This window comes from Ignavibacteriales bacterium (genome assembly GCA_016214905.1).
GTDB lineage: Bacteria > Bacteroidota > Ignavibacteria > UBA10030 > SZUA-254 > PNNN01.
The window spans coordinates 115,343-173,013 of sequence record JACRMQ010000006.1 but is presented as its reverse complement, the minus strand read 5'-3'; the positions used below and the strand labels follow the sequence as shown (position 1 = coordinate 173,013).

At 40.1% G+C, this 57,671-nt stretch carries 57 protein-coding genes and 1 other RNA gene (2 of these 58 running past the window's edge); 24 read left to right on the top strand and 34 right to left on the bottom strand.

Annotated elements, in window-relative coordinates; all coding sequences use genetic code 11:
• Positions 1-1,709, bottom strand: partial view of a T9SS type A sorting domain-containing protein gene (locus HZB59_04610; GenBank protein ID MBI5020695.1) — the 5' portion only. The gene continues 553 nt to the left of window position 1, outside the view; only the first 1,709 of its 2,262 coding nucleotides appear in the window; its start codon is at positions 1,707-1,709; its stop codon lies off the left edge, out of view.
• A 267-nt stretch (positions 1,710-1,976) separates the two neighbouring features.
• Between HZB59_04610 and HZB59_04605 the strand changes: the two genes are divergently transcribed.
• The 3 genes from HZB59_04605 (at position 1,977) to HZB59_04595 (ending at position 3,255) form a co-directional block, all read left to right on the top strand.
• Positions 1,977-2,300 (top strand): hypothetical protein, encoded by a 324-nt coding sequence (locus HZB59_04605; GenBank protein ID MBI5020694.1) that lies wholly within the window; start codon positions 1,977-1,979, stop codon positions 2,298-2,300.
• Positions 2,301-2,480: 180 nt separating this feature from the next.
• Positions 2,481-2,900 carry a hypothetical protein gene (locus tag HZB59_04600; GenBank protein MBI5020693.1) on the top strand — a complete coding sequence of 140 codons (420 nt, stop codon included), beginning with the start codon at positions 2,481-2,483 and terminating at the stop codon, positions 2,898-2,900.
• Positions 2,901-2,913: 13 nt separating this feature from the next.
• The gene (locus HZB59_04595; protein MBI5020692.1) at positions 2,914-3,255 is read left to right on the top strand and encodes a PAS domain-containing protein; all 342 of its coding nucleotides are present in this window, start codon (positions 2,914-2,916) and stop codon (positions 3,253-3,255) included.
• 10 nt (positions 3,256-3,265) lie between these two features.
• Here HZB59_04595 and HZB59_04590 read toward each other — a convergent pair whose 3' ends face one another.
• The 14 genes from HZB59_04590 to HZB59_04525 all read right to left on the bottom strand — a co-directional run bounded on the left by HZB59_04590 (position 3,266) and on the right by HZB59_04525 (position 13,272).
• A complete protein-coding gene (locus HZB59_04590; GenBank protein MBI5020691.1) occupies positions 3,266-3,907 on the bottom strand; it encodes a hypothetical protein in 642 nt (213 codons plus the stop codon).
• A gap of 33 nt (positions 3,908-3,940) precedes the next feature.
• Positions 3,941-4,330 carry a RidA family protein gene (locus HZB59_04585; GenBank protein ID MBI5020690.1) on the bottom strand — a complete coding sequence of 130 codons (390 nt, stop codon included), beginning with the start codon at positions 4,328-4,330 and terminating at the stop codon, positions 3,941-3,943.
• Between the two features lie 11 nt (positions 4,331-4,341).
• Positions 4,342-5,253: a ParB/RepB/Spo0J family partition protein gene (locus tag HZB59_04580; GenBank protein ID MBI5020689.1), complete on the bottom strand. Its 912-nt coding sequence runs from the start codon at positions 5,251-5,253 to the stop codon at positions 4,342-4,344.
• Between the two features lie 3 nt (positions 5,254-5,256).
• A complete protein-coding gene (locus HZB59_04575) occupies positions 5,257-6,051 on the bottom strand; it encodes a ParA family protein (GenBank protein MBI5020688.1) in 795 nt (264 codons plus the stop codon).
• Between the two features lie 158 nt (positions 6,052-6,209).
• Positions 6,210-6,653, bottom strand: a complete 444-nt coding sequence (locus HZB59_04570; GenBank protein MBI5020687.1) for a DoxX family membrane protein — start codon at positions 6,651-6,653, stop codon at positions 6,210-6,212.
• Between the two features lies 1 nt (position 6,654).
• Entirely contained in the window at positions 6,655-7,311 is a 657-nt protein-coding gene (locus HZB59_04565; protein ID MBI5020686.1) for a rhodanese-like domain-containing protein, read from the bottom strand.
• The gene (locus tag HZB59_04560) at positions 7,308-8,228 is read right to left on the bottom strand and encodes a methionyl-tRNA formyltransferase (protein MBI5020685.1); all 921 of its coding nucleotides are present in this window, start codon (positions 8,226-8,228) and stop codon (positions 7,308-7,310) included. Before HZB59_04560 ends, HZB59_04565 begins: the two co-directional genes overlap by 4 nt.
• Positions 8,229-8,249: 21 nt before the next feature.
• Complete coding sequence (def, locus tag HZB59_04555; protein MBI5020684.1) at positions 8,250-8,807, bottom strand: peptide deformylase; 558 nt, start codon at positions 8,805-8,807, stop codon at positions 8,250-8,252.
• A gap of 55 nt (positions 8,808-8,862) precedes the next feature.
• Positions 8,863-9,372: a C40 family peptidase gene (locus tag HZB59_04550; protein ID MBI5020683.1), complete on the bottom strand. Its 510-nt coding sequence runs from the start codon at positions 9,370-9,372 to the stop codon at positions 8,863-8,865.
• Positions 9,373-9,522: 150 nt separating this feature from the next.
• Positions 9,523-10,380 (bottom strand): sigma-70 family RNA polymerase sigma factor, encoded by an 858-nt coding sequence (locus HZB59_04545; GenBank protein MBI5020682.1) that lies wholly within the window; start codon positions 10,378-10,380, stop codon positions 9,523-9,525.
• A gap of 27 nt (positions 10,381-10,407) precedes the next feature.
• Complete coding sequence (locus HZB59_04540; GenBank protein MBI5020681.1) at positions 10,408-10,692, bottom strand: EutN/CcmL family microcompartment protein; 285 nt, start codon at positions 10,690-10,692, stop codon at positions 10,408-10,410.
• An 8-nt stretch (positions 10,693-10,700) separates the two neighbouring features.
• Positions 10,701-10,973: a EutN/CcmL family microcompartment protein gene (locus HZB59_04535; GenBank protein MBI5020680.1), complete on the bottom strand. Its 273-nt coding sequence runs from the start codon at positions 10,971-10,973 to the stop codon at positions 10,701-10,703.
• A 127-nt stretch (positions 10,974-11,100) separates the two neighbouring features.
• A complete protein-coding gene (locus HZB59_04530; GenBank protein MBI5020679.1) occupies positions 11,101-11,295 on the bottom strand; it encodes a hypothetical protein in 195 nt (64 codons plus the stop codon).
• Between the two features lie 33 nt (positions 11,296-11,328).
• On the bottom strand, positions 11,329-13,272 hold the full coding sequence (locus tag HZB59_04525; protein ID MBI5020678.1) for a sensor domain-containing diguanylate cyclase: 1,944 nt from the start codon (positions 13,270-13,272) through the stop codon (positions 11,329-11,331).
• A gap of 231 nt (positions 13,273-13,503) precedes the next feature.
• Here HZB59_04525 and HZB59_04520 point away from each other — a divergent pair, with 231 nt between their 5' ends.
• The 12 genes from HZB59_04520 (at position 13,504) to HZB59_04465 (ending at position 24,466) form a co-directional block, all read left to right on the top strand.
• A complete protein-coding gene (locus tag HZB59_04520) occupies positions 13,504-14,148 on the top strand; it encodes a response regulator (protein MBI5020677.1) in 645 nt (214 codons plus the stop codon).
• Positions 14,149-14,412: 264 nt separating this feature from the next.
• Entirely contained in the window at positions 14,413-15,525 is a 1,113-nt protein-coding gene (locus HZB59_04515; GenBank protein ID MBI5020676.1) for a Nif3-like dinuclear metal center hexameric protein, read from the top strand.
• 11 nt (positions 15,526-15,536) lie between these two features.
• Positions 15,537-16,265, top strand: coding sequence for a hypothetical protein (locus HZB59_04510; GenBank protein MBI5020675.1), 729 nt, complete (start codon positions 15,537-15,539; stop codon positions 16,263-16,265).
• Positions 16,266-16,291: 26 nt separating this feature from the next.
• An RNA gene (gene rnpB, locus HZB59_04505) (RNase P RNA component class A) lies at positions 16,292-16,743 on the top strand.
• Positions 16,744-16,772: 29 nt separating this feature from the next.
• Positions 16,773-18,536: a single-stranded-DNA-specific exonuclease RecJ gene (gene recJ / locus HZB59_04500; GenBank protein MBI5020674.1), complete on the top strand. Its 1,764-nt coding sequence runs from the start codon at positions 16,773-16,775 to the stop codon at positions 18,534-18,536.
• 29 nt (positions 18,537-18,565) lie between these two features.
• On the top strand, positions 18,566-19,315 hold the full coding sequence (locus HZB59_04495) for a YebC/PmpR family DNA-binding transcriptional regulator (protein MBI5020673.1): 750 nt from the start codon (positions 18,566-18,568) through the stop codon (positions 19,313-19,315).
• 38 nt (positions 19,316-19,353) lie between these two features.
• Positions 19,354-19,911 (top strand): crossover junction endodeoxyribonuclease RuvC, encoded by a 558-nt coding sequence (gene ruvC / locus HZB59_04490; GenBank protein MBI5020672.1) that lies wholly within the window; start codon positions 19,354-19,356, stop codon positions 19,909-19,911.
• On the top strand, positions 19,908-20,516 hold the full coding sequence (ruvA, locus tag HZB59_04485; protein MBI5020671.1) for a Holliday junction branch migration protein RuvA: 609 nt from the start codon (positions 19,908-19,910) through the stop codon (positions 20,514-20,516). Before ruvC ends, ruvA begins: the two co-directional genes overlap by 4 nt.
• An 80-nt stretch (positions 20,517-20,596) precedes the next feature.
• Positions 20,597-21,649, top strand: coding sequence for a Holliday junction branch migration DNA helicase RuvB (ruvB, locus tag HZB59_04480; protein MBI5020670.1), 1,053 nt, complete (start codon positions 20,597-20,599; stop codon positions 21,647-21,649).
• 10 nt (positions 21,650-21,659) lie between these two features.
• Complete coding sequence (locus HZB59_04475; GenBank protein ID MBI5020669.1) at positions 21,660-22,094, top strand: DNA-binding protein; 435 nt, start codon at positions 21,660-21,662, stop codon at positions 22,092-22,094.
• A 75-nt stretch (positions 22,095-22,169) separates the two neighbouring features.
• Positions 22,170-23,816, top strand: a complete 1,647-nt coding sequence (locus HZB59_04470) for an aldehyde dehydrogenase family protein (protein MBI5020668.1) — start codon at positions 22,170-22,172, stop codon at positions 23,814-23,816.
• A complete protein-coding gene (locus HZB59_04465; GenBank protein ID MBI5020667.1) occupies positions 23,813-24,466 on the top strand; it encodes a DNA-3-methyladenine glycosylase in 654 nt (217 codons plus the stop codon). The genes HZB59_04470 and HZB59_04465 overlap by 4 nt, the downstream gene beginning before the upstream one ends.
• A 232-nt stretch (positions 24,467-24,698) precedes the next feature.
• Here the strand turns inward: HZB59_04465 and HZB59_04460 are convergent, their stop codons facing one another.
• From HZB59_04460 to HZB59_04415, 10 genes are all read right to left on the bottom strand, one after another.
• Positions 24,699-26,669: a carboxypeptidase regulatory-like domain-containing protein gene (locus HZB59_04460; GenBank protein ID MBI5020666.1), complete on the bottom strand. Its 1,971-nt coding sequence runs from the start codon at positions 26,667-26,669 to the stop codon at positions 24,699-24,701.
• Between the two features lie 157 nt (positions 26,670-26,826).
• Positions 26,827-27,510, bottom strand: coding sequence for a 7-cyano-7-deazaguanine synthase QueC (queC, locus tag HZB59_04455; GenBank protein ID MBI5020665.1), 684 nt, complete (start codon positions 27,508-27,510; stop codon positions 26,827-26,829).
• Positions 27,511-27,565: 55 nt separating this feature from the next.
• Positions 27,566-28,204, bottom strand: coding sequence for a radical SAM protein (locus HZB59_04450; protein MBI5020664.1), 639 nt, complete (start codon positions 28,202-28,204; stop codon positions 27,566-27,568).
• Between the two features lie 97 nt (positions 28,205-28,301).
• On the bottom strand, positions 28,302-29,327 hold the full coding sequence (locus HZB59_04445) for a glycosyltransferase family 2 protein (GenBank protein ID MBI5020663.1): 1,026 nt from the start codon (positions 29,325-29,327) through the stop codon (positions 28,302-28,304).
• Between the two features lie 8 nt (positions 29,328-29,335).
• Positions 29,336-30,469 carry an NAD(P)/FAD-dependent oxidoreductase gene (locus HZB59_04440; GenBank protein MBI5020662.1) on the bottom strand — a complete coding sequence of 378 codons (1,134 nt, stop codon included), beginning with the start codon at positions 30,467-30,469 and terminating at the stop codon, positions 29,336-29,338.
• Entirely contained in the window at positions 30,459-31,286 is an 828-nt protein-coding gene (locus tag HZB59_04435; GenBank protein MBI5020661.1) for a glycosyltransferase, read from the bottom strand. The genes HZB59_04440 and HZB59_04435 overlap by 11 nt, the downstream gene beginning before the upstream one ends.
• A 6-nt stretch (positions 31,287-31,292) precedes the next feature.
• Positions 31,293-32,357 (bottom strand): GDP-L-fucose synthase, encoded by a 1,065-nt coding sequence (locus HZB59_04430; protein ID MBI5020660.1) that lies wholly within the window; start codon positions 32,355-32,357, stop codon positions 31,293-31,295.
• Between the two features lie 13 nt (positions 32,358-32,370).
• Positions 32,371-33,375, bottom strand: a complete 1,005-nt coding sequence (gene gmd, locus HZB59_04425) for a GDP-mannose 4,6-dehydratase (GenBank protein MBI5020659.1) — start codon at positions 33,373-33,375, stop codon at positions 32,371-32,373.
• Between the two features lie 42 nt (positions 33,376-33,417).
• Entirely contained in the window at positions 33,418-34,428 is a 1,011-nt protein-coding gene (locus tag HZB59_04420) for a GDP-mannose 4,6-dehydratase (GenBank protein MBI5020658.1), read from the bottom strand.
• A gap of 225 nt (positions 34,429-34,653) precedes the next feature.
• A complete protein-coding gene (locus HZB59_04415) occupies positions 34,654-35,805 on the bottom strand; it encodes a glycosyltransferase family 4 protein (GenBank protein MBI5020657.1) in 1,152 nt (383 codons plus the stop codon).
• 213 nt (positions 35,806-36,018) lie between these two features.
• Here HZB59_04415 and HZB59_04410 point away from each other — a divergent pair, with 213 nt between their 5' ends.
• The 7 genes from HZB59_04410 to HZB59_04380 all read left to right on the top strand — a co-directional run bounded on the left by HZB59_04410 (position 36,019) and on the right by HZB59_04380 (position 43,467).
• A complete protein-coding gene (locus HZB59_04410) occupies positions 36,019-36,387 on the top strand; it encodes a hypothetical protein (protein MBI5020656.1) in 369 nt (122 codons plus the stop codon).
• Between the two features lie 60 nt (positions 36,388-36,447).
• A complete protein-coding gene (locus tag HZB59_04405) occupies positions 36,448-36,795 on the top strand; it encodes a heavy-metal-associated domain-containing protein (protein ID MBI5020655.1) in 348 nt (115 codons plus the stop codon).
• Positions 36,796-36,844: 49 nt separating this feature from the next.
• Positions 36,845-39,109: a TonB-dependent receptor gene (locus tag HZB59_04400; protein ID MBI5020654.1), complete on the top strand. Its 2,265-nt coding sequence runs from the start codon at positions 36,845-36,847 to the stop codon at positions 39,107-39,109.
• Positions 39,110-39,148: 39 nt separating this feature from the next.
• Positions 39,149-39,298, top strand: a complete 150-nt coding sequence (locus tag HZB59_04395; GenBank protein MBI5020653.1) for a hypothetical protein — start codon at positions 39,149-39,151, stop codon at positions 39,296-39,298.
• Positions 39,299-39,532: 234 nt separating this feature from the next.
• Positions 39,533-39,721, top strand: coding sequence for a hypothetical protein (locus tag HZB59_04390; GenBank protein MBI5020652.1), 189 nt, complete (start codon positions 39,533-39,535; stop codon positions 39,719-39,721).
• Positions 39,722-39,793: 72 nt separating this feature from the next.
• Positions 39,794-41,224, top strand: a complete 1,431-nt coding sequence (locus HZB59_04385; protein MBI5020651.1) for a class I SAM-dependent methyltransferase — start codon at positions 39,794-39,796, stop codon at positions 41,222-41,224.
• 50 nt (positions 41,225-41,274) lie between these two features.
• On the top strand, positions 41,275-43,467 hold the full coding sequence (locus HZB59_04380) for a hypothetical protein (protein MBI5020650.1): 2,193 nt from the start codon (positions 41,275-41,277) through the stop codon (positions 43,465-43,467).
• Between the two features lie 43 nt (positions 43,468-43,510).
• On the opposite strand, the gene HZB59_04375 is transcribed toward HZB59_04380, so the two are convergent.
• The 9 genes from HZB59_04375 to HZB59_04335 all read right to left on the bottom strand — a co-directional run bounded on the left by HZB59_04375 (position 43,511) and on the right by HZB59_04335 (position 54,726).
• Entirely contained in the window at positions 43,511-43,978 is a 468-nt protein-coding gene (locus HZB59_04375; protein MBI5020649.1) for a GNAT family N-acetyltransferase, read from the bottom strand.
• Positions 43,979-43,989: 11 nt separating this feature from the next.
• Positions 43,990-45,000 carry a glycosyltransferase gene (locus tag HZB59_04370; protein ID MBI5020648.1) on the bottom strand — a complete coding sequence of 337 codons (1,011 nt, stop codon included), beginning with the start codon at positions 44,998-45,000 and terminating at the stop codon, positions 43,990-43,992.
• Complete coding sequence (locus tag HZB59_04365) at positions 44,993-45,976, bottom strand: glycosyltransferase (GenBank protein ID MBI5020647.1); 984 nt, start codon at positions 45,974-45,976, stop codon at positions 44,993-44,995. Before HZB59_04365 ends, HZB59_04370 begins: the two co-directional genes overlap by 8 nt.
• Positions 45,973-47,109 carry a DegT/DnrJ/EryC1/StrS family aminotransferase gene (locus tag HZB59_04360; GenBank protein ID MBI5020646.1) on the bottom strand — a complete coding sequence of 379 codons (1,137 nt, stop codon included), beginning with the start codon at positions 47,107-47,109 and terminating at the stop codon, positions 45,973-45,975. Before HZB59_04360 ends, HZB59_04365 begins: the two co-directional genes overlap by 4 nt.
• A 10-nt stretch (positions 47,110-47,119) precedes the next feature.
• The gene (locus tag HZB59_04355) at positions 47,120-49,978 is read right to left on the bottom strand and encodes a glycosyltransferase (GenBank protein MBI5020645.1); all 2,859 of its coding nucleotides are present in this window, start codon (positions 49,976-49,978) and stop codon (positions 47,120-47,122) included.
• A 179-nt stretch (positions 49,979-50,157) separates the two neighbouring features.
• Positions 50,158-51,483, bottom strand: a complete 1,326-nt coding sequence (locus HZB59_04350; GenBank protein ID MBI5020644.1) for an ABC transporter ATP-binding protein — start codon at positions 51,481-51,483, stop codon at positions 50,158-50,160.
• Positions 51,480-52,325, bottom strand: coding sequence for an ABC transporter permease (locus tag HZB59_04345; protein ID MBI5020643.1), 846 nt, complete (start codon positions 52,323-52,325; stop codon positions 51,480-51,482). The genes HZB59_04350 and HZB59_04345 overlap by 4 nt, the downstream gene beginning before the upstream one ends.
• 48 nt (positions 52,326-52,373) lie before the next feature.
• Positions 52,374-53,663: a glycosyltransferase family 4 protein gene (locus HZB59_04340; protein MBI5020642.1), complete on the bottom strand. Its 1,290-nt coding sequence runs from the start codon at positions 53,661-53,663 to the stop codon at positions 52,374-52,376.
• On the bottom strand, positions 53,554-54,726 hold the full coding sequence (locus tag HZB59_04335; GenBank protein ID MBI5020641.1) for a glycosyltransferase family 4 protein: 1,173 nt from the start codon (positions 54,724-54,726) through the stop codon (positions 53,554-53,556). The genes HZB59_04340 and HZB59_04335 overlap by 110 nt, the downstream gene beginning before the upstream one ends.
• 258 nt (positions 54,727-54,984) lie before the next feature.
• On the opposite strand from HZB59_04335, the gene HZB59_04330 reads away from it, so the two are divergent.
• Both HZB59_04330 and HZB59_04325 read left to right on the top strand, forming a co-directional pair.
• Complete coding sequence (locus HZB59_04330) at positions 54,985-56,952, top strand: tetratricopeptide repeat protein (protein MBI5020640.1); 1,968 nt, start codon at positions 54,985-54,987, stop codon at positions 56,950-56,952.
• Positions 56,953-56,965: 13 nt separating this feature from the next.
• Positions 56,966-57,671 carry the beginning of a hypothetical protein gene (locus tag HZB59_04325; protein MBI5020639.1) on the top strand. Its footprint extends 1,256 nt past the window's final position, so the window shows 706 of its 1,962 coding nt (coding positions 1-706); it begins with the start codon at positions 56,966-56,968; its stop codon lies off the right edge, out of view.

Sequence of the window (57,671 nt, the reverse complement as noted above, 5' to 3'; positions counted from 1 at the left end):
CCTTCTTGTACTGAGAAAGCTTGAGTCCGGATACTATCTCCTGTTATTGAAATTATTTCATCGCTACCAAATTTAAGCCAATAAGCACCGTTACTTTTTAAAGTATCTTCCGGAACATATCCGCCATCATGGTAATAAAACGCGTTAGAGATTGAAGTGGGGAAAAGATCTGTTTTGAGATATGATGTTCGCTCCACTGGAACAGAGATAATATTCCAATGATTATCAACAGAGAACTGATGCAAATTTGGTATGCGCGGATCTTCCGGGATCCAAGAGAAATAGACATCCTGTTCTCCATTGAAAGTGGCTGCCCAAGCAAGGTTTGCACCAGTACTATCTGATACCATGTGGAAATAATCACCCATTTTGTTCTGTTGCGGCCATCCGAGATGGGGATCAAATGATTCTGATAGACGTTTATTCAGTGACCATGTAAGTCCACCATCTACAGAGCAAGAATAGTATAGGGATGAAAGAACTGTGCCCGGATTATCGCGTGTATCTAACCAAACAACATCTATCCGTCCGTTCGGTGCAACCGACATTGTTCCGAACCACTGCCAGGCGGTAGAGCTTGTATCGTCGTTAATGCGTACTGGTACGCTCCAACTTAAACCTCCGTCGGTGCTACGTGAAAACATCACATCTAACGGATCAGTAGTTGACTTGCGTTGAACGGAACAGAGCACATAGACATTGCCGCTTGTGGAGTTTCCTGTTTTGTCCACTGCCAACCATGTTTGACCTGCTAAGCCACCCGGATTAGGATCGGTGCCATAAGTGATGTAACCATCGAGATCCACTGTAACCACCGTATCCCATGTTGTTGGTGTTTCCATATTACGTGCAGTAGTAGACTTCGCTACAGCAAAATCGCCACCTCCCCATCCGCCAACGTATAAAACTCCGTTACTGTCTACGTCTAACGTTCCCCAATATGGATTGGATGGAATTTCAATGCAATTTTCGTAAATGAGTCCCCCTAAGAGTCCACGAGTGAAGAAACCGGGTGAACAACTTGAATAGGCATAAGTCCAAAATGAGTAGAAATTATTTTTACCGATGCTTTCAGTTTTATCCGCGATCATCCATTGTTTATCCCCGCCACGGGCATCGGTTTTCGATCCCCAATTTGCTCCGCCGTCTACCGACTTAAACACCGCGCAGGAATAGTTGCCATAGTCGTCCAAGGTGAGACTGTTAAAAAAGAAATTACCATTCGCATCAGCGTCGAGAACCGGGTCTGAGCGAAATACTCCCGGCTCTATAATGCCAGGGAATGTCCATGTATGCCCTGCATTGGTTGTATAACCGTAACCTGCTTGCCGGAAGTTATTGGTGACAGTATTAAATTGCCGCCAACCGATTGCCATCCTATTCGGATTGGTGGGATCTACTGCGAGAGAAGGTTCATTTGCTGCATCGCCGACAATGTTTTCACCGGTACCGGAAACATTCACTTGTGAGATAAAAAATCCATCGGCAGAAGTACGATGATATGCGGGGGAAAATGTTTGATTCATCGGTTTCAAAGGAGTATACTTTCCATCGTACTTTTCATTCTGTTCAAGTTGGATAGGAGCAGGTGGCACTCGCCGGATATCTTGTCCCTGACCCAACAGTAGTGTTGGAATAAATACAAAAACTATTGCCAAAATAATAGCGGAACGTCTATAATCAATACCCATTTCTTTGTCTCCGTGCATTTTTGTAAGATCAAGATGGATTATGAGGAACGATTTAATCTATAAATTGTCAAGTTAAAAATCAACTTGGTAATCCGGAAACACGATCATTAAATCAAAACTCCAATGATATGATCCTATCTCAAATTCTTTCAATTTCGAACAAAATCACACCCTATCTTCCCATTTGCATCATTTTACGATTGTTCATATATTCCAAACAATGTAATCTCTTGATATTGAAACAGGGAACAATTCATTATCGTTAAATGTTAAAGGAGAAGCATCATGTCTTATACGTACGAACAACTAAGTAAAATGACGGTAGTCCAGCTTCGTCATATTGCCGATGGGATAGACCATGAAGAGACCAAAGGTCACAGCGTTATGCATAAAGAGAAATTATTGCCCGCGCTTTGTCATGCTCTTGGAATCGAAGATCATGCCCACCATGTTGCAGTCGGCATCAACAAAACCAAAATCAAAATGCAGATACGCGCTTTAAAACAAGACCGATCTCTTGCGATGCAAAATAAAGATTCACAAAAATTACGCGATGTGCGCGAGCAGATACATAAATTGAAAAGAGAACTCAGGAAACATATTGTCTAATCGAATTATTTGGAGGAGGGTCCCACTAATCTTCAGGGATCCTCTTCCACATATAACGGCAACTTTCCGATTAAATTAAAACAAACACCAAATTATTTACTCATCAATAATGAAAAACAATTCACGTGAAGCGCGGATATCTGAAATTATTGATATGTTATCGAAAGGAATTAAATACCAATGATGAAACCGGCAGTACCACGCCGCTGGCTTTTCCTGATCGCCGGTTCTTTATGGAGTATCGCCGGCTTGATACTGATTGAGCGGGCTTATGAATGGCTCAACGATTATGAGACCGAACAACTTTTGCTGATTCTCCTTTTAGGCGCAGCGCTTGCGCTATTATTCTTCTTCACGATGTTCATTAGAGTAGCCCGAAAAAACATCAACCGTTTATTTTCCTTGCCCGATAGCGTTTGCATCTTCGCTTTCACGGCATGGAAAGGATATTTTTTAATTGCCTTTATGGTTAGCGCGGGAATAATAGTACGTAATTCTTCTTTCCCGAAGCATTATCTTGCGGTAATTTATGTTGCGATGGGCGGAGCGCTTTTATTGGGGAGTTTTATGTTTCATAAAAACTATTTTATCAAGAATTAGAGAAAGCTTTAATATGAAACCAAACATCTGGGTCAATGAATTCCCCGGGGCGGTAACCGTTTGCGATGAGAATGGAATTATTCTTGAAATGAATGAGAAAGCAATAAAAACATTCGAGTCCGACGGCGGTGCAAAGCTAATCGGAACTAATCTTATCGAATGCCATCCTGAACCATCACGCTCGAAACTGATAGAATTGCTGAAGACGCAACGAAGAAATGTATACACGATAGAGAAAAATGGAATAAAAAAAATTATCTATCAATCGCCATGGTACACGGATGGAAAATACTCGGGGCTTGTGGAACTCTCACTAGAAATTCCTTTCGAACTCCCACACTTTGTCCGGAAGTAATCTCATCCCGCTAAAATTTTAACCGGATTGTGGCAGCAACCTTCGGTACTAATCTTCCGTCGAGAGTGAGATCCGGACTTACGTTAAAATCGTACAGGTGTGCACCTGCAAAGGCATCAACGAGATTCAACATATAAAGAGCGCCAAGGAACCAAGCAAATTTATCGCGCTCATCATGGTACCAATCGCGCAAGCGTAAATCTTGTTCATTCACGGTTCGGGCATAATCCGACCGGAATTGTTTGTATTTATTATTGAGGTGGATCCATTCATAAATCCAGTACCCACCGACCCCCCAGATGATTGGAACTTTCCAATAATTTTCTGTATAAATTTGGCCTGAACCGGGGAATATTGCTGAAAGACCCATCGCGAGCATCGGTGATTTCGTAGGATGGAATTCCGTTAACTCGTCTGATTTACTTTGGGATGTTGATTGAGGATTAGGTGGAGAGATTGATTGGGTTAAAGTATCTGCGGTTGTTTTTGTAGAATCCGACTGAGAATAGATATTTGTAATACCTATAAAAAAATATAAAGCAACGAAGAGAATAGAACAATATATTCTTACCGACGTTGTTGATGCACAAATCTTTAGCACAATGTCATGGTTCGATCCCTCGATAAACTTAGGATTAACTAAGCTCACCATGATATTGATTTTATTTTCGCAATATTACACATCTTATTCATTCACTAAAGCAATCGCTTCGATCTCAACGCGGACGTCTCGCGGCAACCGCGCCACTTCCACAGTCGATCGAGCCGGCGGGTCAGCTTTGAAAAATTCGGCATATACTTCGTTCATTCCCGCGAATTCATTCATATCTTTTAAAAAGACAGTTGTCTTTACGACATTTTCAAAAGAGCATCCGGCTTTTTCCAAAATCGCCTGAAGATTTTTCATCACGAGACGCGTTTGAGTTTTAATGTCGCCCTGTACAACCTGACCACCGTGGGGATCGATCGGTACTTGACCCGCTGTGAATAAAAATGAACCGGTTGCTTTTATCGCTTGATTGTATGGCCCGATTGGGGCAGGAGCTTCTTTTGTTAATATGACAGATTTATTCATGAGATATTTTCCTATGATTCGATTGACGATAGAAGATCGAATAACCTTCCTAAATCGTCGCTGTTATAGAATTCAATTATAATTTCTCCGCGTCCCGCTTCCTGAGAATTCACTCTCACTTTTGTCCCGAGTATCTGTTGAAGCCGTTCCGCTAAATTATCCTCTACCGTTCCGGGACTCCTCAGGTTACGCGATGATTTCTTTCCGTTTTTCTTACCTGCTTCGCGAACTAACTTTTCAACTTGCCGCACGTTCAGGTCTTTCTTTAAAATCTTATCGAAGATACGAAGCTGTGTCTGTTCGTCAGGCAAGGAGATAAGCGCGCGCGCGTGCCCCATTGTTAATTTATCTTTTCTTAATGCGTCCTGAATTATTTTCGGAAGCTTCAGCAAACGAAGAAAATTCACGACAGTGGTGCGATCCTTACTGACTTTTTTAGCGATATCTTCAGCAGTCAATCCTATATCATTCATCAAGCGCTGGTATGAGATCGCGATTTCGATTGAATTCAGATGCTCGCGCTGTAAATTTTCGATGAGAGCGAGTTCAAGCATTTCCTCATCGAGTTTAACTTCGATGATATAAGCAGGAACGGTTTTCATTCCGATGTCGGTGGCGGCACGGATTCTACGCTCACCTGAAATCAATTCATACATCCCGTCTTTCGCCAACCGAACCGTTACCGCTTGAATGATACCTTTTTGCTTGATCGATTCTTTCAACTCATCGAGTGCTTGAGGATCAAAGTCGGCGCGTGGTTGAAACGGATTTGGTCGTATTTTGGCAACTTCGATATGGGATAACGGTTTATTCGGAGCGGCAGTTTCAACGAATTTGGCCGACGAAGTCGGAGTCGTCTCCTGCGCTGTAGGTCTTATTAAAGCCGATAATCCTCTGCCAAGTCCACCTTTCTGTTTAGACATAGGTTATAGATTCAGTGCTGCCTTTGCTTCAGCGGATTGTTGGCGACGGAGAAATTCCTTCGCGAGTTCCATATAATTTTTCGCACCTGATGAAATTGCTTCATAAAGGAGGATCGGCTTTCCGTAACTTGGCGCTTCACTGAGCCGAACATTCCTGGAAATGATTGTGGCAAATACTTTATCGCCGAAATGTTTCTTCACTTCTTCAACAATCTGGTTCGAGAGGCGAAGCCGGCTGTCGTACATCGTCATCAGCACTCCTTCAATTTCCAGATTTTTATTCAATCCTCTCTGTACAATATTAATTGTGTTCAAAAGCTGTCCCAGTCCCTCAAGGGCGTAATACTCGCATTGCACCGGTATGATAACAGAATCGGCGGCAACAAGTCCGTTTAGCGTTAAGAGCCCGAGTGAAGGCGGACAATCGATAAAAATAAAATCGTAATCATCTCGAACTTTATCAACAATCACTTTAAGTATCGACTCACGATTTTCCATATCCACAAGTTCAACTTCAGCGCCAACGAGATTGATGTTTGATGGCAGAAGAGAAAGAAACGGCATTTCGGTTTTTACTATTACATCGTGAGGATCAACACCGTTGATCAAGACATCATAAACATTATTGCCTTCGGACCGGACATCAACACCAAGACCGCTTGTGGAGTTTGCCTGAGGATCTATATCGATGAGAAGGGTGGTAAATTCAGCAACCGCAACGCCAGCGGCAAGGTTAATTGCGGTTGTGGTTTTACCCACTCCCCCTTTTTGATTCGTTATCGTAATGATTTTATTCATACAGTCTCTGAGCTAACGAAGGCGTTTCCAAATTTTTGAAATAAATGTCGGTTCGAGTTTCGATGTAATTCAAATTATCACATTATTTACTGAGAAATATAAAGCTTTTTTATTGATAATGCAATGAAGTCCTTCTCTTAAATCCCGACTGTGATGTATTAATTCTTAGGATACAGATTTGGATCGCGGTAAAAATAATAAATATGCCCGCAAAGGATAAGCATACCTATGTCTTCAATTATGCGCAGCCATCCGACTTGCGATCCTTTCCCCGCGCCAAAACAGCCACAATCAATCTCCAATTTCTGTATCATGGCTAATGAAATCGCTCCGATGAATACAGTGATAAGAAAAGCGAGAATCGCACTGCTTGATTTAACAAATATCCCGCTTATCAAAAATAATCCTGTGATCATTTCGAGCCATGGCAATACGATGGCAAAAAGATTGATCAAATAAAGAGGCAATAATTTATAACCGCTGATGCTCAGAGCAAAAAGTTCAGGGTGAGCAATCTTATCGCTGCTAGCAATTATAAAAATTATTCCGAGAACTAATCGTGAGAATAAAATAATATATCTGTTCGAAAGTAGATTTTTCATATTATTTATCTCCTCCTTTCGAACTATCGACCGGCATGCCGGCTTTAATCCAACCATCCCAACCATCTTCATAGATATATATCTTTTTGAATTCCAAATTGCGGAGAAAATCTGCCAGCAAATGGGAGAGGTGGCAATCGGCATTGTTGCAGTAAAGAAGCATAAGTGTATCGCGCGGAATAGTTACGAGTTCGGCAAAATGTTTATCAACATCCAACGCGGGCATATTCTTCGCTTTCGCGATATGACCTTGATTGTATTCATCGGCATTGCGCGCGTCGATAAGGAAACCACGATTTTCATTTAATAACCGTTGCAACTGAGTCAAGGTGATTGTGGTATAATATGTTGTTGAATTTTTATTCGATGAACTTATGACCGAATCCGGATTCCGAAGCGCCTGTTCGTGAAGCGGGGCAATCACTTTAATATTTTTCGTAATTGAAGAATCCGGTTGAATCAATAACGCAGAATCAATCTTGGATGTGGTTGGTGAGAACAACACCGAATCTGCCGCCTGAACTTTTACGATCTCTTTCCGGATCAGCGGCAATCCTTTCCCTGAAAAAGTATTGAACAATAAAGACACGAGAATCGAAACAGAGACAATTACCAATATTTCTTTTACCAACGGAGAGAAGCGATTCAACATTTTCACACCAATAAATCCTCTCTATCAAATTGATATCCTCTTAAGAATTCTTCCGACGACAATTTATTTTTACCTTCCAGCTGAAGTTCGAGAATTTCCACTGCGCCATCTCCGGTACCAATGAATAAGCGGGATACCGAAACTGAAATAGCACCCGGTGCAAATTTCATATCACCGGCAATTTTTGATTTGTAAATTTTAATTTTCTTTCCTTTGTGAGACGTGAATGCGGTTGGATGCGGAGATAACCCTCTGATAAAATTATGCACCGCAACTGCATTTTTGTTCCAATCGATCCGGCACATTTCTTTAAATATTTTTGGAGCCGAGGTAGCATTGGAATCTTCCTGCGGTTTTGCTATAGCGCGCCCCATTGATATAAGATTGACAGTGTGCAGCACAACCTCGGCGCCGATATCCGCAAGTTTATCATGCACCTCGCCTGCGGATTCATTTTCCCCTATCGGCAATCGCGCCTGAAGAATGATATTACCGGTATCAATCTTATCCTGTAAGAAAAAAGTTGTGACTCCGGTTTCCTTTTCTCCGTTGATCACAGCCCAATTGATCGGAGCTGCGCCGCGGTATTTTGGCAAAAGAGAAGCGTGCAGATTGAACGAACCGTAGACAGGAATTTTATAAATTTCAGGTGGAAGAATTTTAAACGCGACTATGACAAATAGTTCCGGTTTAAGATTCTTTAGTTCTTCAATAAAGTTATTATCTTTCAACGATTGCGGTTGAAACACAGGTATATTTCGTTCGAGAGCAAATAGTTTCGCAGGTGAAGATGTAACATGCAATCCCCTGCCTGCCGGTTTATCGGGGACAGTAACTACTGATAAAATCTCATGTTTATGCTCGATTAAAATACTGAGACTTGGCAGTGCAAACTCGGGTGAGCCCATAAAAACTATTCGCATTTGATGATTCCCCGGAATCTTTCAGACCGCTGCGTCGGGTGCTGTTATAACCGGATAATCCACTTCGATTTCTCCGTTTCTGATTTTTTTTAATTCTTCCATGTGCGCTTCTTTTTTTTCGGGCGATAACCTGTCGACGAAAAGTATCCCGTCCAGATGATCGATCTCATGAAGTGCCACACGAGCTGGTAATCCGCTCAGTTCTGTTTCGACGAGTTCGAAATTCGAATCACGATATCTGAGACGAATAGTTTCTGCGCGCTCCACTTCATCGCGAATATTTGGCACACTAAGACATCCTTCCTCCATAACTAATTTTTCTTTTTCCACGACGACTTCCGGATTGATATATGCGGTCGGTTTCGTCTCTTCATAACCTTCGACTTCCGACACATCGACGATGATAATCCGTTTTAGAACCCCGACCTGATTTGCAGCTAACCCAATACCGTTAGCTTTCCGCATTGTTTCGAACATATCCAGAATAAACTGAATTGTTGCATCGGTAATTTTTGTCAAGTGTTGAGCTTTCTTGCGGAGAACCGGAGAACCATCTGTGTAAATCGGTAAAACTGCCATACTATTTTTTTTATGATACTTTAATAATTTAATGTAGAGAATGATGGAGAAAATATCATTCTATGATGCGGCGCGCGCCTACATAACGTTTTTTATAATATTTACTGTCGAGAAGAGAAATTGTAACACCAATTTTTAAACTCGCGTGGGCAAAAAGTCCATCACCAACATAAATTCCAACATGCGATGGTATAGTCCGGCGAGTTTTAAAAAAAACAAGATCACCGAATTTTAAACTATCTCGATCTACGCGCTGACCGAGAGAGAATTGAGCCTTACTTGAGCGCGGCAATTCATATCCCAATCCATCCTGATATACCTTCTTCGTGAAGCCCGAACAATCGAAACCTTTATTACCGATTCCTTTTTTCCGGTAAGGTGTTCTCATCAGCGGCATAATTTCGCTGAGTAGTTTATGCCGGTCAACTGAAGGATTATCTTCCGATATCAATATTCTCGATTCAATCTCATCGGTTGGTTCAATAATTTCCGTATCGGGGATTTCTTCATCCTCTTCATCAACTTGAGGATCTTCTGTTGCCTCGATCTTCAATGTATCGGTCATATCCACTTTCTTAAAAATCTGTTGCTGAGGCGAACACCCTGTTGAGAAAGTTAATATAAAAAATGACAATATGATGAATAGAATTTTTCGCACGAAGCTGAATCTGAAAATTAAATCAAAGAGCCATCCGTATCAGGATGGCTCGCACTTTTAGCCAAGATATGCACGTAATTGTTTGCTGCGCGATGCGTGCCGCAATCTTCGGATTGCCTTTTCTTTTATCTGTCTGACGCGTTCGCGAGTTAGTTGAAATTTCTCTCCGATTTCTTCCAGTGTCAACGAATGTTCCCTCCCTAGACCGAAGTACAATCGAATAACTTCCGCTTCGCGTTCGGTCAGCGTACTCAAAGCACGCTCTACTTCTTTACTCAACGATTCTTTGATTAACACATGATCGGGCATCGGTGTACGCTCATCCTGAATAACATCGAGTAATCTGTTGTCTTCACCCTGCACAAATGGTGCATCCATGGATAAATGTCTGCCTGAAATTTTCAATGTGTCGGCTACTTCAAATAGCGACATATCGAGTTCTTCCGCCAGTTCGCTTGCGCTTGGCTCACGCTCAAATTCCTGTTCAAGCGTGCTGAAAGCTTTGCCGATTTTATTCAACGCACCTACGCGATTCAGAGGTAATCTTACGATTCGAGATTGTTCCGCCAATGCCTGAAGGATAGATTGTCGAATCCACCAAACAGCATAAGAGATAAATTTAAATCCACGTGTTTCATCGAAACGTTTCGCAGCTTTGATTAGACCTAAATTTCCCTCGTTAATTAAATCTCCTAACGACAAACCCTGATTCTGGTATTGCTTCGCCACACTGACAACAAATCGTAAGTTAGCTTTCGTTAATTTTTCAAGAGCTTTTTGATCCCCTTTTTTTATTCTTCGCGCAAGATCAATTTCATCTTCAGCATTGAGTAGTTCTACTTTACCTATCTCTTGAAGATACTTATCAAGCGATTGACTTTCCCGTGTTGTAAACTGTTTATTTCCTTTTGCCATATAGCATCCTTATAATCCTACGCTGTGTTATCCGCCAATAAACCGATTATCGAGATCGATCCGGTCTACGATTCCTACAATACTCGCGTCAACCGGAGCCATCTCAACCGGTAGCGGTATTGTTGCCTCACGGGCTGTAATGTAGATAACTGTTTCTCCGGGACCCGCACCCACTGTATCTATCGCCACAATGGGATCTCCGGCATTTTTTCTTTGCGCGTTGAGCGGTTGAATGAATTGCATTTTAAAATTATGCAAACTTTCATCCTTCCGGGTCGCCCAAACGGTTCCAATTACTTTTGCGAAAAACACGATTCTGCCTAATTTTCTATTATATCTAATTTATCTACAACAGCCATAATGACTGCATCTACCGGTTTGTTCTTAGTCAATGATGTTTGCCTTGCAGAACTACCGCTACAGACAAGAACAGTATCACCCACGCCAGCTTGAACTGTATCAACGGCAACGACGAAAGTATCTTTCAACTTGTAATCTAAACCGACATGTTTTACAACTTGAAACTTCATGCCGACAAGCTCTTCATCTTTTCTTGTTGCCCAAACAGTACCAACAACTTTTCCTAAAAACATTTCAGAATCCTGCTTTCATTGTACGAATAATCTGGTTTGTTGTTGCCGAATTCTTTTCCCACCATATCAGGAACGGGTATGAATCCCCCGCGCAAATTAATACTTCGGCATATATTCCGGATGAATATTATCCGTATAATTCTTTCTCATTGCACTTGCATACTTGAACGCGACGGTGACTGAACCTGATACTTCCATGTTTTGACGGTTCCGATGCGACATACAGGACCGGTTGTTTAATAGCCCCGCACGCGGCACATTTTTTGCCCGGTTGCATTGCTGCTTTTGCCGCTTTGTCTGCGAATGATTGCTGTTTTGCCATACTATTACTTTCCTAATTTTACATTGTTATTATTTAAAAAACTCGTACTACATTTCCGCCGGTATGAGATGCGGTGTTCAAAATCGCGATTGTATTCCCCACTAATTCTTCTTTTTTCATCCCTTCGGTTGCACCGGCAACGCCAACGCTGATCGTCATCGAGAAACTTTTACCGTCAAGATTAATTACTAAACCTGCAATTGTTTTGCGAATTTTTTCTGCCCAAATGAATGCTTCATTCGCTGCAGTGTTCACAAATACAATCGCGAATCTATCGGTATCATATCTGCCAACAACATCGTATGGACGAACACCTGTTTTAATCGCTTTTGCAAGTGTAAGCATAACACGCTCGAAACCGTCTATACCGAAACGTTGCGATATCTCTTCCGATCTGTCAACAGTGATTAAAAGAAGAGACAATTCTGTTGCCAAATCGTCGGCACGCTGTAATTCTTCTCCTATTCTCTGCATTAAAAATTTCTTAGCATACATACCGGTAGTATCATCTATCACCACATATTCATTGATTATTTCCCGCATGTAAAATATTTCTAACGCTGAGGCGGAATTGTCCGCAAGTCGCGATAGGATATCGACATCGCGGCGAGAAAAATTGAATATTTCCTTACTCTCAATATTCACTGCTCCGTAACATTTATTCAAAGAACTTATCGGTACGGAAACGAACGACCCTCGCCGATCTAATTTCTCCTCGTTGTAATATCTCGGCAATGATATTGCACTTAGATCATCGATGGTTGTTGAGATATTATTCTTTATCGTTTTTCCTGCAAGACTCTCAGGGAAATCTATCGCTTGCTCAGTTACGATGTAACCTTCATGAGCGCGATTTATTATTTTCTTCGCAACCCACGCTCTTTTTGATTCATCATAAAGAACGATTGAGAGAAAATCCCAATTTACTAATTTTGAAGATTCTTCTGCCAATGCTTGAACAATTGTTTGGAGAGAAAAGTTACTCCTGATCCGTTCTTGCAACCTACGAATTGAAGCCATTAGCTCAATATCAAGCAATAAATCATATTTGTCGTTATAACTTTTCACCAGTGCAGAGAGCAACTTTGTGAATCGGCCAAGCAAAGTTAAAGTCTCCGGTCCAAATTCATCCGAGGCTTTACTGTCTACAATTAAAACAGCGACAGGCATCTGAGGAGTTTCAATATTGCTGCCTCTTGAAAAATAAACTGGGACACCCACGAAGGAGCGTACAGAAGCAGACTGGGAATAGTAGCAAAATAATTCACGTTCCGACAAATCGTTTATTTCAGAAATAAATTCCGGTTTGCCCGTCACGGCAACATTGCTGACCAGATCGTGCCCGAAAGAAAATCTTCGAGATGTAAATAAACCGGGAGAATCAGAAACGAATGCTTCGAGAACCACTTGTTGTTTTTCTCGATTCGCCCAAAAGAATGCGGCAGTATGAGCGAAAAGAACCTCTTTAATCACCATCAAAACTTTATTGAGCAAAAAATCAAACTCAGTTCGCGGCTCCGTATCACCTTTGTATATATCGGAATTGACATCAAAAAAATCGTCAATACCAAAATCGCGCCGGATTGGTTCAACGGTCTTATTCCGAAACGGGTCAACTACGGGCGGTCTACCCATTTCTCTGAGATCAGCATGAATTTGGTCTTTATTCTCAAATGCCTTTTCTTCAATTTCTTCAACACGAAATGATTGTTCTGCATTTTTTTGAAAATCATCAAAGATTAATTTCTTCATCCCGTCACTCTTGTGTTGTGATTGCAATAGTGATTTATTTTTCCGATCAATGCCTCCTATTTGTAACTCTTTTGCACGTACGGAGAAAATGAACAATGCTCCCACGCTTAGAACCACGATTAGACAAATTAATCTGATTAAAAAAATATCTACAAGTATTCCGGTAACGACCGCCACTACTCCTATGACTAAAAAAATGCCGTCACCGGCATTTATCTTTTCCAAAAGAGATTCAATATTTTGATTATTTATCTTAAAATGCATCGACTTTATCGGTTCCGGAACACTCTTAAAGTGTTTAAATCTAATGAATTTTCCATTGAATGTCAATTTAAATACTGAAATTTCAATGGTTTTTAAAAGGATTATGAATAATCTTTCAATTTTATAATAAGATTTTCTTTAAAATAATTGCTTTATTGAACTACAAGTGGTATAATTGGATAGGATAATATTATGAGCGAACAAATAATAAAGATATTGATTATCGATGACGATAAAGCATATGTCGATGTTATCCGACATCAGCTTCGACCCTTCCAAAATAAAGTTTTCAACCTGACAGCCATTCAGGACCCTGAAAAGGCAATTTTAACACTTAAACAGGAAAATATATTCGATTTGATTTTGCTAGATTACTTTTTACAGGGAACAAACGGTATCGAAATAAGCAAAATAATACATTCCCTTAATATTCAAATTCCAATAGTACTTCTAACTTCTAATAAAGATTTCAGAATCGCTATCGAGGCAATGAAATATGGCGTTGAAGATTATTTAATCAAAGAAGAAGCTGTTGATACCATTCTGCCCCGCACTATCATTAACGTAATTGACAAGGTAAACCTAAGTAAGCGCATTAATGAAGCCGAAAAAGAACAAATGATGACTGGCAAGAAAATGGAAGCTGTGCAGGAATTGATTGTTACAATGTGCCACGAATTTAACAATCCGCTGGCAGCAATTAAAATTAGCACAGATATATTAATGCGCCAATCGGTATCTGCGGAACAGAAGCTTACGCTCTCACGATTTAACGAAAACATTGGGCATCTTGAGAAACAAATCGTATTGTTGCGCGATTTAAACATCGATAAATAAATATCGCTCATTAAATCTATTTTCCACTTTGCAAAGTCGATAATATTTTGATATTTCGATTTATTTTTTTATATTTATTTCGTTATGTTACTTCCTCTTACGATTCAAATACCAATGATAATTTACCGAAACATTCAAGCAAAAAGAATTACCGATCTTATCAGGGTAGATAAAAATCTAAAGAAAATTAATAAGTATAAAATTCAGTTTCTCTTGTCCCGTCCTAAAAAAACGGGACATTTTTTTTCATAAAATTTCGATTTGATGATTTTACGCAATATCCAAAAAATTATTGAAAATTGGGCACCGAAGGAAATTGCATGGGAACGCGATAACATCGGCATTCAGATCGGCTCCCCAAACTCGAATATTGATAATATTTTAGTTGCTTTAGAGATAACTCTGGAGGTTGTGAAGGAAGCAGTAAGAAAAAAAGCCGATCTGATTATAACTCACCATCCATTCCTGTACAATCCTTTAAAATCTATAAATCCGGATACTCAAATCGGATTTCTTATTTCAACCCTGCTCAGTAACAAGGTTGCAGTTTATTCTGCACATACAAATTTAGATTTTACACGAAATGGCGTGAGCTTCGCGCTTGCAAAAGCTCTCGGATTAGACGGAACCGACTTTCTTCGCAAAAATCAACAGACGAATAAAAAAATTGTTGTCTTTGTACAAAGCGATCACGCGAAAGTTGTCCTGGAAGCGATGGCTAATCAAGGTGCGGGTGTAATCGGCGAATACAGTTCATGCTCATTTAATATAAACGGAACCGGCACATTTCTACCCTCCGCAAAAGCAAAACCTTACATCGGAAAAAAAGGTCGACTTGAAAGTACCGAAGAAGTCCGTCTCGAAATGAATGTTCCTCAGTGGTGTTTGAACGATGTCATCGCCGCGATGAAAGAAGTTCATCCATATGATGAAGTTGCGTTCGATGTTTACCCCCTTTCAACTCCGAGTAACGATTATGGAAGCGGAGTAATCGGTAACCTTCCAAAAAAATTGACTCCTGATAATTTTTTGAAACATTGCACAAAAAAGTTAAATACAAAAATTTTGAGACACAATAATTTCAAACGCAAGCAAATCGAACGAGTTGCAGTCTGTGGTGGAAGCGGATCCGATTTAATTGCCATAGCTCATCAGGCAGGCGCCGATGCTTTCGTTACGGCAGACATATCATACCATCGTTTTTCCGATTGCCCTCCGGAAATGCTTTTGGTAGATGCGGGACATTTTGAAACCGAAGAATTCATTGTGCGCGAACTGGTGAATTTTTTAAAACGAGAGATGAAAAAGCAAAACTCAGACATTAAAATATTTGGATCATTGAAGAGCATAAATCCTATTCATTATTATACATCTTGAAGGAGTAAACGGTGGAAAACCGACTTAAATATTTATACGCATTACAAATTGTTGATTCACAATTACAGGAAGTACATGAACTGAAAGGTGATTTGCCTGGACTTGTCGACGATCTTGAACAGAAAGTTGATGAACTAAAGGCAAAAATAAAGGAGCTGAACTCAACGTTAAAACAATCAAAAATCAATCGCGATAAGGCCGATCTGGAGATTATTGATTTGGCAGAGAAAGTAGAGAAATATAAAAACCAACAACTGAACGTAAAATCGAACAAGCAATATGATGCGTTGACGAGAGAGATAGAGGCAGCCGAGAAAAAATCTGTGCAGTTAGAAAAAGACATGGAAACATATGAAACACAGATGGAGACTGCAAAAAAAGATGTTGAAACGTATTCAATACAACTCGAACAATCAAGTGAAGATCTTGACGGAAAGAAAAAAGAGTTACGCGAAGTAAACAAAGAACACGAGAAAGAGGAATTAAAATATCATCATGAGCGAGATAAAATCATCGCCCGCATCAATAAACAAGATTTAGACAGTTACAAAAGAATTAAGGATGCCAAGGGTGGCGTGGCTGTAGTTGCGGTGAAACGTAATGCTTGTGGTGGATGCTTCAGCAGAGTACCTCCTCAAAAAATACTTGAGATCAGGCAAAACAACAGGTTATTCACTTGTGAACACTGTGGCAGAATACTCGTGTCAGATCACATCGTAAGTGTTAGCAAAATTCTTTAATAAGTTCTTAGGAATTAAATAACAAAACTGCGCATCGTGCAATCGTCCCGTCTAACTCAACAAGTTAAATGGGAAGGAAAGTCCGGACACCACAGGACAGAGTACCCTGTGAAAATGGGGGTGCAGCGAACCAAAGTTCGATGCAACGGATAGTGTAACAGAAAATATACCGTCCTGTCCAATCGTTGATTGAACAGGGTAAGGGTGAAATGGCGTAGGTAAAAGCTCACCAGTTCCAAGCGTAAGCTGGAAGCTTGACAAACCCTGCTCGGTGCAAGACCATGTAAATCCCGCTTCCAACTATGGTTGAGAGAAGAGTGGTCCGCTCAACTTTTTGTTCCGACGTTAAGTCGGTTCAAAAAAGCGGGATGGGTAGGTCGCTAAATTCCCTTCTCTGAAGGGTAAGATGAATGATTGCAATCCCGGGCCGCTATAGCGGAACGGGATACAGAATCCGGCTTATAGATGCGCAGTATTTAAATTTGAAATCAAACATAAAATAATGATATGAAAAAACAATACAGATGGAGCGTTGTGGAACAACCGAACGAATTGCAAGTAATGCAACTTGCCAAGGAGATCAATGTTCCCGAAACAATAGCTAGAATACTCTTTCACCGCGGTATCACTACTTATCAACTTGCGAAAGAATTTTTCCGACCCCAATTAACAGATTTACACGATCCGTTTTTGATGCAAGGAATGGAACAGGCTGTTGTTCGAATTCTCCGTGCAATTGAAAGCAAAGAACGATTGCTCATCTTTGGAGATTACGATGTAGATGGAACGGCAAGCGCGGCAATGCTTTATCTCTACTTCAAAAAACTGGGACTCGAATCAATCATCCACATCCCCGATCGTGTTAAAGAAGGATATGGTATCTCGACGCTTGGTATCGACAAAGGGAAACAGTTCGGTGCCACACTGCTGATCTCTATCGATTGTGGAATAACCGCCATCGATCAAGTTGAATACGCTCGAGGTTTAGGTATCGATGTGATCATCTGCGACCACCACGAACCTGGCGAATCGTTACCGAATGCACTCGCAGTTCTTGATCCGTTGATCCCGACAAATAAATATCCGTTTAAAAATCTGTGCGGCTGTGGAGTCGGATTCAAATTGATACAAGCAATTGAACGACGCCGGGACGGTGAGAACATGGCAGAGCAATTTATAGATTTTGCCACATTGGCAACAACCGCAGATATTGTTCCATTGATAGGTGAGAATAGAATTTTAACAAAAATCGGACTTCAACAAATCAATACAAATCCCCGTCCCGGAATTCGAGCGTTGATTGAAACATCCGGCTCGCAATTGGGAAAGATATCCACAGGACAAATCGTTTTTGTACTGGCTCCGCGTATCAATGCGGTCGGCAGAATGGGAGACGCAACTCGCGCAGTCACTTTACTCACGAACGATAATTTTTCAACAGCCATTGAATTTGCTCAGATACTCGAAACTGAAAATCGAAACCGCCGCAAAATTGATGAAGATACATTTCTTAAAGCCCAGGAGTTAGTCGAGAGTTATCTCGAGGTCGAACCAGATCCTGCAATTGTTCTCCACAACGAAGATTGGCACCCCGGAGTAATCGGGATTGTTGCATCCCGGCTCGTGGAAAAATATTACAGACCTACTGTGATGATGACAACCGTTGACGGAGTTGCAAAAGGTTCGGCGCGGTCAATAGTCGGTTTTGATATTCACCAGGCATTAAAACGCGTTGAAGACAAATTACTTCAGTTCGGAGGACATAAATATGCCGCCGGACTTTCCGTCGCGCTTGATCGTGTGGATGAATTCAGGGAAGCCTTTAACCTCGTAGTCGATGAATTGATGACAGATAATATCCGCACACCCGAAATCAAAATAGACACGGAAATTACGCTTGGAGATTTAAATCCACGCTTCTTAAAAATTCTAAAAGAATTTTCTCCTTACGGTCCCAGCAACATGCGACCGATCTTCCTGGCAAGAAATGTAGAGACAATCGGGGTTCCAAAAATCGTCGGGAAAGATCACCTTCGCTTCCGTGTCAAACAAAATCAATACACACTCGATGCGATCGGATTCGGATTAGGATCACTTTTGGATGAAGTTCGCGATAACGGAAAAGCGCTCGACCTGGTTTTCTCCGTGGACGAACATGAGGTCCCAATCTCGAGCGCCGGTACAACAGAATCATTTCCTCAACTCAAAATTAAAGATATTAGAAAGCATATCCCCGATTCGAATATCGAATCGATAAATGCGATCGAATAAATTGATAATTCTCAGAAAGGATTTATAAAATGTCTGGTCACTCTAAATGGGCAACCATCAAACGAAAAAAAGCAGTTACCGATGCAAAAAGAGGTAAGGCATTTACACAGATCATAAAGGAAATTACGATCGCCGCGCGAATGGGTGGCGGTGACCCAAAAGGCAATCCACGCCTTCGCCTCGCAGTTGATAAAGCAAAAGGGGCGAATATGCCGGCAGATAATATCAAACGGGCTATTCAAAAAGGGACCGGCGAATTGCCAGGTGTTATGTATGAGGATGTAACTTATGAAGGATACGGACCAGGTGGAGTCGCTCTCATCATTGAATCGGTTACCGATAATAAAAACAGAACTGTTTCCGAGATCCGACATCTGCTAGAGAGACACAACGGAAAACTTGGTGCTTCCAATTCGGTTGCTTATATGTTCCATCGTAAAGGTGTAATGAGAATTTTGAAAACTGCTCTGAATGAAGACGATATGATGAGTCTCGCGCTCGATTCGGGCGCAGACGACATGAAGACTGAAGATGATATGTATGAAATATACACCGCGCCTGAAAATTTTGAATCGGTCAAACAAGCTCTTGAAGCAAAAAGTATAAAAATGGAAGAGGCGGAAGTCCAAATGATTCCGGAAAATACCGTAAAGGTTGAAGGGAAAGATGCAGAGCACGCAATTAAATTGATGGATTCTTTGGAAGAGCATGAAGACGTTCAGCATGTTTACGCCAATTTCGATATCGACGAAAAAACTTTGGCAGCTCTGAATGAATAATCTTATTTACTTTTAAATTTTTAATTTTGAATTGATTCATGATTGTCCTCGGCGTTGATCCCGGTACACTTATTACTGGTTTTGGTGTGATTGAGACACGCAACGGCAAGATGAAAATTTTAGATTCCGGTGCAATAAAAAACAACAGCCGGACCTCTATGCCATTGCGGTTGAAAGTTATTTTCGAAACTCTCTCCGCGCTTACCGAAAAGTATCAACCCGATGAGTTTGCAATCGAAACTGCTTTTTACGGTAAGAACGCTCAATCGGCGTTAAAGCTAGGTCACGCGCGCGGCGTTGCGATTTTAACCGCGGTGACTAAGGAGATACCTACTCACGAATATTCTCCGCGGGAAGTTAAGAAAGCTATCGTTGGCAACGGTGCCGCCTCAAAAGAGCAAGTACAGTTCATGGTAAAATCACTCCTTAAGCTCAAAGAACTCCCGAAACATTACGACGTTACAGATGCGCTTGCTGTAGCTATTTGCCATATACAGAGGCGACAAACATCCCGGACACACTCATTTAAAAGCTGGAAATCTTTCATCACTGCTCATCCTGAAAAGATCTCATCAAAGCGGAAGGGTACAAAATGATTTCTCATCTCAGAGGAAAACTCGTTCAAAAGTCTCCCACCGAAATTACAATTGATGTTAACGGTGTTGGATATCATGTGCATATTCCCCTTTCAACATTTGAAAAGATTGAAAAGCTTAACGGAGATGTTGTTATTCTAACCCACATGCACGTACGCGAAGATGCCATGATTTTGTTTGGATTTGCAACCGAAGCCGAACGGGATATATTTCGACTTTTAATTTCTGTTTCTGGAATCGGACCAAAGATTGCACAGGGAATTCTTTCAGGCATTGGTACGAACGATCTTCGAGAAGCGATTCTACTCGGAAATATTGAAGCACTCACATCTATATCAGGTGTTGGAAGAAAAACAGCGGAGCGGATTATTCTTGAGCTGCGTAGTAAACTTGGAAAGATTGAGTTCACAGAGCAAGCTGTTACCCCAACAAGTCAACAATTAAAATCCCGTTCCGAAGCTATCATAGCATTGATGTCGCTTGGTTTCAACCGCACGAGCGCCGAGCAAACTTTACGGGCTGTATTAATTGAATCCACAAACAAAGAATTATCGGTGGAAGAAATGATAAAGAAGGCGCTGCATCACTCGGCGAAGCAACGATAATCCTTAGCATCCAACAAATCTTGGTTTGAGGGGCATCTTTTTTTGCTCTTCACCTCCATTCTCTGTATATTTCCAATCACATGGCAAAGCGAACAGACCCAACAACACCCGAGCGACTTGAGAACGAAGTAGAGTTCGACCAAACTCTGCGCCCACTGCAATTTGAAGATTTCGTCGGGCAACAGAAGATAGTCGACAATCTCAAGGTTTTCATAAACGCCGCAAAGAAACGCGGCGAAAGCATAGACCACGTTCTTCTCACAGGTCCTCCCGGTTTAGGAAAAACCACGCTCGCGTATATAATCGCGAACGAGATGGGTGTACAGATAAAAGCAACCTCGGGACCCGCGCTCGATAAACCATACAACCTTGCAGGCATTCTGACAAATCTAAGCGCAGGTGATGTATTATTTATCGATGAAATCCATCGCATGAATCCGCTCATCGAAGAATATCTATACTCTGCAATGGAAGATTTCAAAATCGATATTGTAATCGACAGCGGACCGAATGCGCGAAGCGTTCAACTTAATCTTCCAAACTTCACATTAGTCGGAGCCACAACACGGGCAGGACTTCTCTCCTCTCCCCTTCGTTCACGCTTTGGCGTTACAAGTCGTTTAGATTATTATCCATCCGAATTTTTGGAAAAAATTATCAAACGCTCATCTAAGATTTTAAATGTTGAGATCAAAACAGATGGAGCAAAAGAAGTCGCAAGCCGTTCACGCGGAACTCCGCGTATCGCAAACCGTTTACTCAAGCGCTGCCGCGACTTTGCGCAGGCAGATAAGAAACTTGAACATTCCAACAATATCATTACAAAAGAAGTTGCTGAGTATTCGCTTAAGGCGTTAGAGGTTGACGAATTAGGGCTTGATGACATGGATAAAAGAATACTCACAACAATAATCGAGAAATATAATGGTGGTCCCGTTGGCATCAGTACGCTTGCCGTCGCAGTTGGCGAGGAGCCCGGAACAATTGAGGAAGTGTACGAGCCGTACCTGATTCAGGAAGGATTTTTAAAACGAACACCACGCGGACGAGAGGCAACGGAACTTGTGTATAAACATTTTAAGATAAACCCGCGAAAATCGTCTTCTGATCAAACTAGTTTGTTCAACCGATGACGTCCGACAAATGACAAATTACAAATTAAAAAAAACTATCATCGGACAATTCCCTTACGGAACGGATCTACTTGAAGAGTTAACAAAATTTGTCAAGAAAGAAAACATACACTGTGGCCGTATACACGGCATAGGAGCAACAACGCACGCTATTGTTGCATACTATGATCAGAATACAAAAAAGTATAACTCAATGGAGTTTGCAGGCGGAATGGAAATATTAAATCTGACCGGCAATATTAGTATCAGGGATAGCAAGCCATTCGTTCATGTCCATCTTCTCCTTGGTGATCCGGATGGAAAAGTTTTCGGCGGACATTTGATGCCCGGGACAAAACTCTGGGCATGTGAAGTTTTCATCGATGAATTCGACGGTGAAGAATTAGTACGAGAGCAGGATGAAAAAACAGGATTGTTTTTGTGGAAAACAGGGATTTTATCTTAACCACTCAGCGACCTCCACGTCTCTGCGTTGAATTGTTTCTCGCATAGAGTGCAAATAGTGCAAAGGAAAATAATTATGGCGATCGATAAAGACTTACAATCAATTCAGGAAATGCGCGACCTCGTTGCGAAGGCAAAGCATGCACAACTTGAATTTCGCGCTTACGATCAAACTCGCGTAGACCGGATTTGCAGTGCAATGGCGGAAGCAGGTTACAAAGCTGCAGAAAAACTTGCCCGTATGGCACATGAAGAAACCGGATTTGGTAATCCTGACGATAAGAAAAAGAAAAACGAATTTTCAACTCGAAGAGTGTGGGAATCAATCAAAGACCTTAGATCTGTCGGGGTGATACGTGAGGACAGCGAAAAGAAAATAATTGAAATCGCGGAACCGATGGGAGTTGTTGCGGCATTGATACCATCAACAAATCCAACATCAACAATGATGTTTAAAGCGATCATATCTCTTAAAGGAAGAAATGCGATAGTTGCAAGCCCGCATCCAAAATCTGTAAAATGCACAATGGAGGCGGCACATATAATTTCACAGGCGGCTGAAGCGGCAGGCGCGCCTCAGGGTTTAATTCAGTGCCTCGGCATTCCAACTATAGAAGCAACAAATGCTTTGATGAAACAGAAAAATATTGCGGTCATCCTTGCGACCGGCAGTACGCCGATGGTAAAAGCTGCGTACAGTTCAGGAAAACCTGCATATGGGGTAGGACCGGGGAATGTTCCTGTTTATATCGAAAAGTCTGCGAACATCAAAAAAGCCGTCGCAGATATTGTTACCGGAAAAACTTTTGATAATGGCGTGCTTTGTTCAACAGAAGCTTCTGTCATCGTCGACTCTTCAATAAAAAATATCGTGGTTGATGAATTTAAAAAACACAATTGTTATTCTGTTGAAGGAGACGACAAATCTAAACTAAGCGACCTAATGTTCGATTACCGTGGTGATTTGAATCCCGACATTGTGGGTAAACCCGCAACATACATCGCACAAAAAGCGGGTGTCTCTGTCCCTCCCTCGACAAAAGTTTTAATTGTTGAACTAAACGGCGTTGGGCGAGATTTCCCCCTATCGCATGAAAAGCTCTCTCCGGTTCTTTCATTCTTCACGGTCGATAACTGGCGCGAAGGATGTGAACGATGCATCGAGTTGCTGGAATTCGGCGGCATCGGGCATACGATGGTAATTCACTCGATGGATGAAGATATTGTGATGAAATTCGCGTTAGAGAAACCGGCATTCAGAATTTTAGTGAACACCGTAGGGGCGCTTGGTGCTGTTGGTTACACGAACGAACTTCTTCCTTCGCTCACACTCGGACCGGGAACATTCGGCGACTCGATCATATCTGAAAACGTTTCCGCGAAACATCTATTTAACGTAAAAAGATTGGCGTTTGAAACCCGTCCCTTAAATCCGGCTGGCGGAACTGAATTTAAAACTGAACCCGCCATTCCAAAACCTAAGATCAAAATCGCTCCTGATGTTCTCGCTCATACGGTGACTCAAAAAAACCCCGATCAAAAATCTTGGATAGAGGAAATTGAAGAACGAATCCGGTTAAAAACGGCGAATACACCTCAACCGGCGCATGATTCAAAACAATCCTCCAAACAAACCTCACCGGATAAGAAAACAGAAACATTAGGTACCGGAATTTCTGAAGAAGAGGTTGATAAAATCATAAAGGAATTTACCAAGAGATGACCCTACCCCAATCCTCTCCAAGGAGGAGAGGGAGTTCGTTGAAAAAACTACCACGTTCATTTTATCTCCGTCCAACATTAATTGTAGCAAAAGATTTGCTCGGCAAATATCTCATCCGAAAATTAAACAACAAATTTCTTATCGGTAAGATCGTCGAAGTGGAAGCATATCTCGGTAATAACGATCCCGCCAGTCATTCATATCTTGGAATAACCAAACGCAATGAAGTAATGTTTAAAAAAGGCGGACATTTTTACGTTTACTTCACTTATGGGATGCACTTCTGCGCGAACATTGTTACTGAAGAAGAGGGAAAAGGTTGTGCGGTCTTGTTGCGAGCGGTTGAACCGATTGAAGGTATTGAAGTGATGAAAGATAATAGAAAAAATAAACGGAGAAATGGATTGATGGAAAAATGGAGTAATAGGAAACTATTAGATCTTACCAACGGACCGGCGAAACTGTGTGAAGCATTCAATATAAATCGTGGGCATAATGGAATCGATTTGTTGGACAATACAATATTCATAGCGGATGGTGAGGTAATCCCAAGAAATCAATTCGGGTCATCAACACGAATCGGTATCACTAATGCGACAGATAAGAAGTGGAGGTTCTTCATCAAAAACAACCCATATATATCGAAATAAAAAATGCCTCAGATACTCACTGAGGCATTGAGAGAGAGAAAGTAACACTCCCACTTACTTTCCGTTAACCTAATCCACGATACTGTCAATTAACGATACTCCCATATATAGTTATATCGTTACATTTGATCATCGCCGCGGAAAATAGTTTAAGCTTTTTCAAAAAAAAAAATTCCCCGGCAGAACCAAATCTACCGGGGAATTGGTGAAAATGAGTAAAATTCATTGAATTTTACTTCAGATATATCATCTTCCTAACCTCTGAAAATCGCGCTCCGCTTCCATCCGGAGGAGTTGCAACGATTTTGAAGAAATAGATACCTGTACCGGCTATTTGAGCATTCCACCTTACTGTATGGGTTCCTGCGGCTAAATCTTTATTCACCAAAACTTCTACTTCCTGTCCGATAAGATTGAATACCTTCAAAACAACCGAACTTGACTTCGGCAAATCGAACCGGATTTGGGTTGTAGGATTGAACGGATTCGGATAGTTTTGATAAAGTTTGAAAACTGCCGGGACCGATTGAACCTTTTCATCAACCGATGTGGGATCGGAAACAACGAAAATTGTGGCATCGGCAACTTCGTAATTGTTTGTTTCATCCACGGTGATTAATGGCTCGCTGGCTCCGGTAAAACCCTCTTTATCGATGACGATTGAATAAGTACCGGCGGGAAGATTTTCGATTGAGTAAGAGCCATCATCCTCAGAGATATCGTATCCAACAATCTGATTGGTCGCCGTTGAGACAGCATATACAGTAACGGCTTGTTCAATTGTCTCTGCCATTAGATTGCCGCGCGGACCACGTACATTACCGGCAATGCGCGCGAAGCCAAGTCGCGGAACCGGTTTGACGCAGACCTCTATTCCTGTCACGTTTCCGGATACATTTATCGTATCGGCGAACCGCCAATTTCGCACACCGCAATCTAAACTGCTATACCAAGCCGGTGAATATGCGTCAACAGGATATGCTTTTATATAGAAAATACCATTGACGAGTTTGTTGAACTCGAAATTCCCGAGTGAATCGGTCATGGTAAACCGCACCGGGATTCTGCCTAATACGGTTTTCCGATAGAGGATGACATTCGATGGAATTCCGGTTCCGGACGAATCAACCACCGAACCATTGAGCGTGTTGATCGCGATCGGATTTGAGAGAAGTTTGAAATCGATTCCACTTGTATCGCTCGTAAATCTCAAGCGGTCTGCAGTAAATGGAATATATTTGTTATCATAAAACTCGGGAACATAACCCGGTTTGAATGCAAGAGCAATATACTTTAATCCCTTAATGAGATGGGCATTAAAAATTCCGTTCGCATCGGTTTTCCCCATCCAAACAACACCGAATAGGCGACCTAATCCTGCGACGTCAACACATTCCGTTGGCAAACCGCCAAATATTCCGGTCACAACTTGCAGTTCGCGTAACCATCTGTGCGGGCGTAGAAATGCCACGAAAGTTTGTGCGAGTGGTTGGCTGTTTAAACTATCGATAACAATACCGCTAACCGTTACAACTTCGGGAACCGGAAGATGCCGCAATGCAAAATTGGCAATCGCAAAAGAATCTTCATGAACACTCACAACGGTAACACTATCTAAGTGTAAAACATTATCGAACCATTCACCGAAATAATCAAATTTATCGGCGCGAAGAATGTATCTCCCTGTATCGATCGCTGCCCAGTATATACCGCCTGTGTCGGTATGAGTTTTTTCAGCCCACAATTTTCCGGGTTGGAAAATACTCACAACGGCTCCCTTCAACGGTAATCCGTTTTTCTCGTCCATAATTTTTCCACCTATAATTCCTTGTCCGGGAAGCGGTTTATGGTGTAATCCGAATGCGAATGTAACCGTATCGCTTGGTGTACCTTCTTCTACCACCATACCGACCTTGCGGAATGCAGTCACATAATATCTATAAAGATGGTCAGGGATAATCCACCAATCATTAAACATGCTACGTGGTACCGCGGCAATGCTTGCGAAGGAAGAGCCATCAATCGATTTATATACGATGTAACCCATTGACCCGCTGACTGTATCCCACGTTAAAAAAGCTCCGCCAAATTCTCCGGCTTTCACACTGAGATTTCCTGGTACAGGTAATGATTGTGAAAACGAAAATATTCCAAATAAAACTATTAGGAATATCATCGTTAAAAACAGTCTCAAATAACTCATATCTTAGCTCCTTGCAATATTTATGGTAGAACAATTTTATTAATTTGACAGAGAATGTCAAGGGAGGTTTAAGCAAACGCACAATGCATGTGATTTATTGCTGGATGCTTGGCTAAGAAAGGAATAATTTGGTGAATTTTTGATAAATTAACAGTTTTCATCGGTATTTGATAGGATCTTTGATACCGGCTTTTTGAAATCCACGTAGTCTCAAAGCACAACTGTCACAGATCCCACACGCTTCATCTTCACTTTGATAACATGACCACGTTAGGTGAAACGGTGCATGCAACGATGCACCAAGTTTAACTATCTCGGATTTGGTAAGATTTATAATCGGTGTTTCGATATTAATCTTTGTTGATGGTTTAGTTCCAAGGTCGATTACCTTGTTGAACGCATCATAGAACTCGCGCCTGCAGTCAGGATATCCGGAAGAGTCCTCCTCAACAGCGCCGATATAAATATTTATCGCGCTAATAACTTCTGCCCAACTGACTGCAATAGATAGTATATTCGCATTTCGGAAAGGAACATATGTAGAACGTATATCTTTTCGCTCAAGGTCGGCATCGGGAATAATTAGTGATGAATCCGTAAGACTTGATCCACCGACTTGTTTTAAATGCTCAGTAGAAACAATTAACCGCCTTTCGACTTTGTAGTGATCGGCAATATCGTTGAACGCTTTGAGCTCGCGCTTCTCGGTACGTTGACCATAATTGAGATGAAGAAATGCCATTTCATAGTCTTGATTCGCGATAGCCGCTGTTACACAACTATCCATACCGCCGCTTACAAGCACAACCGCAATTTCTTTTTTTATTTCTCGATCATTCATTCAATAATCACTACCAACTTATAACTCATACTTCATAATTCATCCTTCATCGCGATCACACTCCTCTTTTTTCAGGATTCCAAATATATTTATGCAATTGCAATTGGAATCTCACGTTCAATTTGTCTTGCAAAATCCATTCTGATAGTATAATCGGTTCAAGTTTACCGAACACGGGACTCATTAAAACAACTGCAGAATCGGTCAATCCATATTTAAAGATTTTATCTTTTGCCCAATCGTAATCGGTGCGGTCAGCGACTACAAATTTAACTTCATCCCCTTCTTTTAAATAATTAACATTCTCCCACATGCTCCGATTATCCATACCGCTCGAAGGAGTTTTGAAATCAACAATTCTCTTGACACGCGGATCTGTTTTACTTATATCCACACTGCCGTTCGTCTCCAGCAGCACTTCATAACCTTCGTGACATAATATTTTCATAAGATCGAATGAAGATTCCTGCAGCAACGGTTCGCCACCCGTTATTTCAACCAATTTACAATTGAAACTTCGGATCTTTTCCAGAATCGAATCGAGTGAAATAATCTCACCTTTCCCGAAAGCATATTCTGTATCGCAATATGTGCAACGAAGATTGCAATATGACAATCTAACAAACACACACGGCCTACCTGCATGTGTAGATTCACCTTGAATGCTGTAAAATATTTCGTTTACATCGAGCATGTTTTAACAACTTTGGATTTCGGATTGCTGATTTCGGATATAAGAATTAAGAAATCGACATCGAATAATATCAGTCATACATATTATCATTATAATTTCAGATTGAGAACTTATTATTCTTAATTTTCAATAATCCTTTGATACTTCCGATTACGCTGCCGACAAAACAGACGAGGTGATCGAGGAATAAGAACGGTATCATCACAATCATGGCGAATAATCCCCGCACCTGCTCCAGATAGTTCAAGAATCTTATATTGAGGATAAAATAAAACAGAGCCGATCCAATCAGCCACCATTTATTTAATAACCCGGATAAACTTAAAACAATAATCGCCGCTACAACAAATGAAAATAGTGTCGAGATCACAAATTCGGGATAGACATTCACAAAACCCTTCCTGATTGATTGAGTGGTTTCTTTGAATCGCATTGCGAGCGCGGCGAATCCCATACTGCGATGAAATTCATTCTTTATGAATGACGCGAGTGTGTATTTCTTGAGATGTTCCACTTCAATATCCATGTTGAGCACAATATTTAACTCGGCTTGAGCGGCACGTTTTCCAAGCTCAATATCATCATGCCCGTGTTTTGCCAGAAGTGCAACATTGAAACCGCCTAACTTTTCAAAGGCATTTCTTTTTATTCCAGAGATTGAACCGAACAGCCAGTCAATCGCAGGCGGACTTTTTATATATGAATACCTTACCCACAAATTTTTGTACTGGCTTACAAACGATTCGTGCCTATGCTTTGCCGTGTAGATTCCCACTACGGCATCTAAATAATCTTCTTCAAGCGTTTCAACAATACCGAGCATTGTCTCGCGTTCTATGACGATATCGGCATCGACGAACACCAGAATATCTCCCTTTGCCTGCGCCGCACCTTTGTTGCGGGCATTGTTGGCTCCTCCTCCATCTTCAACTTCAATTACGGTGCATTTATAGTATCTTGCGACATCACCCGATCCATCTGTTGAATGATCATCTACAACAATGATTTCGAAATTCTTGTAATATGACCGCCGTACTGCCCTGAGGCAACTGGGTAATGTTGCGGCACCATTTTTAACCGGTATTATGACCGAGACAAGCGGATTATAATCTGAGTTCGTCATCTTAAAAGTTAATTGTTAAGAATTTTGATAACCTCGCGAGCAATCTCGCGGGAACATGTTAAGCCAGGCGATTCAATTCCGATCAGGTTCACCAATCCCGGATAACCTTTGTTACTTTCTTCATTGATTATAAAATCTTTAATATTATCTTCAGAACCTTTTCGCTTTGGACGAACTCCTACCTGATCCGGAGATAAATCATCCAACTTAAGCATCGGGAAATATCGATGAACAGCATTGAAAAACTTTTCCCTTCTTGAATCATCAAATTTATACCACTCCGATTCCGGGAGTGAATCGTGTAAATATTCCAAATCGGGTCCAAGCTTCATCCTGCCCGATCTATCTATCGTCATATGAATTCCTACACTAACCAAGTTCGAATGCGGAAGAGGATAAATGAGATGGGAAATTACATTATTTTTTACTCCTGAAACTGAATAATAATGCCCGCGATTACGATGAAGCCGATAATCGGCTTTGTCGATGTCAATACCGAAACCTTCTGCAACTTTATCTGCATAAAGTCCGCCCGAGTTAATAACATACTTCGATTTAATTTCAACGATTTCATCGTTCGTATCTTTCAGGTGCAACAAATACATTCCGTTATTTATCTCACCACTTATAAACTCAACAGAAAAAGCAGTTTCTGCACCTTTCTCCTTTGCTTCAACAAGATACGATTTCATGAGCTCATGCGAATCAATGATTCCGGTGCTTGGTAAAAAGATCGCCGAATGACATTTAATTTCTGATTCAATTTGTTTCACCTTCGCTTGCGTGAGGAGTTGCATCCCTTCCACTCCATTATCAATCCCGCGACGGTACAATTTTTCAAGTTGATCTTGCTCCTCGGGCACAGTGGCAACAATCAATTTACCACATCGGTGAGTCCAAACGTTTGCGCGTTGACATTCCTGATAGAGATTATGATTAGCCTTTACGCAAAGTCGCGCTTTAAGAGAACCATAAGGATAATAGATCCCCGAATGAATAACCTCGCTGTTCCGGCTGCTCGTATCCTGGCCGAACGATTCGTGCCGTTCAACGATCAAAGTGGAATAACCATGCTTCGCGCTTTCTGCCGCGCAAGCAAGCCCAACAGCACCTGCACCGATAACGACGACATCAATATCCATAGAACCTTTTTATCAATGCCCTTGATTTAGATGTAGGACTGAAAAACAGATTTTTTACGACTGAATAAAACAACGCCCCGATAAACGAGAAGAGGTATTCATAATATTTGATTTGATATGGTTTACCCCAATAGCGATGGGACACTTTTTGCATCTCCCAGATGTAATCCGGAATAATTTTTCGATAGTTCTTCCCTGTCTTAGATTCTGTATATAGACGAAAATTTGCAAATGGGATTTGACAATAATGGAACTTGTATCGCTGCCCCAACCTGATAAAAAAATCGAAATCCATCGTAAAATATAAATCCTCATCCAAAAAACCAACTTTATCAAACACTTCTCGACGGAAGAAAAATGCAGGCTGGATAAATTCTAATTTCCATTTCCAATATTTAATCAGAATATCGGGAGACGCACTTCGAGAATACATCTGTTTTATTACAATACCTGAACTATCGATTTCATAACCATCACCACAAATAACTTTTACATCTTCATTCTTAAAATAATCTGCGACGATGGGAAAAATATACGGGCAATATGTATCATCTGAATTCAGCCAACCAATAATATCACCTGCTGCCAACTTGAATCCTTTGTTCAGTGCATCCGATTGTCCTCGATCCTTTTTAGATATCCATCTAAGGTGAGGATATTTTTTTAAGACATCTACTGTCCCATCAGTTGAACCACCGTCGATTATTATGTGTTCTACATTCGGATATTGTTGATTCAATACACTTTGAATATTTGCATCGATAAAGCGCGCTTGATTAAATGATGGAGTGATTATAGATATTTTCGGGAGAGGCATTTCAATTTATTTTTGATTGTCGGTGTACCAATCGATTGTCCGGCGGATACCATCATGAAGCGAAATTGAAGCTTTCCATTTCAATTTTTCCAATCTACTGACATCTAATAACTTTTTTGGAGTTCCATCAGGTTTGGATGAGTCCCACTTAATCTCACCTGAGAAACCAACAATATTCTTAATTGTCGTTGCTATATCTCGAATGGTTGAATCAACTCCTGTTCCTACATTGACAAGTTCACCGATATCTTTATACTCATAATTTTCCATAAGATAAACCGCAGCATCGGCTAAATCATCAACATATAGGAATTCACGAAAGGGTGACCCTGTTCCCCATAACGTTACAGATCTCTCTGAAATACCTAGTTGATTCATCACCCGGATTATCGACTCATCATCTTCAGATTTCAATTCAGCATCGTAATTAAAACCTAACCGAAATCGACCAATATCCTCTCTAATATCCTCGTAATTCTTTTGTGCGAGCAATTTAGCGAGATAAAATTTTCTGATCAACGAAGGAAGAACATGCGCGGTTTCAAGATTGAAGTTATCATTCTGACCATACAGGTTTGTGGGCATCAAGGATATAAAATTTGTACCGTGTTGTTCGTTAAAATATCTGCACAATTTTATTGCAGCAATTTTCGCAATTGCGTACGGTTCATTTGTCGGTTCCAAAAATCCGTTCAGCAGATATTCTTCCTTCAAAGGTTGCGGTGCAAGTTTCGGATAAATGCAAGAAGAACCGAGGTTAAGAAGTTTCTTTACACCGGATTTATAAGCCGAATGAATCACATTCATCGCAATAGCAAGATTATCGTAAATGAAATCTGCCTTATATGTATTGTTGGCAAGAATTCCTCCAACTTTCGCAGCGGCAAGAAAAACATAATCAGGTTTTTCACTTGTGAAGAAATCTTCCACCTCCTTCTGGCGGCTCAAATCCAATCCGGGGAAATCTTTCACGACAAGATTAGAGTAACTTTTCTCCTGAAGTTTTCGAACAATTGCCGATCCTACAAGACCTGTATGCCCTGCAATATATATTTTCGATTTCTTTTCCATCTTTATTTTGTTTTTAGATTTTTATAGAGAGATGGCGTTCATTATTCAGCAATTCAATATCTGCATCAACCATCAAACGAACAAGCTGTTTAAACGTAGTCTTGGGATTCCAACCTAGTTTTTGTTTCGCTTTGCTAGCATCACCAATAAGAAGATCGACTTCTGCCGGACGATAGTAACGCGGATCTATCTTTACATACTTCTTCCAATCCATCCCTGCGTACGAAAATGCTTCATCCAAGAACTCACGAATGGTATGTGTCTCTCCGGTGGCAATAACAAAATCATCAGGTTTCTCCTGCTGCATCATCAACCACATAGCTTCAACATATTCTTTTGCGTAACCCCAATCGCGCTTCGCATCGAGATTTCCGAGATACAGGGAATCCTGTAATCTGGCTTTAATGTGAGCAAGCGCGCGTGTTATTTTACGTGTAACAAAAGTCTCGCCACGCCGGGGCGACTCGTGATTGAAAAGGATTCCGTTACAGCCGTAAATTCCATAGCTCTCCCGGAAATTGACGGTAATCCAGTATGCATAAACTTTAGCACAGCCATACGGACTGCGCGGATAAAACGGCGTGGTTTCCTTTTGCGGCACTTCACGCACCATCCCGAACATTTCACTGCTCGATGCCTGATAAAATTTTGTTTTAATTCCTGTTTCGCGTATAGCTTCCAAAATTCTAACAGTTCCCAATGCCGTAACGTCACCTGTATATTCAGGTATATCGAAACTGACGCGCACATGGCTTTGTGCAGCAAGGTGATACACTTCATCCGGTTTAAGATTATAAAGTAATTTAATAAGATTTGTTGAATCACTGATATCACCGTAATGAAGAAAAAATCTCACACCGTTAATGTGAGGATCCGTATAAAGGTGATCTATCCTTCCGGTGTTGAAAGTACTTGCACGGCGGATGATACCGTGGACTTCATATCCTTTTTCCAATAATAATTCAGCGAGATACGAACCATCCTGACCGGTAATTCCGGTGATCAATGCTTTTTTCATTTTATTTTTCTCTTAACTAAAATTTATTTTAATGATGATATTTTATTTCTCTGTGTTTAATTTATTGAGGTGATTATTCACCATGAATCCGATCATTTCACTGAAAGATGTTTTCGGTTTCCATCCCAAAATTTTTCTTGCTTTAGACGCATCGGCAACAGTGGGTCCGGTTTCTGTGGGACGCACGAAACGCTGATCGATAACAACATGATCTTCCCATTTCAAACCGACAAAAGCGAACGCTTCTTCACAAAATTGTTTTATGGTGCGGGATTGCCCGGTCCCTACAACGAAATCATCTGCTTGTTTCTGCTGAAGTATTAGCCAAATAGCTTCGACATAATCGGCGGCGTAGCCCCAATCTCTTTTAGAATCGAGATTACCAAGAGCGATCTTACCATCCTTCACCATCGGCTCGCTAACTTCATTAAGTACGGATGAATTTTTTATCCCTAACTTTGCACATGCGGCACCGTAAGTAACTTTTTGAGTTAAGAAGTGCATCCCTCTATGCGGGCTTTCATGATTGAATAATATTCCGCATGATATAAACATGTCATAACTTTTCCTATATATTTGCGCCAGATTGTGAGCGTATACTTTCGATGCGGCATAAGGGTTCATCGGATTAAAAGGTGTCGATTCGTTTTGAGGAACCTGTTTAGGATCGCCAAACATTTCTGATGACGACGCCTGATAAACATGGCAATCAGGTTTTACATGCCTGGCAGCTTCGAACAAACGGTGAGCGCCCAACCCGGTGATTTCTCCGGTTTCTATAGCGAGGCGCCATGATTCTCCTGGATACGATTGCGACGCAAGGTTGTAGATCTCATCAGGTTGATGCTTCTTGATGGCTTCTGCCAGCGAAAAAGTATCGAGCAAATCTCCATATATGAATTCAATCATTTTTCCGTAACGGCTGAAAAGGTTCGCCTGATCGGAAGAAGTTTTACGGCGCAATCCAATGACTTTATATCCTTTACTGATGAGCAGATCAGCCAAATAAAAGCCATCTTGTCCCGTGATACCTGTGATAAGGGCTGTTGCCATTTGTATATTGTGAATTATTGGTTGTGAATTCTTTGATTTTATTTGTGATGATAATATAAAAAAAGCGGCATTAAATTGCTATTTATTGAGGATGGGATACGAAGAGTATTTAAAAAAAAGTATACTCAGATTGTAGCGTAATTAATTCAGAGGTTACCGTACGTGCGATTTCTCACAGCCAGCTTCTCCGCCCTCCAAGCCAGATAAAAATGAATCACTGTCATATCATTTTACCTTTCCACTTTGAATAGCCATTTCAATAATTTCTTCTACACGTGAGATATTACGCTCAATGTTAAAATCATGATCAACACGTTTACGGGCTTCGGCACCCATACGTTTTCTTAAATCAGGATCATTAATTAATTTTATGATTGTTTCAGTCATGGCACCTACATTGAGAGGTTCGATCAAAAATCCTGCCTGGTTACCAACCGCCTCGGGGACTCCACCAACAGCGAACGCGACAATCGGTTTTGACGCCGCCATCGCTTCCAATAATACAAGCGGGAATGGATCTTCGCGCGAGGGCAGAACAAAAATATCGACCAGCGATAAATATTGATCGATATTTTCTTTTGAACCTGTGATGATGAAATCGTCTTTGATCTCACTTTCCGCAATTTCATCTTCCAGCCATTCATTAAAACGTCCTTCAACATGCGGTGTCCCGCCGATAATTATAAATTTCACTTTTAAAGAGGGTGAAAGAGATTCTTTAATTATTTTTGCGACATCCAGAAAAAGATCACTCCCCTTCACGTGAGCGATTCTGCCGATCATACCGATGATGATCGTACTTTCTTCAATCCGAAGCAGAGCCATGATAGATGAATTACGTGGAAGTACTGTTTCCGGGATTTCGATTGATTCATGAAACACAACTATGCTTGCCGGATTGAGAGCCGAGACCGTTAATAAATATTTTCGCACGGCGGTTGATGCGGATATTGCAACATCCGTATAATTATGTATCAGATATCTATCGAACGATGAAAGAGTGTCGAAAATGTTTGAAAGTTCGTGAACATGAATCAGTGTGGGTATATCGAATAACTTCGCGTAGAGAAGCCACTTCGACGTCATGACAGTATTGCAATAAACGAGATCCGGTTTCAGTTGTTTGATAAGTGAGAAACGTTTAAATGCCCCTCTGATATTACGTAAATATTTTACTCCGCGGCAAAACAGTTCCTGTGGGAAAACTTCCGCATGTTCTGCGAAATATTTACGGAGAGGTCCGTCTGTTCCGGTAACAACGATCGGTTCGTATTTTGTTTTATCGAGATGTTTAACGATCAGGAGCAATTCACGCGGCGCCCCTGTTAATGAGCAATCGTGTGAAATAAATAAAATTTTCTTCCGCCTGTCTGCCATATCATTTTCTGAAATAAATACTCGATAAAATGGAGAAATTATCTGAGAATTGCAAGAAAGATTGTCATTGGTTACTAATTAGAAGCTATGAGTGGTGAGTTGTAAGTTGTGAGTTGTGAGATATGAGTTGAGAAATGCGACTTTTCAAATAGGTAATTTTTGCATAGAACAATTTAATCAGTTATCTTGTTCTTAGGTATATAAATAGTCCTGATGAAATTTAGAGTAAACATACTGATTCTGCCGATATACATCTTGTTTTCAATAGGTGTACCTGTAATTTTGCATACATGCGGAGACCGCACCAATGCGTTTGTCTCTGCCAAAACACCGGACGATCCGTGCGGTGACGCTTGCGGTGCAGACTGCTGTGAATTATCAGTCAAAGTATTTCATCTCGAAGATTCTCAGATTCAAATCATCCAAGGACAGAATTTAGTAACCTCTATTCCCTTTTTACACATTGGTGGAGTTCTTGATTTAAATCCAATCCAAAATATCTTCACCTATCTTTCCGTTTCCGATAAATCACCTCCGGGTAAAATTTCAAAATATAAAATCGATTGCGTATTCCTCATTTGATGATGCATAGTGAGTTTTGTTTTTAATTCACTGATGGATCACAATATAAATTGAGGATATATGAGAATATTTTTCAAATCACTCTTGTTTGGTTTACTTGTTGCATCAATATTGTTCGCACAAAAACCCGAAGTTAAAGAATCAAAATTCAAAGTATCCGGTAATTGCGGCATGTGCAAAGACCGGATCGAAAAATCAATTAAAATCAAAGAAGTGAAATATGCAAAGTGGGATAAAAAATCTAAAATGCTCACAGTTGCATATCTCTCACCGACAATTTCAGTCGACTCACTTCAGAAGAGAATAGCCACCTCCGGACATGATACTGGTATTCATCTGGCGCAGGACAGCACTTATAACAAACTACCACCTTGTTGTTTGTACAGGGGAAATCCGACAACTCATTAAATCGATGAAGATCGATTTATTATCACAAAACAATATTATAAGGTTTGTTATGAGAACAGCAATTATAATCATTATGATCCTCTTACTCACCTGTCTATTACCGGCACAAAGCGCGGATAGACTTGAGGGAAGAGTGTTGGAAAAAAATGTTGAGGGAAAAATTATTCCGGTTGCCGGTGCGAATGTTTTTGTCGTGGGGACAGCCAACGGTACATCGACGAATGCAGATGGATCATTCACCCTCTTGAAAATCAGCACGCCGGTAAAACTTGCAATAAGCAGTGTAGGATATAAACCCGACACCATTGCTATTTCCGTAAATACATTCATCACGGTGGAATTATCGGCGGAGGCACATGAGTTATCCGAGGTTGTGGTTGAGGGGGTGAATGCATCCTCAACGTACGAATACAAATCTGCCGGATTCGTTCAAACCATGTCGCAGAAAGAATTATTCAAAGCGGCATGCTGTAACCTCTCGGAAAGTTTCGAAACCAATCCGTCTATCGATGTCTCTTTTACCGATGCGATTACCGGATTAAAACAAATAGAGATGCTCGGCTTGGCTGGAATTTATTCGCTGATTACAGTTGAAAATATGCCTTCGATCCGCGGACTTTCTTCATCAATCGGTTTGTCTTACATTCCCGGGACATGGATTAAAAGTATTCAGGTTTCTAAAGGCACCGGTTCGGTAGCAAACGGATATGAATCGATAACCGGTCAGATAAACGTGGAGCTTCACAAACCGGAAGATAAGGATGAGGATAACATCTTCTTCAACTTCTTCGGCAACAGTGAAAAAAGATTTGAAGGAAATCTGAATTTCCGTAAAAATCTCGGAGAAGGTATAGATGCATTAACGCTTCTTCATGGCAGTTTCCTGAAAAGCAGGATGGATGGGAATTCCGATCGTTTCCTCGATATGCCTCTCGGAAATACAATCAATTTCCTGCAGCGTTTTCACATAGCATATCCGCGCAGGTTTGAGAATCAGATCGGGGTGCAATATGTTTCCGATTCCAAATCAGGGGGAACGTTGAACGGATATGAAAAGAACACCGATGAGTTATCTCTGCTTCCGAAAGAATATTCATTCAGAATGAAAAACGTATATTTAAGAATTTTCGGTAAGAACGGATATGTGTTTGAAGGGAATTCTTATTCAAGTGTTGCCCTTCAATGGTCATTCAGCAATTTTAAACAAAATAATGATTTTAATCTGCGTCGTTACGACGGTGAGCAATCGTCGGGATATTTTAACTTCATATTTCAATCGAGCTTCGACAGCACCATACATCAGTACAGGTTAGGATTGAGTTTTCAATTCGATAATTTCAAAGAAAAATTTCCGGGATTACATTTTGAAAGGACGGAACGAATCCCCGGTATTTTCGGTGAATACACTTACAATCCCGCGGATGAATTATCTTTGATAGCGGGAGTGCGGACAGATTTTAATGATCTCTTCGGAACAATTACGTCGCCCCGTTTACATTTACGTTATACACCTCATGAAGATTGGGTATTGCGATTGGTTGCAGGTAAAGGAGTAAGAACGGCGAATGTCCTTTCAGAAAATCTTGCTTTCTTTGCCAGTGCGAGGAACCTGAATTTTCCGGTAGAATCGGGCAACTATCCGTTTAAGCAGGAATCTGCATGGAACATTGGCTTTAATCTTACACATTATTTTTTGTTTGAGTGGCGCGAAGGAACAATCACACTTGATTTGTACAGAACTGTTTTCGATAAACAGGTTGTGATTGATCTTGACCGTGATCCACAATCGGTTTATTTCTATAACCTGAACGGAAAGTCGTATTCAAATACCATTCAGGCAGAAATAAATTTCCAACCGGTTGAGAGATTGGATGCAAGGATTGCGTATCGTTACGTAGATACGAAGCAATCTGTAAACAACAAATTGGTTGAGAGACCATTTATTTCAAAAAACAGAATGTTGTTGAATTTAGGATACTCGAGTGAACGGGACGAACCCGATCAACCTCAGATGCTTTATGATTTAACGATACAATGGTTCGGTCCTAAGAGATTGCCCGATACTGAGTTAAACCCTGCAGATTTTCGATCCTTGAAATATTCTCCATCATTCGCGCTGGTGAATAGCCAGATAACCAGATCGTTCAACAATCGATTCGATTTATATTTAGGGATAGAGAATATATTCGGGTTCAAACAAAATTCGCCGATCATCGATCCGGAAAATCCGGACGGGAAATATTTCGATTCATCCATCATCTGGGGACCGATTTACGGAAGGATGGTTTATGCGGGATTAAGGTGGAGGGTGTAGCCGCAATCTCCTCCCGGCTCTAATTCGAGATGATTGCGTATGATTGCAAACACGCGGACATTTAGCATTGAAGAGCCAAGAAAAGTCCGCGGCTACGGCTGGGAGATTGAATGGCAGTATTTCTATGCTCTTTGTTTTAAACCTCCGGTATCTGACCATGATCAACAGTTGAAGATACCGGAGGTTTGACCATGTCTTCGATATGGTTGTGTATAATTGCAAACAGCGCGGACATTCAGCTATGGACATCTTATGAATGTCCGCGGCTACTCTGTGATTTTCATGAGATGATTGCGTATCATGGCAAACTATTGTAATTTTAACATGGTTTTATAATTTTATTTTTTGTATACTTACATAAGCATATTTTATGTCAAATCCATTGTTTTACATCGTTATTAGCGTGAAAGGAATTTCCAATTGATGGAATATTTATCGCACATACGGATATTATCGGCAATAATCCCTGCCTACATAGATCCAGGGACAGGCAGCTTGCTTCTTCAACTTTTATTGGGTGGTATTGCAAGCGGCTGGGTAGTTTTGAAATTATTCGGCAAACGTATTATGGCACGTTTTGGATCATCAAAAAAAGAAAAAGACCAAGATTAGTTTTCCACATGATCGGATAATTCCGATCATTGCGGGAAACAAAATAAATACTCCCTTCTCAAAAGTTGCAGTATGATAGACCAAATAAAACCACCTTACAAAGCAAAAATTGAACCGGGATCATTCCGTGACCGGCATGGCAGAATTATTTATAGTGGCGGATCTGTATACCGGGGTATAAGCGAATTAACTTTGCAAAATTGGAATGCACTCATTGCAACAAAATTCTTTCAGCCAGCAACCGAACAAAACAAATTAGTTCAGACTATCAAAGTTGAAAAAAACCAACTCTCTGATATATCAATCGGAGAAGGATGGGCGGCAGTACTAAAACATCAAGTTATCCCTTTTATTTCTTATCCATATGAATGGTCTTTCGGGATGATGAAGGATGCCGCGCTCTTACAACTCGAACTGCTGGAAAAAGCAATCAAAGAAGATATGACGATGAAAGATGCGACCAGCTTCAACATCCAATGGTTCGGAGCTAATCCGGTTTTCATAGATATCGCATCTTTCGAAAATCTTAATCCGGGTACGCCGTGGGTTGGATACAGACAATTCTGCGAAATGTTCCTCTACCCTCTTATGCTTCAAGCATACAAGAATATACACTTCCACCCATGGATGCGCGGCAGTATAGATGGAATTGATCCTGAGGAGTTTAATAACCTTATGTCTTGCCGGGATATGTTCCGCCGTGGAGTTTTTGTAGATGTATATCTTCAATCAAAACTGCAGAAGAAATATGCAACCACGACGAAAAAAGTTAAAGACGATATCAAGTCGGTGGGGTTTAGAAAAGAGATGATTCTTTCTAACATCCGCAGATTGACGAAGATTGTTAACGGATTAAACTGGAAGCAATCAAAATCTGAGTGGTCGGATTATGCCGATGATAACAGCTACAGTAATCAAGACGCTAAATTTAAAGATGATTTTGTACGCGATGCGGTGAGGTGTAAAGACCGGAATTTGGTTTGGGATCTCGGGTGCAACACAGGAAGATTCTCGCGCATTGCAGCAGAACATTCAAAGTACGTTGTAGCAATGGACAGCGACCATCTTGCAATTGAACGATTGTATCAGGAATTAAAAAGAGAAAATTGTCGTACAATTCTTCCATTAGTAATGAATCTATCGGATGCATCGCCGAATCTTGGATGGCGAGGATTGGAAAGAAAATCGCTAGCCGAGCGTGGTAAACCGGATTTGATACTCGCATTGGCGTTGATTCATCATGTTGTTATTAGCGCAAACATACCGCTTGCCGAATTTATTGATTGGCTCGCTTCGCTTGGCGGAGATTTGATAATAGAATTTGTAACCAAGGAAGATCCAATGGTAAAATTCCTTTTGCAAAACAAGGAAGACCAGTATAATGATTATGAACTTGAAAACTTTGAACAGCAACTTGCATTAAGGTTTAATATTGTTAAGCGACTTCCTCTTAATTCCCGAACACGTTATCTCGTTTATGGTGAAACTAGAATAAATGAATGATAGCGTTTGACTTACCCTACCGATAGAATTTAGGACAAAATTAAGACGTTATGGAAAATCCGACAGAAATTAAGCTAAGTAAATTTCAAAAATTATTTGCTGTACTACCACCGACTATTTTTATAGTATCTAATATCTTCTTATTCACTCCATTCACTATTTACCAAGGGAACCTCGATGAATTTACCGTGGCGTTTGTTTCCCTAATTAAATTTTATCTTTTTCCCTCTCTTATTACTATTCTAATATTGGGTGGTATTGGTATCTTGCTACTAGAAAAATGGCATAAGCGTTATGTTGCTATTTTATTCATCTTGGGCATACTCCTATGGCTCCAAAGCAATATCTTGCGTTGGGACTATGGAGTACTAGGTAAAGCTGATATTGATTGGAGTAAAGCGATCTGGCGTGGATGGATTGATTTAACAATTTGGATTGGACTGCTTGTTTTGACATTTATATTCTACAAAAATGTATACAAAATTTCAAAAACAGCAAGCATTGCGTTCATATCACTGCAAGTTGTGTTGTTATGCTACACGAGTTTTGAGCAACCGAATACTTGGCAAAGAGGAATAGAATATACACAGCCTCCAGAAAAAATATTTCAGTTTTCATCTAATCAAAATGTAATTCATATTATTCTCGATGAATTGCAAACAGATGTATTTCAAAATATAATTAACCAAGACACTGGTTATTACCCTAAAGTATTTGAAGGATTTACATTCTTTAAAGAGAACATGGGCGTTTTCCCGACAACAGTCATGAGTATGCCCGCCTTACTTAGTGGTGAAGTGTATAGAAATTACATTCCAATAGAAGATTTCAAGGACTCCATTTATAAAGGGAAAACTATTCCAACGGCTCTATTAAAGAATGGATATGATGTCGACCTTACAAGTACACTTGGATGGTATTCGTCTATGCAGCATACTAATTGGTACCAAATACCGGTTCCATATGGTGTTACAATTACCGATTATGAACAGACAAACACTACTTACTTAATGAATCTGGTGCTGTTTCGGGCTACCCCTCATTTTGGCAAAAAAATCATTTTCGAGAATAGAATAAATCTCAAAACTTCAGACGAAGAAAAGATCCAATCATTTGAAGCACTTCGACATTTATCAAATAAAGCATTCTTGCAAGATATGATCGATCAAATGACAATAAATAGAAATGCTCCCATATATAAATTTATTCATCTAACGACTACACACTTCCCAATGATAATGAATAGTAACTGTGAATATGATGGAACTGTACTGCCGTTCACATGGGACAACATAAAGATTCAAGCGAGATGTAGTCTTGATCATTTTATCAAATTTTTGGAAAAACTAAAGACCATTGGAATTTACGATTCTTCATTGATTATTATTCAGGCGGATCATGGTTATTGGAAGGTTGCTAATTCAATAACTCAATTGGATTTATTGAATTTAGATAAATCACTTACAAAAGATTTTACAACAGAGGAAGACTTTGCAGAAAAAGTATGTGCAAGTTCCCCCCTTCTATTAATCAAACTTCCAAATGCTAGAGGAAAAATAAAAACATCATATTTACAAACTCAGACAACTGACATACCTACAACTTTATGCTCTTTATTAAAAATAAATGAAATATTTAATGGACAGTCAATTTTTGAAATTGACAAAAATAAAATTAGAGATCGAAGATTTTACTATTATAATGAATTAAACGGATCAGCCGATAAATATTTTGACAATATATATGAATATTCTGTACGTGGAAATATAAATGATAGGGTGTCATGGCGATGCATTAAAAATCACTTACCAGGTGAATCGTATTCAACCAGTAAAATTATCTTTGGTACAGACGCATCTCGGCGATATTTAAGATATGGATGGAGTATAAATGAAAAAAATCAAGTCGATGGGACCACATTTTCTTGGTCAGTTGGAGATTCTGCATCATTACATCTTACACTTCCAAAGAACAAAATATTATTGACTATGAATGTTAACTCCCCTTTCATTGACAGCATGCAACTAGTCACTGTTAAACTCGACGGGAAGGTAATAGGAGGTTGGAGAAATTTAAAACAAGGACAATGGGAAAATCATTATCTATCAGTAAATGCAGATAATTATCGCCCTTATTTGAGTGAGATTGAATTTCATTTTTCACATTACCTGAAACCAAGTAAAAAGGATAATCGTAAACTTGCATTATTATTTCAATCATTATCTGTTGCGGAAGTAAAATAATAGTTTTTGTGAAGAAAATCTATGATGTGTTACAACACAAAGACTATTTCAACTTCAAAAACCCGATAAGCTGTTCACCATCTTTTTCTTCGAAAACATAACCTAGCTGTTCATATAACCGTTTGGCGCGTTTGTTATGTTCATATACCTTTAATCTTATAGTGTCGGCTCCCCTTATACGCGCGACAGAGTGAAGGTATAACATCATTAGCTTTCCCAAGCCCATTCCTTGTGCTTCATTTCTAATCAAAATACCAAGACTTGGGATTGCGTAACCCTGATCCCAGCCACGAAGCATACCATAACCCAATACATGATCTGAGTGAATTAACGCGCAATAGAAATCTTTTCCGTCGTACAAACAGAGGCGTTCTGCTTCAGCTTTGGTAAACGGGTGCGGATGAAAGAAATTGTCTTCTCCCTTCCCGGCAATATCAGCAAATAAATCAGCCAACAAATTAGATAGCTCCGGACGTAATGGTACTATTTCAAGATCTTCTGTTCGCATCATTTTCTTCGATTCTATTCAACAGGTTTTATTTTGTTTTTAATTTTCTCCATACCGAAAGATAAAATCTCTGAATAAGTCAGCTTATCGCCCACTACGGGCCCCGACTTGCAAATATTTTCAGTCAGTAATCCTTTGATACAGTACGATGGTTTTCGAATATTCATCCAAAGCCATACCGATTTAAAATAAATCGTTCTGTAAAAAATATGGTGTTTATCTCCAAAATGTTTTGAATGAAATACGCCGTAGAGATGGTCACTTATCGCTTGCACAAAATAAGGAGATACTTTTCCAAACTCTTTTGTCTGAACGTTTGCTACTTCCGAAAGAAGCGGCAGCAATTGCGATGCAGTCTTTGCTGTCTCGTGCCATCGATTCCCTGAAATGTCTTCCGGTATTTTTAAAAAACGATAACCAGCTATTGCAAAACGTGCCCATAGTTCATAATCCATAACGAATTGCAACTTATCATTGACACCACCGCACTCGATATAGATATCCCTCCGAAAAAAAACCGAGGGTTGAGCGAGATAACCTTTCTCAAACAATTCTTTTGTAGGATTACCGTTTGAACCGATCTCAATAGTTGGATACGGACGAAGAAAATTACCGGACTTATCCATGTAATGTCCCAAACCTACTACGACTTGCGTCTCAGGATGCTCTTTTATACTTTTACCAACTTTCCAAAGAGCATTATTCGATTGCACATCATCAGAATTCAGCCACGCAAGCCACTCTTTCGATGCCATCTTGAAACCTTTCACTAAGGCATCAGATTGGCCATTATCCTTTTCACTTATATAGCGAATTCGATCACCGTATCCCCTGAGTATATCCACTGTATTATCGGTTGATCCACCATCAATAACGATGATCTCTAAATCTGGATAATGCTGATTGAGCAGACTATCGATAGTTTCGGAAATATACTCCCCTTGATTGAAAGAAGGAATGACGATAGAGAACCCAATTTGCTTTTCATCAGATTGGTTTGATGCAAATGAAGTTATTTCAGACATGACCAAAAATGCTTTCTTTGATCCAACTTGTAAAGGAGCGCACACCATATAAAATTGTCCTGGGTGACCATCTAAGATTATAGTATATCCAATAAATCATCGCCCACATCAATATAGAGCGTGTAACTGGTGTCGGCTCTCCTTGAGTCCAGCTATTACCATAAACCTTATTATAGGCAAGCTGCCTAGTCCAACTGTACGGTACGTTATGATAATATTGGTGTACAGTCTCACAAATTCCATGAATAAGTCCGTCGCGGTCTTTAACGGTCTTCGCATCCGAATGAAGTCTGGAGAGTGAAAGAAAATCATCTATAAAATAAAATGGAAGATCACGCTGCCATCTCATCCAAAGCTCATAATCGAGAATAGGTGATACGAGCTTCCCTGAAAGAACAACAACTTTCCTCTTAAAGAAGAGCGATGGCTGTGGAACAATACAGAAGTGCATCATCCTGCGTTTTTGTTCGTGTAATATCGGACTCCAATCAACAGGGTATTCAATGTGTGGTTTCAGGTTGTCGTCAGTGTAGTAATTCTTGCCATACACGATGAGGGCACACCGATTCAAATAAAAAAATGTAACAACCTTCCAGAAAGTATCTGGAAGATATATATCATCGGAATTTATCCAGGCAATTATTTCGCCGTCAGTCGCTTCTATTCCTTTGTTCACGGCGTGGAATTGGCCACGATCGGATTCACTGACATAACGAATTAGATTTTTGTATTTAGATTTATATTCATCCAAGATCTCCTTAGTGCCGTCAGAAGATCCTCCATCGGCGACAAATATTTCTAGAGAAGGATACTTTTGAGCTATTATACTATCCAATGTCTGCTGTATGAAACTGGCTTGATTGAATGAAGGAATAACAGCAGAAATTTTCGGCAATGATACCAATGGAAGAGTTTTCACCATTGTAATATCTGAAGATGATGGAATAAAAGCGAGACTTCGCTCAAGCTCGTTCATTTCCTGAAAACCTCTCTGATCGTTTTTTCTAACGACAAGCAGATTTCATCAATAGACTCATCAGTAAGTCCTGAATATGTCGGAAGATTTATTCCATGATCACCTAAGAATTCGGCATTTGGAAATTTAAAGTCACCTGCATACATCGGTAGCTTATGCATTGGGATAAAAAATGGTCGAGTTTCGATTCCATATTTACTTAACAACATATTTTGCACTTCTTCCCTGATGTGAGTACCACCGCTTCCGAGTACAATTGAGAATAACCAATACACATTGTGGTAACCAGTTGGTTCGATTGGTAAGCGAATCAACCCTTCGTTAGCAAATGATTTCAGATTTTTTAAATAACGCATCGCGATTCTTCGGCGTTCAGAAAGATGATATGATGCCATTTCAACCTGACCAAGACCAATCGCAGCGCAGACATTAGTCATGCGATAATTATATCCTATTATAGGATGCCAATAGCGTCTATTCAAATCCATCCCCTGTCCCTTCAACATTTTTACACCTTTTCTGCGCTGAACATCCTTCATAAAAACCATTCCACCTTCACCGGTAGAAATAATTTTGTTTCCATAAAAGCTGAATGTTGCGGCATCTCCTATACTTCCCACGTTATGACCTTGAATCGATGCACCGAAAGCTTCCGCACAATCTTCGATCAACCATGCATTCCTAGAGCGACACAGATCTGCTATTTCAAGTGTAGGGGCGGGTAATCCGTACAAGTGAACAAGTATTACTCCAGCGGTTTTTGGTGTCCAAGCATTCTCAATAGATTCACGAGTTACATTCCATGAGTTAAGGTCAGAATCTGCAAAGACAGGTTGTGCGCCACAATATGCTATGGCGTTAGCGCTTGCGACATATGTAAGCGATGGAACAATAACTTCCATCCCCGGTTTGAGATCCAAGCCCATACAAGCTAAGTGCAACGCTACTGTACCATTACATACAGCAATGCCTTCATCTAATTGCAAAAAGGAAGAAACTGCTTTTTCGAAACGTGGAATGTACTCACCCGAACTGGAAATCCAACCAGCATCGATAGCATCATTTACATATTGTTTTTCCTTCCCGGCTAAGAGTGGTTGTGAGACCGGATAATGAATTGGTGATTTCTGCATTTAAATCCTTTTAATTAGTTTCTTTGACACTTCGATAAAGGTCAAACACCTTTATTGCATATTGCTTAAGTGAATTATCGCGTAAAGCCCTCTCGCGGCCACGTTCTGCACACATATTTCTTTGTTCTGGATATTCAAGCCAAGACACCATTTTATCAGCAATATCTTCAACAGAGATCGGATCGAAAACCAAGCCGGCGCCATCCACCATTAGCTCAGTCAATGATTCAATATTTGAACACATCGCGGGGCAGCCCAACGTTTGAGCTTCAATGACCGGGTAACTTGATGCTTCAAAGAGTGAAGGAACAACACAGTAAGTTGCTGATTTATAAATAGCACCTAAATGTTCAGTTGGTATATAATCCAAAAACATAATATGGTCTCGTAGATTGTACTGATCTAGTACTTTCTCTAAATTGGGCCAACCAGTAAGTCCACGATATCCGCTAAAAACAATTTTAAAATCATGCTTTGGTACACGTGATCTAACAATTGCCAATGCTTCTGCTAAGCGAGCGTGATTTTTATGAATCCAGAATTGAGCAGGATAAAAACCAAATTTTTCAGGAAGATGATATATATCTCGAGCCATTTGGGGTGTAAATGATTCCAACCCTTTAGCAACTTCTGGATTGCATGCAGGTTGAATTTTATAAACTTTCCATTCCGGAATTCCCATTTTCTGGATAATATCATTCCGAACAAAATCGGATGATGCTATGATCGCTGAAGCAAGCGTTGCTGATTGTCCATATAAATTGTATCGTGCCTCCAGGTCACCAGCGGTAAAATTCTCAGGATGATGTAGATGCTGAAGATCATGTAGATTCAATATCCCCGGCACAGTAAAATCAATTTGGGAAAAGATTTGAACCGGGCTATGCACTATATCTACTCCTAATTTTTCTCTAAGATTAGCAAACGTCAGATTAGTGCTCCTATAATCAATCGCCTCGGTTTTGGAAAAGAATGCTTTTTTAACTTTGAGTCCAAAACTTACCGTAGGTATACGATCCAGAACATGGTAATTCACTCTCTTACCAAATAAATTTTCCAATTGTGGCAATTGTTTTGTGTTGAGTATTAAACTTATTCTAACATCATCAGTGTGAGACATGAGAGCATGGACTAATGTCTTCATGTATATCTCAACACCACCCGATATCCCGAATTCGATTTGAACAACATCTAAAGCAACATGGATACCACCCGAATCAGATACTTTCTTTTGTGTGGATTGAGGTTCTCGATTTTGAGACACCTCTATATTCTTCGCGGGATCAAAAAGTTTACGCAGGGATTGTCGAATTCGCATGATGGAATTTATCAATCCCCAACCCAATTTTCTATACTCTGCTAATTCTTTGCCGAGTTGGTTTATAGCTGAATTTTTTGCTTGGATCAATCCACGAAGTTTTTCTACTAGCACCTTCTTTATTAAATTATCTGCCCGAACTTCGTTCAGTTCTCTAAGAAGTCGGTCAACAACCTCCTGTTTGGCTGCACGATCTGATCGAATAGTGTCCAACTCTTTAATAAGGCGATCGATAACATCCTGTTTAGCAGAGCGGTCCGATTGAACTCCATCCAGTTCTTTAACGAGTCGATCAACAATTTCCTGTTTAGCTGAACGGTCAGATCTAACACCATCCAATTCTTTAACAAGACGGTCAACAGTTTCTTGTTTAACCACAAGGCCAGATCGAATCCCATCCAACTCTTTAACGAGCCGATCAACAACTTCCTGTTTAGCTGCACGATCTGATCGAATTTCTTCAAGTTCCTTAGCTAAACGATCAACAATCTCTTGCTTGGCTGCACGGTCTGATCGAACGCCATCCAACTCTTTAACAAGACGGTCAACAATTTCCTGTTTATCGGCACGGTCAGACCGAACTCCATCCAATTCTTTAACTAGGTGATCAACTACAGCCTGTTTGGCTAGACGATCGGATTGAATTGCGTTTAACTCGGAAGAGATTCTATTGAATGCAATTTCATCAACAACATGTTGCTGTTTAATAATATTTTGCCGATAGCCAATCTGTTCGATTGCCTGTATTTGTGTGGTCAAAACTGAATCATGTGGAGTGAAAGTGTAATACTTTTCCGATTTGCCACCAATGATTTTTGCTATGTTAGAGTTAAATGGAAGGCGGAAGCCAATCCCTGTCCCCGGATAATCGCGAATGTTTTCAATACACAAAAATTCTGGATGAGCTTTTGCAAATGTTTTCCAAACGTCTAGTAAATATTCATGATCCTCGTGTATGAGATCATCGAATACAATAGCCCCACCTGGTTTAACTAAAGGTGCACATATTTCCAAGTCTTGCATTGCCCCATCACGCGAATGATCACCATCAACCGTAACGATGTCAAAAGCTCCAACAGTTCTTGATTGTGTCGATTGCGAACCAAACAAAAATGCAGGTAGTGTAATGTGGGAATCACCTGAGATAAGAAATGTATTACCCTTGTGTCCAATTTCTTGTAAGAGTTTTCTTACTTCAGTTGGATTGCTATTAGAGATATCGGCATAATTCTCTAGCCAAAGATCAAATCCTGTTACCATGATATTTGGACATTCACTAACTGCTTGCACAAGGCTCCATCCTGTACGAACACCTATTTCAAGATATTTATTTGCCCTAAGTCGGCGGGCTATCCATCGAATGATACACCGGAGCTCCCAATATGGTTGCTTTGTAATATTCCTTTCACTAAGTAGATTGAAGATAGGCAAAAGGTTTTTATCCTTCTTAAAATTGCCGCCATCATCCAACACAGCTTGGACTATCCCCTGATCCAGTATATCTTTGTCTATGGATTCTAATATTTTATTATTTTCCCCTGTTATTTTCATTTGTAAGTTTTTATGATCTAAAAATGGAGAATAAATCCTGATGAACGGTTATACAATGCTTGATTTCGTTGGACATTAAGCATAAAGTATTAAAAAAAACACTTAGAAGCAATCGATTTGCCTTATTCTAACTGATTTAGGAGGGTGTATCTTTTTTTTCCTTGACAGAACTACCAGAGCTATCCCATCTTTTTTTGTAGTTGACCTACAAATATTTCTAATGGAATTTTAGCTATACCGTAAAATGGTAGAACTCTACTGTGGTCACAAAATACAATAATAGGTCCCAACATTTCATGCTGATCATGTATGTATCCAACATTTGCTTCACCGTCAGCCGACGGTTCTCCAGAACCTAGGCTAAATGTATACTCGCCAGGTTCGATACTAAATGTTAGGTTAAAACTAACAGTTAAATATTGGCCAGATTCCATCGCTGGTAAATGCAGCTTTAATTGACGTGTACCAGATGCAAACACCAACACACCCATTCGATTATAGAGATGTATACCACAGGATGGCTGTTCAATATAAGAATTCGCTTTAAGAAGTAAAGTAATAGTAAGTTGGTGATCCATCTCTACCATCATGGTATCAATTCCACTTTCGGTTGTAATGCGGGCTGCTTCTATTTCAATCCCTCTTCGTCCATGGCGATTTTTACTAATTTTCAAAATAGAATGTTTACGAATTTCATCCAAAGACATTGCTTGTCCGTCAGAAGAATTCGGAGTATCAATCATCTTGGATGAACCAATCGTACTATTACTCGGTTTTTTTCCCATTGTAGTGCGATAGAGGCTTACTGCCTCGGTAGCTGTTCCTAGATACTCTGTCCGTCCATGATCAAGTAAAAGGGCACGGTCACAAAGATTTTGGATACCTGGTAAATCGTGTGTTACAAATATAAACGTAACACCTTTGGCTATTATTTCTCTCATCTTTGTAAAACATTTTTGTTGGAAGAATATATCTCCTACGGAAAGTATCTCATCGACAATAAGTATCTCCGGTTCAACCGATATCGCAACCGCGAAACCGAGACGGGCATACATACCGGAGGAATATTTTTTCACGGGTACATCGATGAAGTCCCACAACTCTGCAAAATCGACAATCTCTTTAAATTTCTGGTCGATAAATTTTTTTGGAATACCAAGTATGGCAGCACTCATGTAAACATTTTCTCTGCCGGTCATGTCGGGATGAAAGCCTGCGCCAAGTTCTATAAGCGAAGAGACGAGTCCATTCACTTCAACAGAACCGGATGTTGCTTTTGTAATACCGGCAATTATTTTAAGAATGGTGCTTTTGCCCGCGCCGTTTCTTCCGATGATACCGAATGCTTCTCCCTTTTTAATTTCGAAACTTACATCTTTCAAGGCGTAGAATAATTCTTTTGATGCATTTCCACCTGTGACAAGCTTGATTGCCGAGAGCATGGTTCGTCTTCCGGCTTGAAGATCGTATGCTTTAGAAACGTTATCGAAACGGATGGCTGTCATAACACATCGGCGAAGAGTTTTTCCGCCCGCTTAAAGAATTTATATGAAGGAATGAACAAAACTATGAGTAATGTTGAGGCAATAAGCAGTGAATACCACTTCGGTTCGTAATTGTAGAATACCGCATTTTTGAATGCATCTATTATAGCTCCCATCGGACTAAGAAAATAATACTGGCGGATAGATTCCGGTAAAGCAGTGAGCGGGAAAAATACGGGTGTAAGAAACATATAGAGAGTTATAAAAAAGGTGACTACGTAGGTCAAGTCTCTTCGAGCAACCGTGAGCACGCTTAGAATGAGCGAAAGGTTCAAAATAAATAAAATCTCAACAAAAAGGATCGCAGGTATATAAATGAACCTCCAATTAGGATAGAAACCGAAGAAGAGATTTAAGACAACGAGAACAATGAATGTTACAATGAAATCGAACAGCCCTGAGAGGATAACCGAGATAGGAATAATTTCTCTGGGGAAAGAAACCTTTGTAATGAGCGCAGAGTTAGCCCGTAAGCTGTTCATCGCATTGATTGTTGTCGTTGCAAAGTAGGTCCATAGAGTAAGGTTAGCGAAAACAAAAATCGCGTAAGGGATACCTTCAGCGCTGGGACTTTTTAAAATAACTGAAAAAGCGATAGTATAAACAACCGTTTGCAAAATAGGTTGCATTAAAGACCAGCCAAGCCCGAAAAAGGTTTGTTTGTATCTTGCTACAATCTCTCTTTTCGTAAGGGTTAACAAAAGTTCACGGTGCGCCCAGAGATTTTTAAAATCTCTGCCCATATTGATCATAGCCCAGAATGGGTGATGAATTATTGGAAATTTGAGGATCCGAGTTACCATGCGTGTCTTATTTTAATAAAAACCATTAAGAATATAATAAATTTTTCTTCATGTTGCTTCCTCGAGGTATATCCGTTCCATTTGATTTCTATAGTATGACCAATCATATTGTTTTACCGCATCAAGTGTTTTATGGAATTCGAGATCGTACAAATTATTTTGATTTTTCTGATCGGCAAAACTAACCGCATTTAGGATTGCTTTTGCTAAAGATGCCTCATCAGCGGGTTCAGAAATAAACACACCCGGGAGATCATGTACAATCTCTAATGCCCCCACGGTTCTGCTTGCTACAACAGGAACGCCACTTGCAAGACCCTCAAGAATCACAAGTCCAAAACCTTCATACAGCGATGGGCAAACGAGGATGTCTAAATCTCTCACGATGTTCTCGATACTTTTTTGATTGGGTAAAAAACGAACAGAATCATGAAGATTCAAGTTATTATAACATTCAAGAATTTCTTCATGATATTTTTTAAAAAAAAGAAAGACATCCTGAAACAAGACTCCGCCAATAATTAAAAACTTCATATCGTGTCTGATACTTTTAACATGCGGAACAGCTTTTAAAAAATATTTATGACCTTTCATCGGTTCAAACCTACCGATCATACCTATCAATTTAACGGATGGATCCAATCCAAGTTCTTTCCGCAATAAATTCGGGTCTCTGGCATTCCTTGGTTTGAATCGATTCAGATCGACACCGAGATAAATTACTTCGATTCGATGCGATAGAAATATCGTCCTCGTGATAACATCTTTTTTGATAGCTATTGAATTGACAATTATTTTCTTTACAAGAACCGGAGCTAGCAGATTGAAGAGAATCATCCGCGCCGGTTCATAAAAGAAGATCAGACTATAGAAAACAGGAATGCGAAACCTCAGAACCGAGGGGGCAACCATCATCAGAGATAGAACATCGCTGATCTGAATTAGATCCGGTCTATACTTCTTAATAAAGCCGTACAATGTGAATGAATCTTTAATCAATTTCCAAAATCTCTTAGGATAGATAAGCGTTTTCAGCATAACATTTTGAAACGGGAGAATAACAGTTTCAACACCAAGCGATTCGATTTTCTCGACAAATTCCCCATGTCGGTTGAAAATCATAATGGGTTTTATTTTCTCACGGTCGATTCCACTAAGAAGGTTATATAAAGCATATTCACCACCCCCCATTTCGGTGTAGAGGTTTATGAACGCAATTGTTTTCCGGTTATTTCCGTTCGACTTTTTCGTATAGATCCTCAAAGGACTGCGCGTATGTTTTCCAATTGACTTTTTCAGAGAAAGTTTGCCCGGCAGCAGAGGCAAAAACCGATTCATTGAAATCGAGAGCCATTGATATCGCGTATGCGAACGAATCAGGATCCATCGGCTCGGCAATAAATACACCTCGATTATCACGCAAAACTTCGAGCGCACCTACCGTCCTGCTTGCCACTACGGGTATACCACTCTCGTACGCCTCGAGCACAACCAAACCGTATGGTTCGTAATCCGATGGACACACACACACATCTAGCGCAGCCATTATTTCCGGAATATCATCCCGATGATCATACAGCACGAAAAATGATCTGAGATTCAGATCGTCAATCCGGCGAAGAACACGCGATTTGAATCGTTCGACCTCAGGAGCGACTTCACTAGTAATAGCGCCACCGACTATCATAAAAACAAGATCATCCCGTTTCTGAAGAAGGCGTTTCGCAGCATCAAGAAAGGTAAGATGGCCCTTCCATACTTCATACCGGCCGACAAGTCCAATAATTTTTTTTTGAAGAGGCAGAGTGAGCTTCGTTCTGATTTTATTCTTTTCCTCTCTGCTGCGAATGAAAAACAATGAAGTGTCAACCCCATTGTAGGCGACTTCTGATATTTCATCAAGTCCTACCGTTTTATTCAGAAGATGATTCTTCACAGAATCCGAATTAGCAACGATGCGATCCACAAACAATAAGGCAAGAATATTGAAGAACCAGCAACGAACAGTGCTATAAAAAACGATAACGCTGTAAACAACCGGCAGACGAAAACGAATCAGTGCCGGTATAAGCAGGAGAAGCGAAAAGACATCGCTGCATTGCACAACATCAACCTCCCGCTGTTTAAGTAACCGTGTGATTTTTCCCGAGGCTTTTATATTTTCAATAATATTTCCCGGTTTAAGAAGCGCCAGAGGATGAGTAACGACAAAAGGGATAATGACAGATTCAATCCCGTTTTCTTTTGCTTTATCAACAAACGGTCCATTTTTATTGAAAAGCAAGATCGGGTCAAAACGCGAGCGGTCGATATTTTTTGCAAGATAGTAAATCGAATACTCGCCGCCTCCGAGCCAGGTAAAAAGATTGAAGTACAATATTTTTATTTTTTTAACATTCACGCGCTGTCCGGATATATATCTCCATTCTATTATTTATAAATCTACGATTCGGAGATATTAGGTGAGTATAATTGCTCAATTTTTCATAAAAGTTACAGAATATTATGCTTATAGTCAAGATTGATGATTTATTTTAATCCTCAACTACCGATAGCAACTTAACAATACCGATTAATTTTATTCAAGTGGGTGTACATTGAACTAAAAGGAAAAAATAATTGCATCATATTCATTCTTTATTGTATATTTTCATGACATATGAATACTCTTGGAAAAATAATTTTTATTTTTTGTTTTATTCTTATCCTACTCCACGTTTGGGGTGCTGGCAACCCATCATATATGAAGTGGGGATTTCAATCATTCGCATATTATGACATCACCACATCGGCGATTGTTTTGTTAATTGCCTTAACATTCTTCATTCCATCGGTTTTGCGTTTTTGGATAAGGGTTTTTGAACGAGTGAGTACACTATTCTCATCTTTACCGTCTCTTGTTATTTTTCTTTGCTGCGTAACTTTGTTAATCTTTTTGTCATTTCAATTTCCCGCACGTGGGTTATTACTTGGCGACAGTAAGTTAATACTTCTTACTACAAGCGAACTTCCATCCAATCCACTTGAATCGGCAAACTTCAGAAATCAACCTCTAGTTCTTGGATCTCTGCACGGCATGAAAAGCGTACTGGCTTTCATTGGTATCGATGGATTACAGAATATTTATATCTTGACAGATATTCTCGCCGGGATTATTTTCCTCGGGATCGTTTATTTATTTCTGTCGAAGGAGAAAATATCCAATACTGAAAAACTACTCAGCGGCCTGTTTTTATTTGCGGGTGGTGGTGTGCAGTTTTTCTTCGGATATATAGAAAACTACGCGCTGCTTTACGCATTTACAGCCGGTTATGTAATAACAGCATTATTTATGCTGCAAAAAAGAATTTCGATCATCTTTCCTGTATTATTTTTCCTTGGAATTGTTGGATTGCATCTGGGTGCCATGATATACCTCCCAAGCGTGATAGTGCTTCTGATTCTTTCGTGGCAAAACAACAAGCGGACTTCTATTGTTCTCACCCTCCTCCTCCCTGCATTATTTCTGTTATTAATTTACCTGAGTGACTACGGCGTGGATAGGTTAATAATCCGGATTCAGGAAGCATTCAAATATGATTTTTTGCCATTCTCACAACCAGCCAACGGAATCCCATACACTCTATTTTCGCTGACGCATTTTGTTGAGTGGATAAATTTAAATTTTCTGGTTGTACCATTGGGATTAATTCCGGCAATAATTATCTTGACAGCAAATTACAAGCAAATTTGGCAGGGTAATAAAGAGCTTCTCTTTCTATTACCTGCAACCATTTGTGGACTCATTTTTACATTCATAATGACGCCAGCTTTAGGTATGTTTCGAGATTGGGATCTAATGGCAAGTTTCTTTATCCCACTGATAATACTTTCATGGTTCCTCTTTATTAACTATTTCAACGGGAACATACGCAAACAAGTAATTACCATTGTAACGATTATATCTATTCTACATATTGCAGCCAGAGTCGGAATTAATTCGAACCCGGATAAACACGTCAGTAGCGTGGAGATTATGGCTCAACCTGCATTACTCAGCCCGTTTGCGCAACAGTTATACTATGACCGGTTAGCAAATATATTTTGGGAAAGGAAAGATTACGCGAAGGCAAAACAATGGTATGAAAGATATACGATCATCGACAGTTCCAATCCACGCATCATCGCGAATCTTTCGGATGTGTACCGTAAACTCAATGAGAACGAAAATGTATACAGAATGCTGAAGAGATCGGTAGAATTAGGGAACCGCGATCCGAAAGTATCAGTCAACTTATCGGTGGAGCTATTCAGACATGATAAGATTGATGAGGCAATTGCTCTGGCAGAAACAACTATAACACTTTATCCGGATTATGCGGTCGGACACGCAAACTTAGGATTAATGTATCTTCAAACAAGAAAAATGGATGATGCTATCAATCATATTGAAACGGCACTCAAACTCGGGAAGTCAGATCCGAAACTTCTTCGTGCTCTTGGCGAGGCGTATGAAGAAAAGGGGAACAATGGTAAAGCGTTCAGCATCTATACGAAATATTTATCCTTGATACCGAATGATACCGCAATTTCAAATAAATTGATAAATTTTAGTACATTGAAAAAGAATTTTACAAACCAAAAATAAGATAATTAATTCGATGCCGAGAACGACTCTTTATATTTTAATTTCGATCTTCATTATTGTGGCGCTGCATGGATGGGCGGCGATCTATCCATCTCATGCGAATTGGGGATTTCATTTTTGGGGATTTTACGAAAAATGGATCGCTGTGTCTGCAATCGGGCTGGTTTTGCTTTGCTCAATTCCTAAGATTCAATCATCGATAATTAATAACATAGACCGATTCGCACGAGCTATAAGAAGATTGCCATGGATTGTAATTTTCGGTTTGACATCTGGAATAATTATTATCGCAATCTACTTCTTTCCGGCTAAGCTTCATCTTCTCGGAGACGGTGCAGTACTACTTCGCTCCGTGCCGAGCGGTATTATGGGTGATGAGATCACATTAAGTTTCCGCAATCAACCGCTTATGTTCTGGATTTATCGTTTGGCGATGAAACTTCATCCGTTTGAAAGTGCACCAAATCCTTACACCGTCTATTATACAATTGATATTGTCGCATTCCTTTGTTTTTTAGCTTTAGTGTTTTGGAGCTTAAGATCATCTCAGCAACCGTTTGTGGAGCGGGTATTATTGGGATGTTTCTTTGCTTTTGCGGGAGGAAGCCAATTTTTCTTCGGATATGTAGAAAATTATGTTTTGTTATATGTGGCTACAACGACATATTTAATCACCGGATGGTTAGCGTTAGAAAAACGGATTTCGATAATTGTTCCGA

What these genes read in the sequence shown, in the direction of transcription:
- HZB59_04405 (MBI5020655.1), top strand. Translation starts at nt 36,448, where the DNA reads ATGAGAATATTTTTCAAATCACTCTTGTTTGGTTTACTTGTTGCATCA.
- HZB59_04350 (MBI5020644.1), bottom strand. Translation starts at nt 51,483, where the DNA reads ATGACAGCCATCCGTTTCGATAACGTTTCTAAAGCATACGATCTTCAA.
- HZB59_04560 (MBI5020685.1), bottom strand. Translation starts at nt 8,228, where the DNA reads ATGCGAATAGTTTTTATGGGCTCACCCGAGTTTGCACTGCCAAGTCTC.
- HZB59_04460 (MBI5020666.1), bottom strand. Translation starts at nt 26,669, where the DNA reads ATGAGTTATTTGAGACTGTTTTTAACGATGATATTCCTAATAGTTTTA.
- HZB59_04530 (MBI5020679.1), bottom strand. Translation starts at nt 11,295, where the DNA reads ATGGCAAAACAGCAATCATTCGCAGACAAAGCGGCAAAAGCAGCAATG.
- ruvC (MBI5020672.1), top strand. Translation starts at nt 19,354, where the DNA reads ATGATTGTCCTCGGCGTTGATCCCGGTACACTTATTACTGGTTTTGGT.
- HZB59_04605 (MBI5020694.1), top strand. Translation starts at nt 1,977, where the DNA reads ATGTCTTATACGTACGAACAACTAAGTAAAATGACGGTAGTCCAGCTT.
- def (MBI5020684.1), bottom strand. Translation starts at nt 8,807, where the DNA reads ATGGCAGTTTTACCGATTTACACAGATGGTTCTCCGGTTCTCCGCAAG.
- ruvB (MBI5020670.1), top strand. Translation starts at nt 20,597, where the DNA reads ATGGCAAAGCGAACAGACCCAACAACACCCGAGCGACTTGAGAACGAA.
- HZB59_04430 (MBI5020660.1), bottom strand. Translation starts at nt 32,357, where the DNA reads ATGGAAAAGAAATCGAAAATATATATTGCAGGGCATACAGGTCTTGTA.
- recJ (MBI5020674.1), top strand. Translation starts at nt 16,773, where the DNA reads ATGAAAAAACAATACAGATGGAGCGTTGTGGAACAACCGAACGAATTG.
- HZB59_04545 (MBI5020682.1), bottom strand. Translation starts at nt 10,380, where the DNA reads ATGGCAAAAGGAAATAAACAGTTTACAACACGGGAAAGTCAATCGCTT.
- HZB59_04330 (MBI5020640.1), top strand. Translation starts at nt 54,985, where the DNA reads ATGAATACTCTTGGAAAAATAATTTTTATTTTTTGTTTTATTCTTATC.
- HZB59_04385 (MBI5020651.1), top strand. Translation starts at nt 39,794, where the DNA reads ATGATAGACCAAATAAAACCACCTTACAAAGCAAAAATTGAACCGGGA.
- HZB59_04495 (MBI5020673.1), top strand. Translation starts at nt 18,566, where the DNA reads ATGTCTGGTCACTCTAAATGGGCAACCATCAAACGAAAAAAAGCAGTT.
- HZB59_04400 (MBI5020654.1), top strand. Translation starts at nt 36,845, where the DNA reads ATGAGAACAGCAATTATAATCATTATGATCCTCTTACTCACCTGTCTA.
- HZB59_04390 (MBI5020652.1), top strand. Translation starts at nt 39,533, where the DNA reads ATGGAATATTTATCGCACATACGGATATTATCGGCAATAATCCCTGCC.
- HZB59_04345 (MBI5020643.1), bottom strand. Translation starts at nt 52,325, where the DNA reads ATGGTAACTCGGATCCTCAAATTTCCAATAATTCATCACCCATTCTGG.
- HZB59_04520 (MBI5020677.1), top strand. Translation starts at nt 13,504, where the DNA reads ATGAGCGAACAAATAATAAAGATATTGATTATCGATGACGATAAAGCA.
- HZB59_04575 (MBI5020688.1), bottom strand. Translation starts at nt 6,051, where the DNA reads ATGAATAAAATCATTACGATAACGAATCAAAAAGGGGGAGTGGGTAAA.
- HZB59_04445 (MBI5020663.1), bottom strand. Translation starts at nt 29,327, where the DNA reads ATGACGAACTCAGATTATAATCCGCTTGTCTCGGTCATAATACCGGTT.
- HZB59_04450 (MBI5020664.1), bottom strand. Translation starts at nt 28,204, where the DNA reads ATGCTCGATGTAAACGAAATATTTTACAGCATTCAAGGTGAATCTACA.
- HZB59_04595 (MBI5020692.1), top strand. Translation starts at nt 2,914, where the DNA reads ATGAAACCAAACATCTGGGTCAATGAATTCCCCGGGGCGGTAACCGTT.
- HZB59_04475 (MBI5020669.1), top strand. Translation starts at nt 21,660, where the DNA reads ATGACAAATTACAAATTAAAAAAAACTATCATCGGACAATTCCCTTAC.
- HZB59_04355 (MBI5020645.1), bottom strand. Translation starts at nt 49,978, where the DNA reads ATGAAAATAACAGGGGAAAATAATAAAATATTAGAATCCATAGACAAA.
- HZB59_04435 (MBI5020661.1), bottom strand. Translation starts at nt 31,286, where the DNA reads ATGCCTCTCCCGAAAATATCTATAATCACTCCATCATTTAATCAAGCG.
- HZB59_04360 (MBI5020646.1), bottom strand. Translation starts at nt 47,109, where the DNA reads ATGCAGAAATCACCAATTCATTATCCGGTCTCACAACCACTCTTAGCC.
- HZB59_04580 (MBI5020689.1), bottom strand. Translation starts at nt 5,253, where the DNA reads ATGTCTAAACAGAAAGGTGGACTTGGCAGAGGATTATCGGCTTTAATA.
- HZB59_04535 (MBI5020680.1), bottom strand. Translation starts at nt 10,973, where the DNA reads ATGTTTTTAGGAAAAGTTGTTGGTACTGTTTGGGCAACAAGAAAAGAT.
- ruvA (MBI5020671.1), top strand. Translation starts at nt 19,908, where the DNA reads ATGATTTCTCATCTCAGAGGAAAACTCGTTCAAAAGTCTCCCACCGAA.
- HZB59_04415 (MBI5020657.1), bottom strand. Translation starts at nt 35,805, where the DNA reads ATGGCAGACAGGCGGAAGAAAATTTTATTTATTTCACACGATTGCTCA.
- HZB59_04410 (MBI5020656.1), top strand. Translation starts at nt 36,019, where the DNA reads ATGAAATTTAGAGTAAACATACTGATTCTGCCGATATACATCTTGTTT.
- HZB59_04420 (MBI5020658.1), bottom strand. Translation starts at nt 34,428, where the DNA reads ATGGCAACAGCCCTTATCACAGGTATCACGGGACAAGATGGCTTTTAT.
- HZB59_04515 (MBI5020676.1), top strand. Translation starts at nt 14,413, where the DNA reads ATGATTTTACGCAATATCCAAAAAATTATTGAAAATTGGGCACCGAAG.
- HZB59_04465 (MBI5020667.1), top strand. Translation starts at nt 23,813, where the DNA reads ATGACCCTACCCCAATCCTCTCCAAGGAGGAGAGGGAGTTCGTTGAAA.
- HZB59_04600 (MBI5020693.1), top strand. Translation starts at nt 2,481, where the DNA reads ATGATGAAACCGGCAGTACCACGCCGCTGGCTTTTCCTGATCGCCGGT.
- HZB59_04470 (MBI5020668.1), top strand. Translation starts at nt 22,170, where the DNA reads ATGGCGATCGATAAAGACTTACAATCAATTCAGGAAATGCGCGACCTC.
- HZB59_04375 (MBI5020649.1), bottom strand. Translation starts at nt 43,978, where the DNA reads ATGATGCGAACAGAAGATCTTGAAATAGTACCATTACGTCCGGAGCTA.
- HZB59_04570 (MBI5020687.1), bottom strand. Translation starts at nt 6,653, where the DNA reads ATGAAAAATCTACTTTCGAACAGATATATTATTTTATTCTCACGATTA.
- HZB59_04365 (MBI5020647.1), bottom strand. Translation starts at nt 45,976, where the DNA reads ATGAACGAGCTTGAGCGAAGTCTCGCTTTTATTCCATCATCTTCAGAT.
- HZB59_04550 (MBI5020683.1), bottom strand. Translation starts at nt 9,372, where the DNA reads ATGACCGATACATTGAAGATCGAGGCAACAGAAGATCCTCAAGTTGAT.
- HZB59_04590 (MBI5020691.1), bottom strand. Translation starts at nt 3,907, where the DNA reads ATGGTGAGCTTAGTTAATCCTAAGTTTATCGAGGGATCGAACCATGAC.
- HZB59_04440 (MBI5020662.1), bottom strand. Translation starts at nt 30,469, where the DNA reads ATGGATATTGATGTCGTCGTTATCGGTGCAGGTGCTGTTGGGCTTGCT.
- HZB59_04395 (MBI5020653.1), top strand. Translation starts at nt 39,149, where the DNA reads ATGATTGCAAACACGCGGACATTTAGCATTGAAGAGCCAAGAAAAGTC.
- gmd (MBI5020659.1), bottom strand. Translation starts at nt 33,375, where the DNA reads ATGAAAAAAGCATTGATCACCGGAATTACCGGTCAGGATGGTTCGTAT.
- HZB59_04585 (MBI5020690.1), bottom strand. Translation starts at nt 4,330, where the DNA reads ATGAATAAATCTGTCATATTAACAAAAGAAGCTCCTGCCCCAATCGGG.
- HZB59_04340 (MBI5020642.1), bottom strand. Translation starts at nt 53,663, where the DNA reads ATGAATCGGTTTTTGCCTCTGCTGCCGGGCAAACTTTCTCTGAAAAAG.
- queC (MBI5020665.1), bottom strand. Translation starts at nt 27,510, where the DNA reads ATGAATGATCGAGAAATAAAAAAAGAAATTGCGGTTGTGCTTGTAAGC.
- HZB59_04380 (MBI5020650.1), top strand. Translation starts at nt 41,275, where the DNA reads ATGGAAAATCCGACAGAAATTAAGCTAAGTAAATTTCAAAAATTATTT.
- HZB59_04370 (MBI5020648.1), bottom strand. Translation starts at nt 45,000, where the DNA reads ATGTCTGAAATAACTTCATTTGCATCAAACCAATCTGATGAAAAGCAA.